The sequence below is a fragment of the Chryseobacterium luquanense genome (assembly GCF_026460945.1).
Lineage (GTDB): Bacteria > Bacteroidota > Bacteroidia > Flavobacteriales > Weeksellaceae > Chryseobacterium > Chryseobacterium luquanense.
The window spans coordinates 1-57,671 of record NZ_JAOVZV010000014.1 but is presented as its reverse complement, the minus strand read 5'-3'; the positions used below and the strand labels follow the sequence as shown (position 1 = coordinate 57,671).

Here is a 57,671-nt window from a genome sequence, read left to right as displayed (position 1 = left end):
TAGGGGAATATTTATCGCAATTATCGCATTATCTATCGTTTCAATGATATTTCATTCAAGTTTTGATAAATCATTTTCATTTTATATTTTTTATCCGAGAGCCTGGGAAATGATGATTGGCGGCCTTGCTTTTTTATTTGAAAATAAAGCAAAGAATATCAATAGGAACTTAAAGTTTGGTTTAGTAAGCTTTTCGCTTATTATGATTACTTACATGGTTTATTCCGTAAACGAGCATTCTTGGCCGTCGTTATTAACTTTAATTCCAGTTTCTTTGACCTCATTAATATTATTGTTGAACATTGATGTTAAAATATTCAGAAATAAGCTCATAAAATTCTTCGGAGACATATCATATTCACTATATCTTTGGCACTGGCCTATTTACGTTTGCAGTCTTTTTTTTGGTTTAAATGATAGATTAAGATACAGAGTAGCTTTTATCTTCATTTCAATAATTTTCGCAACCTTATCATATTTTTTAATTGAAAAGAAAAATTACAATAGAAAATCTAACGTTATTTTAATAACAACTTTGGTTTTATTTAGTTTGTCTTTTTCTCTTTCAAAATTAAATCCAAAATATCTATTTGAAAAGTCTGAAGCAAAATTAGTCTATGCAGCTTCAGAATATAAAAGCAGCTCAAACACTTACAAACAATACAGTTCTCGAAATAGGCACTTAATGCATGATCAATCCTTGAAAGATTATAAATTCATAAAACCAGATAAATCAAAAAAGAATATTTTATTAGTTGGCGATAGTCATGCAGCAATGTTTTCACAGACTTTAAATGAGTTAATCAACAATGATAATTACAGACTAATTCAGACTACAGCTGATGCTTCCTTTCCCATAATTAATTCTGAAACAATTTATAAAGGACCGAAAGACTTTTTTAACTTCTTTTATAAAAATTATTTCCCAGAAAATCATGACAAAATAGACTTGGTACTAATATGCAGTTTTTACAGTGCTTACTCAAAAGATGACTTAACAAAAAAAATCGACTTTACAGAAAGCTATTTTAAAAAATACAATACTCCAGTTATGTATCTTGGACAAACTGATGTTTATCCCTTGGATTATCCAACTTTGTATTATTTAAAAAATACTTACGATATTGAAAAACCTTCAGATAATAATACAGCGGAGACAAACGAATTTTTAAATAATAAATTAAAAGATAAATATGTAGATCTCCTAAGTTTAAAAATAAAAAAAGTTGATGAGTCTGGAGAACCATATATGTTTGACACTAACCATTTAACTTTATACGGAAGCGAACAATATAAAAAAATATTGAAAAATAAAATATATTCAAAAATTAGTGGATTATGAAACTCAAAGCAATCATACGGGAAGATGTCAAAGCTTCAGATAAAACAATAATTGTTGAATTTGAAGGCGATGAGAAAAAGCAACATTTTGAGGTAAAATGCTTATTCAGCCCTTTTTATTTAGAAATGAAGAAATGGGAATCGTGGATTTTAAATATAAAAATGGAAAGCGAAATTTTCGAAGATCCGAAAACCGGAAAGAAATCTTATTTTACACATTTACTGTGCAAAAAAGCAACTTTGTTTAATTCACCACATAGAAAAGTCTAAAACTATTTAAATCCGTAAACCACTAATTCTCGTGTATAGGTAGCAACATCAAGATGAGTTAATGTTTTTTCTTGAATGCTCAGCAAGATTAAATTTATAATTTCTTCCTTTTTACTTTCGTCAGAAGTTGTACTGTAAAGCTTATCAAAAAGCACTTCTATTTCTTTTATTAATCTTTCTGTTTCCTCAGAATTATTTTCCTCCATTGCCGAAACATACGACATCAGAAATTCTGTAAGATGCTTTATATTCATTTTTGACTCTTTGTAATCCATGATGTAAATATAATAAAAAGCCCCAACTCGTGGGGCATAGATAAAATAGTAAAATATTTAATTTTTCAGCTAAAAATTATTTTTGGTAATTTTTTACATTGAACTTCAGAACAATTTACCCATTCTCCGTGATTATCAATTAAATATTTCAGATCGTAAATTCCATCTTTTATTTTATGTTCCGTGAATGAAAAACATTTTACTAATCCTGTATTTTTACAAAATGGACATATTTTTTTTTCCGTATTTTTTTGTTTTTTCATGACTAATTTAAATAAAATATAAATCAGCTTCAGCTTTTCTACGTCTGATTAAGCCATTCAAAACCTTTCCACCTGCAGTAATATATCTTGAAGTAAACCAATCTTTTATGATTTCAGGATTTGTTTTTTTATTGATTAAAGAAAATAAAGTATCAGATCCTCCTGTGTTGTAAGTATGTGATACAAGAGCATCAAATTGATTTTGCGTGAGAGTGATTTTAACTTTACTCTTAACTATTTTTTCATAAGTTGGTAACACAGATGAAAATAATTCGACTCCTTTTTCTTTACTGATTGCTGGATCTTTCAAGGTTACCTTTTTGCCTCCTGGATAATAGGTATTTCCGTAACCAATTGTCGGAATTCCTGCTGAATCCAAGTAGGGTTTAGAACTGAATCCTTCAAATGATAAAATTAAATTAATTCCTTTTTGTGAAGTTTTCATTTCTTAAAATATTTATAGGTGAAAAAAATGAATAGTAAAAAGACCACAACAATTGTAATAACAATCCAAGTTCCGGCTTGAAATCCCCTTGAAGTAATCTCGGTGGTTTTATTTTTTACGACTGCTGCAACATCTTTTATAGTTGCTTTTGAAACTGCTGTTTTGGCGAAATCCTGAATGAAATTGGATGATTCTTCATTTTTTGTTTGAAGGTTTTCTTCGGAATATTTTTTATAATGATTGTTAATTGAATATTCTGCATTTCCAATGATAGAAATACTTTGAATAGTATCTTTTCCAACTATGTTATGATATACTAAAGGATTTAAAGAATCGCTTTTCCCTTTAATGATAATATCTCCGGAAAAATCGTCAACTTGCTTTTTAATTACCTGATCAGTAATCTTCTTTGTTTCTTCATTTTGGACGCTTTCCTTAACCGAATCAATTTTAATTCTTTCGATTTCGGTTCTATCTTCTTTCAAAATAGAAATAGCTTTGGTTTTTGTCCTACATCCGAGTAAAAAACTACTCAGGATTATTAGATATATTATCTGTTTCATTTGTAATATTTTTAAGATTTAAATCATTAATATCTAAAGTCTTGTTGAATTTTTCAAACTTCTTCAGAAATGCCAACGGAGGAAATTTACCGTTTGTTATGATGCCAATATTTACCAAAGCATTTCCTGCAGGATAAATAAATATCATAATCTTTGTTGCTACTTTAAAGTAGATGCTGTCAAGCTCTGCATCTGCTATTATCTGAATAAATGCTTCGGTTAAGAAGTAAACCAATATGATTAAACCAACTTTTTGACAAAATCCGATGATCATATTTTTCGGAGAAAAAGTGTTGAATTTCATGTGCTTCCAAACTCCGGCAACTAAATCGGCAATAATGGCTACACCAAGCATGAAAATAAAAATGTAACTTTCCAAATACCACCCTGTAAGCCTCTCAGAAATAGTCATTCCTACAGCAGGAACCACCGCCAACTGAAATGACGACCACATTTTCCCACCAATACCACTTGAGTGTATTGAAAGGAGATTCTTTATTATAAATTGCTTAATCATTTATTTAAATTGAGAGGTGAGCTATTTATCAACAGCTTCAAAAGTCATAGTAATTCTAATTACTATTCGACCTGTTAATATTTTTATTAAGTTCTTAAACATTGCTTAATTTTAAAAACTTGTAGCTAAGTTGGTTCCGACAGCATCTTCCAATACAACTCTTTTTATGCTTACACACCCGTTCATATTAATTGGATTGTCGAAATTCTTATAAGTGTTATTTAAAATACCATTTCTGCAATTTTGTAGATTTATCGCTCTGTTAAGCGATGGTGACAATGTTTCTAAGCAACTAAAACTATTGCCTTGAATATTGATTTCGTCACAATTGTAAATTTCAACACACTCTGAATTATTATTCTGTAAAACTTCAAATTCATTACCGATAATGTTAATGTGTCGGAATCGTAAAGCATTGTAAGTTGAACGATATTTGATTGCTCCTTTTTTGAAATTCTCAAATGAGTTTGCTGAAACTAAAAGTATTACTGTCATATCAGGAATGTCTCCTAAAATTGAATAATCAGAAAAAGCATTGAATTTGTTAGCTATTATTTTAAGTCCTCCACTTCCTTTTTGATAAATGTGCGAAACTGTATTTCGACCAGGAACCAATTCGTTATAAAATCTATTACACATAATTGTACTATCACCTTGGTCTCGGTGCTGTGCACAATCTATATATAGATTATATCTAACTGATGCGTTGAAATTATTATCGAAAATAGTTAAATGACTTGCTCCATCTGCAAATACATTGTCGTAAAAGCCTGTAAATGAACAGTGCGAAATATTACATCCTATTGCCGTATCTAAGCCATTATTACTGTTAGGTACCCCTTGAAATCTAATTGCTGACCCTGCTGTAGGTGCTGTGGTAGATGTGTTATTGAAATGAATACCATTAAAGATAACTTTTTTCCTTGCTGGCAAAACGAACATTTCTAATACTGGAGAATCTGTGTAAATTAGAGATATATACCTATCTACTACAGTAACAGCACAACCTAAACCTACAAAAGATATATCTTTAGTGATAGTTACTTTAGTGCTAATTTTGTAACCTTTTGAGCCCACTAAAATTTGACCTGTTGCACCCATTTCGCTTTGAATACGATTAATAGTTTTGCCATAATCATTATTATCTGAATCTTCATACCATAAATCTAATGGGTAAACTCCCATTAGATTTTTAAAAAAATCTTTAATTTCCATAATTAATAGGTTTTCCGTTTAGAGTTAATACTATACCATTATAGGTAAGAGAATTAGCGCCACCTTGTGACATTGCTAGTAACATTTTTATAATTGCACTCATTTTATAATGTTGTTGATTTACCCTCGTTTCCTTCATTGTAAGTTCCCGATAGGGCAGAATCAAAAATAGTCTGCCACTCTACCCCATCTTGTGAAATTTCAGTTTTTGTGAATTTAAAGGTTAGATTTTGTTTATGAATCACTTCAATTAATGTAGCAACAGTCAATGCTCCCATGTCGATCATTACCCAATTTGAATCGTTTGTGGGATCTGAAACACTCCCGGCGACATATTTATCGGTAAGAGTTCCGTCTGTGACTTCTTCAAGTCCTACGGTAAACCAAGCGTAATTTTGAGGAACAAAATTTGCTGAGACTGGTTTTCCGATAGCGAGATTGACACCGTTACGCCAAACCCCGATATGCCTCCAAGTCGGATGCGTAGTTAATGGATTATCAACGCCACACCAATCACGAACGTATCTGAAAGCCCTACCAATTGTCGAAATAAATACTCTTCCTGTAGCACGATATAAAATGTAAAATTCACCAGTATTTTGTAGCACAGCGCTTTCATTGGAAATAGTTATCCCGTTCACTTTATAAATGCCAGTTATAACTAATTCTAATGTTGCTCCAAGTGGTAGTTTTACGTTCACTTCTTCTCCATTAGCTGAGCCATAGTAAGCATTTTCTGTGTTGTATAATTTCACATTCCCTGCAGGAAGATCTGTTAGGATATTTTTTCGTTGAAAAATTTCGTTCTCAACCATTCTAGTTATAGTTGGAGAACCATATGTCGCTGGATTATTACTATTAATCTTTATATAGCCATTACCAGAGGGAGTATATTCATATGTTTTAACACCACTAAAAGTACCGGCAAGAATTAAAGTTTGATTTTGTTTATTGACATCAAACCAATAGATATATGCTAAATCAGCATCAGTACCGAATTTTAATATTATTTTTTTTCCGGCAAAAACTTCTATAAATCCTGAGCCTCCGAAATTAGGTCCATAATTTACTGATCCCCCGTTTGCCGTCCATGACAAATACATTGATAAACCAATGTCTTGAATCTCTTCATGAAAGGCTAAATTACTATCTAATAATGCCATTGTAGGAGCTGATTTATTATCAGAATAATCCCATTCGTTTTTATTAGCACTACCTAATGAGTTCCATTTACTAGAAATTCCTGGCACCTCATTAATTGCAGCAGTTTGACCAGTTCCCAATTCCCAAATAGAATTCTCATGTGTTCTTTGTGCTGGACCAGTAATAGGAAATAAGGAGCCGATGAAAGAAGGAATAAATTGAGTTGCTTTAGGGATTTCCTTTGAAATACTTTCCCAATTAGCACCGTTAAAATAAAACTCAGTGAAGAATCCGTCAATTGATTTGAGATCATCTTGATTTGGATAATTAGTACCAAGATTTGCAGAACTTAATTTTGGAGTGTACCAACCAATCTTCCAACCACTTACTGGTTCTGGAGTATCTGGAGAAATCATACCGTGAGAATCCGAAATATAATCACCTTTCAACATAATAACTTCCCAACCCGTTGATGTTTTAAACTGGATTTCGCTTCCGTTTCTTTTTATAGATCCAACTTCGTCCGGACTTCCACCGTCAGAGATAATCAATCCATCAGTTTTTATATTTCCTACAACTTCTAAAGCTTGTGAAGGATTGGTTTTATTAATACCTACTTTAGCCAAACCAACATTGCTGAAGAAATTCAGAAAGAAATTTTTGAGATTAAAACTTCTGTTTTCATTTAATGAAATATCACTATTTCCTAAATTCTTTCCATCAGAACCTAATAAGGTTCTTAAATTTTGTTTTTGAGCCTCAGTCAAATTTGAGCCGTCCAGCTTCAAATAATATTTAAGGTGTTCTAAAAAATCTCCCATGTCTACGTCGATATTTTCATTAAGTGTTACTAGCCCTGTATATAGTTGATAGACATTCTCAGTGCCTATTTCCTGCTCGAAAGTGAATATGAATTTTTGCGAATCTTTGTCGCTTTTGTGAGATGATGTAAAAACTAATGGCGCATCCGGAGTTCCCAAAACTTTTAATCCAACCTCGCACGATGGTATAAGAACTACAAATCCTTCTTCCAAATAATTTTTTGAAAATTCCAAAGCTTCAAGTTCAGTTCCTGGGTGAGTTCCCATGAATTTCAGTTTAAAATTTTTCGAATCTGAATCACCTCCAGTTTCGTAAGTATATTCCTGCGCTGCGGGGGTGATGTAGATTTGGGCCATTCCGGTTTTATCCTTCATCACAATATCATCTGTCAATGCAACTCCTTTATAATCTGCTTGAGGAAAAATCCGTATATCATTGATATGAGCTATATAAGCAAACTTATTTTTAGGAGCAGTTGAGCCGCTGCCGTTTACTTTTTTCAGAATATTAAACTTCATATTCAGTTATTAGTTTCCTGCAAAATTTCAGAAAACATCATAAAAATATTGTGACGCACAAAAAAACCACCCGAAGGTGGCAAAAAACACTATATGATGAAAAAAAATTATTTTCTTGGTAGCTTTCCCTGGAGAGATGCGCAGACTCCACCCGCTTCTCTCATTCTGTAGTACAATTTCCTGAGACTCGCCTGTGAAAATCCCGCCTCAAAGAGATCATACTTATCAATAAATTTCAAAATCGCTTTTGAAATTGTTTCATCATTATCCGAATTGGCGGATATGTAGCTGTAAAAAGCTGTGCGAAACTGTTGCTCAATTAGATCATTAACTTCATCACGGTAAAATTCCGGAAGTTGAACAAAACTTTTACCTAAATTTTCAATCTTATAAAAATTTCCTTTGGCTATAAAACGCGCGCGAGTTGGATTTTTTATCTCAAGGAAAAAATTAAACTTATCAATGCTTTTAATTGGATAATCAATTTTCTCCAGTCTTTCTATAATAAAGCGTCCTATCAAGGACTCCCGAGACAGATCATGAGTTTTACACTTGAATCCTGCGAAGTTCTTACTGCTTCCAGTGAGTTCTTTAATCAGAAAAAATACAAGGTGAGGTCTCAGCGTTAAGGGAACAATAGCTGTTTTCACCATATTTTAAAAGGAAGAATTTGATTTATTGCTACATTAAAATTTATTGTTCTCACGTTCGTTTGAATAGTTGGCTCTATAGGCTTATTCAATGAAATGTCGTTTTTGTTGAGTCTGGAAATTTCTCCAGTGTTCAAGGTTATTTTTATTTCGGAAAGGTATTTAAACCTCTCAATAAAATCTTCGCATCCTTTCCAATATGGAAAACTGAAATCAAGTTCCGGAGTCCATACTGATCCAGCATTACTGGGTTTAGATTTTTGAGCCAATGAAATTGAAGTGATTGTAAAGTATAAACCATTATATTCGACAGGTATATTTTCTTCAGTAAATCCATCAGGTGGATTTATAAGAAAAGATCCTTCATCCAAAGCGGAAACCAATTCCACTTTCGACACAAAACGATTCTTACTTTTTCTTAGGTAATTCATTGTCCTGCAAAAATATACAATTCTTTAGTAAATGTAAACATTTTGTTTAACAAAAGACAAAACTGTTTATACTGAAGGTGCTTTTTTTTTGTAATTCTGTAATCTTTTATATTTAATTGAATCCCAATGCTTTACTTTTTTTTATTTCTGTAACTCTGTTTTTTTTGAAACTGTAATAATTGTAACTCTCTTTTTTATTACAGTTTTTTCTGTAACTCTTTTTTAAGTTACAATTTAATAAAAAAAGTGTAACTATATATAAATCAACAATTTCTCCTATTAGGTTACAGAATTACAGTTTTATTTTAAAAAATATACAAGGGATGGAAAGGGGAAGGGATGGTCGCCAAGACCAGGAAATTAAGATTCGTAATTCAGCGTTTCAAATAGCCTGGGTACGCATATCATAATGCTCAACAGTTAGCGTTTTAAATAGCCAGGGTACGCATAAAAAAATCCCGACAATATAATTGACGGGATTTTGGATTGTGGAGGATTATTAATTATTCTGATTCTTCTTCAATAAATTCATCAAACGGAACATTATTTAAAATCAAGTTTTGTGTTAGCTGATTCATAGTAAAGTATTTATAGTATTATAATTTTTTATTAATAGATATCTTCATAAAAAAATATTTTCTCAGGAGATGTTTATTTAAGTTTCGATATAAATCATTTCAGTCACTTTCCCGGATATTGTTTTTAAAATTCTACCATCCGGTTGAGCTTTATGGTAAGGGTTTAGAATAAAACCTTTTTTTAGACAATAGCTTTTGAGGTTCTCGTTAAAGGTTTTAACACTGCAGTACTTTAAAAATGGATTTGTATCTCGCATTTCTTCGATAATTACCGACAGTGATAATTCAACATTTAGAAGGTGATCTTTAAAAAAACCATCTGCCCAATTCTTAAAAAGAATACTCACCGGATTTTCATTTGAAGTAACATTGGAGATCTCTTTTTCATATTGTTTTTTTAGTATTCTATGTTCGGTAATACTATAATGCAAATCGTTAAGTTCTTCTCTAAAAATCCAAGAGAAAAAGGACTTGATTGGTGAGCGTAGAATCTTTATCATTTTAAGCAAGTTTTAATTAAATATTCTTTGTGATGACCCAGCCTTTCATAAAATTGCTTTACTGAGTCAATGAAATCTTTTAAAGTTTTAGGACGTTCAAAAGTCTGAGTAAAATCCAAGTGACCAAAGGTTAAAAAATCCTCTGGCAAAGAAGATCCAACTGGAAGAAAAATAAGTTCAGTGCCTTCCCATCCTTGTATTCCATAGTGCGGTGTATCTCCATAATAGAATTCCATTTTATCCCTGTAAATATCAAAATGAAAATCTCCAATTAATCCGAAATCGTAAAATGCACGACCATTTTCACCTTCATTATTCCATCCCCAATATTCACACTTCGAAAAAGTTTTTCTAGAATGATTGAAAACTTCTACTTCATCCACCAGGTCAATGATGAAATCTTGCTCCAAGTCAGCAGCAATTCTAACAACTTCCATCTAAATAAAGTTTTCAGGTTTTTCGATTATTTGATATTCATAAACCCAAACAAATGGATTTTGCTTCCAAGACGCCTTACCGTTTATTTTTTCCCACAAACTAGAAAATGAATTGTGAGGAAAACCATAATCAAATTGTTTTTCTTTACCAGGGCGCATATAATTTCTGAAAATAGCAGAATCTCTTATGTCACCTATATACTCTATTCCTTCTGCTATTGCATCTTCATTTGATATATCTTGAACCCGCTCAACTCTTACATTGAGAATTTTTAAAAACATTCTTGCGGCTTCTTTTGGCATATGAATAGATGGTGACCAAGAAACAATTTCAGGATCAAACAAATCAAGATCTGCTTTAAATAAAAACGCCTTATTTCCTGATTTAGTCATTATTGTCTGCTGAAAAGTTTCTCTAACCCAGAGAACATCTTCCATTTGATATTTTGCGTTTTTGGATATCCAATCCACTAGATTCTTTTTATTTTTAAAAGCATATTCCAAAAAACCGTAATGCTTTTCATCAATAATTCTTCTGGTGTTTGTTTTTCGTCCGTCTAAGTTCGCTTGAACCATATCGGTTGAAAATAATATTGGTTTTGTTTTCATCCTGTGAGATTTTTAAATTGGATCTTCATTTAAAGAATTTTCAAATGTGATGAATAACATCTTGCATAAGGGATTTCCGTATTCTTCATCAGACTGAGCGGAACTGTAACAATCTTCTATCATGAAATTCTCATCTGATAAAGAATAGTTCATGTCGTCAGTATCATCTGTTGTGGTATCAAGTAATCCAACCGGCATATCATCCGGGAGGGATTCAATTATCTTTTTTAAATCTTTAATCGTGAACATAGTGTTGTTGTTTTTTAATTATTTATAAAGTTTTGCAATTTGTTTTTTGAATTTACTTCTGATCAATTCCTGATTCTGTGGCGACGGTTTTTTATATCCGGTTAGCCATTTATTTACTGTGTCATACTTAACCCCAATATCATCAGCAAATTGTTTGATGGATCTTCCGGAAGATTCTATGATGAGACTTAAAACTTCTTTGCTCATCATCAATAAGGATTAATCGTTGTAAGCTCATCGATATTTTTTTGTCTTTCAGATTTCACTTTCCGGATCTCGTTTTCAAGAAAGAAAACTTTGGTAGTTTTACCGGTTCTCGGAATAATGTCTAACTCTTCGTGCAGTATTTTAATTTTGGAGTTTTGATCAATAATCTTTTTTGCGAGCTGCACCGCTCTTCGTTCTTTTCCCCAGATAAACAATATCATTATTTAAGTTGTTTTATCGCCCAGAATATCACCGCCGTAGATTATAGTCTGCTGCTGCAACCGGACTTCTTTGTTCATTTTATAAGTAATTACTAGGTCATTCTGTTTTTCCACGGCTCTCAACAGCTTGCAGAGATTCGTTAGGTCATCAATCGTTTTGGTTTCTCTGATCAAACCAATCATCATTTTTTCAGAGTATTCTGGTTTGGATTTTTCGGATGCTTTCATATGGGTTTTATTTTTCTTACTATTTCCATTTCATTTATAAAAACATAATTATCTTTTTGAGGTGCAAGAACCTCCAACCTTCCGGCAAATTTTTCTTCGTAAGAAGTCAAATCATTAAAGCACTCAGGAACATCTTTGTAAACCTTGATAACTTGTTCTTCAGTTAGAGCTGAACCTTCATACATAAATCCTGTCTTGGCAGCGCCTCTGAAAATTATTACAACAACTTCATCTTTAAATTTCCCAAGAAGCCTAATGCCTATAACATCTAGATTAATAAGTGTGACATTAAAACTTAGATAGCCAAAATGTTCTTTTAATTCTTTTTTAAATGGTGGAAATGAGGCATATTTTGTTTCCATTATTGATAAGGATCTGTATTTGACAATTCATCTAATTCACGCTGAAGCTTTTCGGCAACGTCTTCTCTCTTTGTTATCCGGATATGCTCTTTTGATATTTTTTTATGCTTACCATCAGCATTTAATTCTGCACGGCCGTTTTCATCATAAGGAAGAATGTTGATATTTTTTCGATCCTCAAGATCATACTCATAGTACTTACACCAGGCATCTAATTTCTTCTTAAAACTATTTGGAGTTAAACTTGCAGCAAATTTGAAATTGTTTTTTTCCGCATATTTTTTAAAGTCCCGCTCTACATATGTTTTAACCAAATATTCATCAATCTTATTGGCAAAATAATCATTAGCCCAAGGTTCAAACTGCTCTCCCATTTCAGCAAGCCAGGTTCTTTTCAAAACATTTCCATCCGGAGCTTCAATCTTGTTGCTGCAGCTGAGATAAAATGAAAGACATTGGCACATGAAATTCACAAACATTCCCCACTGATGATCATCCCATCCGGAAAAAAGCTGATATCCAAAATCATTAGTTGGAGTATGCTCAGATCTCTTTTCATTTTTCGAGTGATAATAGTCTGAAAAAGCAAGTAATAACCTTCTACGTAACGAAGATCCGTTCATATCTCTAATCGAATAATTAGAAGCAACCGCCAACTTTCCCGAGTCTTTATATTTGATACTCGACTTCGTTTGGAACTTTGTATTTACAGCTAAGTTTCCGGTTGATATTTGATATACAAATTCAAGTGAGAAACCTCGCTTAACGTCATCAATAAATATTAAATCGGTATGCTCAGTCACATTCTCTAACCAAAATCGATCATTCTCAATATCATCTTTACCGTTAACTATATGTTGATTCAGCATGTAATTAAAGGCAGAAAAAAACAAACCTTTTCCGGAGCCACCTTCAGCTGCTTTATCTTCAGTAACAGCATTATCAACGGCGAAAGGAATCCAAGGACGGGAACGGTCTTTGAAACGGTGAAGCATGTAACCAATTGTGAAAATTTTATTGATGCAGTGAGCCTTTTGTTCCATCTGTTGCTCCGGATCTAGCCATTCACCAGCTATATCAAATCTTGATTTTTCATGAAAGGCAGCTTCATTATATCCCTTGTCAGCATATAACCTCTTTTCATCTTCCCAAAACATTCTTGAAGTTTGAATGATGTAGTTCAGAAAATCACAATGCTTCTCATGAATTTCAATATCATAAGTATCTACACCTAAAGTTTTAATTGTGAAATAAGGTTTCTTTTCCGAAATAGGATTTTTATATTCATCTAAAATTCTCTTTCCTGCAGCATCTACTTTAAACTGATTTTCGTGAATCTTTAATGATTTCACATTCATCCTGTGCTCAGTATCTTGAAAAATAAGTTCGTCGATCAACTGAGATTTCAAAACGTAATTTTTGAAAGCCGCCACTTCGTCTGTTCCGTCCTTAGTAACTTTCCAAATCTTATCGGAAAAGAAAAAAAACTGTGAGGTCTGATCATAATCTGCAAAATCTAAAGTCCTGTTATGTAGTGAAGCCAAATTACCATCGGACATTCTTGGCGAACTAATCAATGAGTTTATCAAGTCGTAAGGAATAGCTCTAATTCCGATTTCTTTCTGGCGCTCTAGTAAAAAGTTCTTAAAAAAGTCTTTTATCGGTTGTGTAGACCTTAACTCTTCTACGACATGATTGTGAAGCCTGGCAAAATAAAATCCATCTTTCCTGCTTTCATCATCCACACGACAGAATCCGTTTAATTTCAAAAAGTAAAAGCCAAAAATATGATGAAAACCATAACTTGCTTTTCCTGTCTTTTCGTTAATGTAAACTTCCCAGAACTGAGCAGGTTTAGCCGCTTCAAGCATGTTCTTTACCTTCTTAACAAGTTTTGAATATGATAGACCACGCATCACTGTGACAGCATTTTTAAAATCCTTCACATTCCCTGATGAATAGTAATCATCAATCCAAAGCGTTTTCATCTGAAGATATTCTAAAGCGAATTGAGTTCCCTTATTTCTCCCTGTTATATCAATATCCGGGACATTCACTACTTCATCTGCCATTTCAAAGAGTTCATCCATTAATTCTTTTGACAAAGTATCTGTTTCCGAATTTTTAAAAACAACAAATTCACCTAAACCGCGCATACAAAATCCGTCAGTTCCGCCGGATACAATATCAATCCTTTCCAATTTGAACTCAGCTTCAGCCAGAAGTTTGCTTTTTTCAGCTTTTGAAAGTCTGCCCTGCTTTTCAGCAGTTCTTTGCATTACGTTTTGCTGATATTCTTCTAATGCCTTTTCTTTGCCCTCCTCATATACTTTCCGGATCTGATCTAAACCATAAATAAAATTCGATTCTTTGAATCCTAAATGACGGAAACGAAAATCTTTTTGATCTTTTTGAAGTGATTTCTTGCCTTTCGGCATGTAAACTTTCAGCCACTCTTTTCCTTTTTTATTTTTGTTAATGAATGCATAGATCGGAAATGTCTCATTTTCACGGTATCGTTGAACCTTCTTTTTATCTTTGCTTAACGTGTAAAATTCTTTTAAAGCAGTGAAATTAAAATACTCAGTGACTTCTTTGGTTACTAAAGCTCTTTTGCCAATTACTCCTTCAGGATTTTTAAAAGAAACTTCTGGTCCTAAAATTTTAAAATCCAATTCTTCCATATCTCTCACAACATAAAAGAATCCGTCCTCATTAAGTTCTACAGGAGATTCAGCAGCCGGCCATTCTGTATAATCGTATTTGTAGATTTCCGTTTTGCTGTGAAGCAGGATCTCACCTTTTTCTGATTGAATTTTTTTTGCTATCTCAACAATTGCTTCCCAATAGTCACAATTGTTTTCCATCGCCCAAAGCCCAAAACAATCCTGGGTCTTTACATCTCCAGCAAAATCATTTATTCTATATCTATCCAATTCGGTTCCGCCGACGCTATCATAAACAGAACATGAAGCGTTCTGATCGTCTTCACGGATTCTAAAATTTTTTTTTGGTGTTGCCTGGGGATATATTTCCTGAATAATATCAAGGCCCTTATTCGTAAGAGTAAGTATTTTGTCTGCTACTGCTTTAAGTCCTTCGCTCATTTTATAGTTTCAATCTTTGGTTATTTGTTTTTTTGTTACCAATGTTTCTTGAGAATTGTATTGGTACTGAAGAACAATCTTAATTTAGTTATCTAGCTTAGTGATTTCATACTCAGATTTTACTTCATGTACGTAAAAAACTATACAGTCAATGCCTGAAATACTCCAATCTTTTCTTTGTTTAGTTTCGCCACAATGAAACCACGATGGCGATTTGGGAGTACATTTTTGAAATTCTTGATTCAGAAAATTAATATGTTGAATTACCTGTGCTTTAAATTGATTCAAATCTTTTTCATCAATCAGCAGTCTGTCATTATTTTTAATAAAACCCTGAATAGATCTCTCAAGCTTGTTTTTCGCCGAGTAAACCTGACTGATTCTTGTTAAATATTTTTTCATCTTAATTGAGAATTATGGAATAGTTCTTCGAATTTTTCTTTACCTAATTTTGCAATAGCATCTGAAACATTGTTGTGACCAATACTTTGCGCAAACTGGTATTTCCTATCGAATACATCACCAACGATTTTTTTTACGGAACCGCTTTGGTTAGCACTAGGTTCGTAACCTAAATCATGAAATTGTTTTATACCCTGAAGCTGGACTTTAGCGTTGTTGATAATACTATTAGATACATTCACTATGGCATTTGCCGTATCTGCACTCATTTTCCCATCTTTTAACTGGAGAAACACATCTCCCAAATTCGTATTTAAATCTTGTAAATTCATTATGGTTGTTTTTTAAGTTGCTTGTTAATTCTGCTTATCAGAAGTATTGATTTGCGAAGTTCCGGAGGATATCTACTCCAGTTATTTTTTATTGCATGTTCTGCTCTTGTGCAGCAAATGAGATTTTCAGGTGAACAGTTTAAGTTATTTTTGTCCTTGTGATTAATTAAATTACCTTTTTGGATATTTCCAATAAAAACCTTGTAATTAAAAACCCTTAGATGAACATAACCCTTTGCTGTTTTTATAAATTTATCGCCATCCCAAACTACAATTGTTCCAAGAGGATTTTCGCCACGAGCTTTCCATGTTTTCTTTAATGCTTCAGCATACACACCTTTTGATTTTGCACGTTCTTTTATTTTATGGAGCTCTTCAGGAGTTCTTTTAAGCTTTAAATACATTCTCTTTTTTTCGATATGTTTTAAAGTCCAACCTTTTTCCTTTCTCCATTTTTGATTAAAAATCTCGGCTAATTCTTTATCACCATATATTTTATAGCTTTTTGATAAGAAATCTACTTGTTCTTTTGTCCAATATTCTAGATTCATCCTAAACAAGCCGAGCTCATAAAGCTTCATTCTCGTTGCTGTAATTTTTAATCCAAGGTCATCAGCAAGTTTTTGATTAGTTTTAAGAAGAAAATTATCTTTCAAATAATGAATCATCTCCGGAGTCCAATCGATTTTTTTCCAATCACCTTTAGCCATTTTTAAATTCTTTTGGTTTAAATAATACAGCACCACATTCAGAACAATCCCACCTCATTCGAAGATCTTCCTCATTACCACATTTACATTTTTTCCAAACCTCATGATTGTGTTCCTTTAGCAATTCTTTAAAAGTTATTTTTTTATAGTTTTCCATCAAATCAGCAATTGAATAATCAACTGAAGGTTTGTTCTTAAAAGAATTGAAAAAATTTTGAATTTCAGGCGTCATGCTCTATAGTTTGAATTTTTGCCATACTTCCTGCACAAGCGCTACAAAGATTATCTTCATACCAATGACAAGGTCTTCCAGTTTTTTCAATACATTGTCTGCAATCATAATCTGTACACCCACATACACTACATGTTTGCGACTCCATGCGCTTCACATAATTAGCACCTTGAATTAAAGTATCAATTTCTTTCAGCTCTAATGGTGAGCATTGATTTAAAAATTGTTCTGGAGTAATCTCCAAAATCAAAGCTTTATTTATTCTTGGCATTAGTTTATAGTTAAGTATTTTACCATTCGATCAAAACATTTCCACCATCTCTATTTTTCACTATGTAGCCAGCAACTCGTAGTTCTTCTTTTATAGTTTCTTCCAATAAATTTGGAGGTATTCCAACCCATGCCTTACTTTTTCCTTTTGCATATTCAGAAATGATTTTTTCTGTTATATTTTTTAAATGGTCAGTAAGTGCACCTTTACTATTTTCAGATTTTTTTCGTGCTTCTTTAGCGGTTATAACTCTCGTAATAACATCATCTTCGATTTCTTCCATTATTCAATTTTTTAATTTAAAAAGAAACCCGACCGACGATCGGTCGGGTAAAAACTAATAACCATGAAACTCAAAAAACATGAGTTGTGGAGAAGCCCGGACTCGAACCGGATATCAGTTCCCTACACCATACCTCGGAAAACTTTAATCTGATATTCCTTCCCTTCCCCAATTAAAAAAGCACTTTTTGAACGCTGCGCTGATTAGTAATTGAAACGAACATACACGCTTTAGATATCCTTTATTTTTCAATCCCTTTCAATAGTGCTTAACAAGAAAAAAATTACAGTAGCCCTTCTAAGAAAAGATCCTTAGTGAGTTGTTGTTTCGTTATCAAACCAAATTTTTGGTAAGTCTTTGTTTTATTTACATTAAGAGTTCCAATCGGAAGACCAAGGTTATCTGCTATTGCAGTATTTTTTTCATTGGTGGAAAGTTCCTGCAGTAATTTTATTTCCTGATCTGAAATTTCACTTCCATTAAAAACAACAGGTTTACAGATAATGTTTTCGCCTTCGCAATTGCCTCTATATTCACACTCACAGTAATCATGTGAAGAACTATCATTAGAGAAATCTGGAGTAAAATTGAGAGCGCCAAAACGGCATCTCGCTAATGTTCTTAATTTAACAACAGTATTATTTCCAAACCATTTATCAAGTAGAAGATTTAATTCTACTTCATCGTCCAAGATTTTATTGAGTTCAGGATGTTGATCAACATCTTCAAATTTTTTCACAGAACCATTCTTGATGATGAGAACATGATCTCCGTGATTAAAGTATTCCTTCGATGTGTCGAGCATACCAGGATAAAGTCTGACAGTCATAGTAAATTATTTATTGAGGTTTCAAATCGAAATATTTTTTAGCAACGATATACAGATAGCTGATGATAACAGCATTATTTACTCTATTAGTTTTAACCTTACGTATATAATCTAAGGCGTATTTTTTATCATCCGGGAGAAGGCTTCGAACTTCAGATGAATAATTCTTCGGAATATTATCATCAATAAAATCGAAAGTCTTTTCAATATTCGAATGAATATCAATTGGTATTTCAATTTTCTCTAAATTTGCCATCGTGTTATATATTACACAGCAAATATATAAACAAAATGTTTAATTAGTAAACAATTTGTTTAACTATTTTACGCATCAGCACTTAACTATATGAAAATCAACGAGAAAATTAAATTATTTTTTTTAAATAAGAAGATGTCAAATATAGAAATTGGGCAATTATACGGTTGTACATCTGCAACAGTAGGTAATTATTTGAATGGAAATAGAGAAATCCCCTCAGATTTTATTGTTTGGCTGAAAATTACTTATCCAGATATTGACTTAAACATATTGTTTAAAGACGATGAAATTACAGAAATAAGTGTAGTGAAATTAGTAGATAACACAGCAAATAAACGCGAAATGTTAAAAGATATCGAAGGTATATTAAATAAATATTTACAATAAATGACACGAAAACGACACAACAATTTTCTAACTACTTAATAATTAACCAAATGTCTTTTCATGGTGATAATGGTACTGGGTACAATACCGGAAAGAAGTGACAATTCACTTTCTTTCCGGTTTTTTTTTGACATCTAATGTAAAATATAAATTCTGTTTCAACTCTCAAAGCAATATAATACAAAATCCACAATCAAAAGATTTTCATCCTCCAATTGTGGGATTTTGCTAATTTAGATTAATCAGAAATTTTTAACTTTTTAAAATAGGTTTAAATTAACTTACTCTATTATTTCTTTTACCAAATAATCTCAACTTCCATAATATCGCCAGATTTGTCAAAATTGTAAATGACTATCTGTTGTTCTGGATGAATTTTTATAAAATTAAATTTCATCTCTTAAAGTAACACGGGATAAATATTGTATCTGATTTTTTCTCCTCAGATTTGAAATTTTCCGCTTGCTTTTACTGAGTCTTCTATCATTATGCATTAGCTTGTTTACCCATCCCGAAGAGTTTTACTTTAATTGTGACATTGGATTTAAATATAGCTTCTGTGAAATATTTTAAGAATAATAAGAATATGTTATAATTTCATAAACATGACTTTTCATAAATTAAATACCATAATGCTTAGCAGGTATTGGTTTTTCATCAAATATAAAACCTTTACCTCCAACTATACCTGTTATTTTTCTGCGTCCAGGCAGATAAAAAAATGTACCGCCATTTTCATGCATCACTTCTATATCACTTTCACCATCATTAAAAATTTCAATTCTTTGTCCCAATATGGGTCTGCTAGGTAGGATAACGGTTTCCCTGGTTACAATATAAATATGTGCATTTCTTGAATCTCTAACGTTTCCGTCGTTATTATACAAAGGATTCAAAATCAATTGCATATCACCACCATGTACACCAGATGTATCAACTGAAATATTTCCTGCTACCTGAACTTTGTCTTCGTCATTGGTTATCTCTTTACCTATAGAAAGCAATTTTGCTTCAAAATGGACATTAAGCGCTTCAAAACCATTGACAGAAGAACCATACTTTAAATATTCATTTTCTCTACCTGCATATATTACTTTATTATCCAAGTCTACAAGACCCATTTCGTTTCCGATATAACCTTCTTCTAAAGCTAATTGGCCGTATCCTAAGTAATTCATTAACCTTACACTACCAAATGTGGGTGCTTGTCCAACTCCTAACCACTGGTCAATGTTATTTAAGAGGTTTAAATTAGAATGTGTATGAAAACTTCCTCCTGCTGCCGCATTCCATGAATTAATATTTGCCTGAGTAATATTATATACCGGATGTGATTTAGGTATAAAATTAGTGTTTACCCACGTTTGTGTTGCGAAGTCATTTGGATTAAGATTATCGCTTGTCCAAAACTTAATATATTTATCCCATTTTGGTGAATCAAAATCTGCTTTAACAAAACCAATTTCATTACTATATTTTGAAGATATTATAGCTGTTGATTTTTTAACATCTGCCCCTGTATATGAAGATATCCAAAGAGCATCATTCCAAATATCAGGCGCTCCAACATTTGCACCATGCAACATCTGTAGTTTAACTTTACCTCCTCCAAAATATTCTGAATTTGGTTTTTCGAATCCACCAGTATAGTCGGAACCTAAGTATTGATTATTATTGTAGCTTTTATGATTATTTACATATGCATCATACCACTGCGACGAATTACCATGAATTGTAGATGTGAATGATTCTCCTGTTATAACTCTAGCTCTAAAGTTTTCATATGAACTTCCAGGATTATCAACTATACATATCTGTCCACCTGCATCCATTCGAATCTGAGAAGCAACCACGCCTGGTTGATGGAAAGAAATACCTGGTATTACAGTAGAACCATTTCCTCTTACCTCAAGTGCAGCTTCGTAATAATTATTACCAATACCACCAGCAAATACTTTCTGTGCGATGATAGTTTGAGATGTATGTATTGTTATATAATTTAATAAATCAGTTTGTGTTGCATAATTTAAAGGATTAAAGTTTCTTTCATCCCAAGTTTTCACCCATCCACTATCAACTCCATTTTCCATTCTTCTATACTGTAGAGAATTCCCTCCAGTCATTTGAACTGCTATTTCTCCATTATATCCGGCTCCATTATTGTGAAGCATCTTAATTCTATGATACCAATCATCAGTAGGGTTTCCTTGGCTAATTCCTGATGTATTAATATAACCTGCTACTTGCCCCCAAGTAGCATCAGCCAGATTACTTTGACCTCCTGAATTACCCATTTTGCCCATAACAGTAGGGTTATTTTGTAATCCATTAGATGAATTAATCCAAGTATCTGTTGCATTAGAACCAGCTCTCAAAGCATAGTTTTGCGCTATAAAAGTAGGTGTTGCAAAGGTATTATTAACCCATGTTTGAGTCGCTACCTCATTCTGATTATAATAAAGCTTACCGTTACTTGGATTCAAATGTATATCAGCAGTTGGATTCGTTATCGCAAAATTATTTCCAACTCCTCCTCCCATTGCAGACCCCATATCAGAACCTATATAAGCTATGTCAGCAGAACCATCATATTTTTTCCAAGTAAGATAATTACCAGTTGGCTGATTACCTCTTATTGAACCAACATTCCAGTTTGAATTAATAATTAATCTTTGGTTTAAATATAAATCTCCTTGATTAAGAACTACATCTCCACTTGACTTTATAGAAAACTTCTCATCATACGTTGTTCCCCCATCTTCTGAAAATTCAAATGAATAACCTAGACTATTAGCACTACCTCCGCGTTTATTACCAACTTTCCACCTTGTATTGTAAAAATTATAAATGTGACCTGATACAATAGAATCTATTGATGAAGATTTCCTCCATACGGATACTTCATTTGATTCATTACCATTAAATACTACTTCTGAATCCACACCAAATGATAGATTACCTGTTTTAATTTGTGGTGCTGTATCAGCTGTTATAAAAATATTAGTTAATGAATTACCTTGAATAGTCGGTACTGCTCTATTAAAATCAACAACTCCTGATGATGATAGAGTTAAGCCTACTTTGGGTCCAGAAGCATAAGAATCAGTTGTAGTCAATGCCATTGAAGTGCCTTGTTGCCCATTATCTCTAACAATTATTCCTGACATTACACCAGCACCTCCAGAAGAATAAAATCCTATACCATTTCTACCATTATTTAAAGAGTCTGAACCCGTTTCAACATAGACATTAAATCCATAATTATCTAAATTTGATGTCGAGCCCCATTCAGTTCCAGAATTAAAATTACCTAACCTAAAACTTTTAATACTTTTTACATCTTGATTAGTATCTACTGTTAAAAAATTACTTACAGACGGTAATTGTGACGTTACCCAATGTTGAGTTGCTAAAAACACATAACCATCTGTTTCATGGTAAATATATGGTGAACTTGCAGATAATCCAGAGCTAAATCCTAATGCTCTAGCATTTTCCCAAGATTGAACTCTTCCATTTAACTGATTTAGATTAACAGCATGAGTTCCTAGAGTACCATTGGGTATTACAGGACTTTGTGTGAATGTGTTAGTATTCGTAAAAGTTTGAATACCATTAAAAGTTGCATAGCTTAATAATTGTGAATTTAAACTACTCTGAGTTACATATTGTGCTGGATTAAAATTATTACTATCCCATAACGTTCGAGGTGCAGTCCAAGCTGTATTTGCATACCATGATGTTCTGTATTGAATACTCCCGTTTCCACCATTAAAAATTAATTGGGTTTTATCATGTGCTACTAAACCGTTTATGTTTAAGATAGTACCAACACTACTTTGAAATCCTGTAGTTGATTCAGGTAGAGAATAAAAATTACCTAACCATATTTTTCCATTACCATCTACAACATCATTGTAATTAGAAACATCAATAGTTTTTAAAGTATTATCTTCATTATTTTTGAAAAAACTTGATAATGATAAACCTGAAAAAGAATCTGAATTGTCCGCATGAGCTACCTCAATACCTGCTGGAGTATTGGGAGACATTTCAAATCTCCATCTATTTACAGCTTGTTTGAAAACTAAAGAACCATAATAAGGAGCTGGTCCATTGTAATCATAAGTGCTATCAATAGAATATAATTTTGTAGCGTTTCTTGCGTAAGCTACATTTTTAACCGAATCTGCCGTATTATCGACATTTCCTAAGCCGATATCATCTTTCGTTAAATTAACTATACCAACTTGCCCATTGATTGATTGAACTGCTCCTGAAGCAATCTGAATATAAGTTGAACCGCTCCATCTGTAAGTTTGGTTTGTATCTGTTGCTACATATATTTTCCCTGTTTCTCCTGTTGTAGGAAAGTTTCCTAAACTTCCAAACTCTAAAACATCATCTACATAACTTGGAAGCTGAGAAGCAGAAACTAATCCTGAACCATCTAAAGTTGCTATTCCATTAGCAATCCCTTTTTGAGAATTAGGTATATAATTGCCTAAATCAGATTGATTAACTGGATTAGGTAAATTATGAGCATCCCATATAACTCCTACACCATAACCTGGTCTATTATGAAGCAAATTATTAGATGATTCTAAGTATAAAGCAGCTACTTGGGGATTGCCCAAATAAAGAGTATCACTATTTCCAGCATGGAATACTTGACCACCGTTTAGAGCTGGTGAATAAAATGCTCTAGCATTAAAATTACTTCCTGTGCTAATATCTCCTTTTGCATAAATACCATTATTAGTAATATTATTGGCATCAGAATAAGCATCAGAAACAAGTAAACCACCTGTGTAAATTCTTTGTGCTTGACCATTATTTAAAAAAGAAAACGGTGCAACAGAATTTACTCCTGTAAATGAACCTGATGAATATTTATCCCAATAATTGCTCGGATTAAAGTTACCTGAATGATATAAAGTCTTCCAACTATTATAAGTACCATTATATAATTGCCTGAATTGGAAAGTGTCCATTGAGTCATTCATCCCAAATCTTATCTGACCTCCCCATATATTACCGTCGGATCCTAATCCATTCCTATGTTGTATGTTAAGTGCATGCCACCAAGTACTTCCGTCATAAATAGAACCTGTCTGAGTTTTACCATTTATAGTATCGAAATTCATTGAATCTCCTTCCGACTCATTTATAGCATGAACTGCATTTTTATTGACCCACTGTATTGTTGCTCCATTTCCTGCTAAATAGTTCCAATTATTAATATCATTTTGAGTAAAGTCATTATTCCCCCAATGTCTAATCCAACTACTCCAACCCGTATCAGTTTTAACTCTTGAAACTAAGTTACCTGAGTATCTTTCTGATTGTATCTGTGTAGCTGTATAAATTCCTTCTGTTTCAAGATGCAATAACATTCTTGCTCCATCTATTGACTGATCAAGAGGATAAGCTGCATTTTCGGTACCATGACCGATTACATAAAAACCTGATGCTGTTATATCATTAACATCATTTCCAGCACCTATGAAATTCATAGGTTGTGTATTAAACCTATTAAACTGCCATGAATTTATATCTCCTTGAGTAAAATGTTCAGTATTCCAAAAATCCACATAATTTTCATATGGATTGTTACCTTGCCAAGTTGATTGAAATTGCCTTAGCCCAAAACCATTTCTTTTAGCTAAAAGTAGATTTTGATTTCCTCCTGAAGAATCTTGATAACCTCCAAGATGTAAAAAGTCTGCGTAAGGATAATTATTATCATTATTCCAAGATGTAAAACCAAATTGAAGTTTTTGGGGAACTATTTCATCAGGATAGATAAGTCTATTATCTTGATAAGATAGATAACCTCCAACTTGAGAACTTAGAGCAAAGTCTGAAAGTAATTTATCATTTCCTCCTCCTAACAATACCTTATTATTATCCGAACCTTCTTTTATAAACTTCTGAGCTGTTACAGGTATAGTTCCTGAATTAGGACTATTAACAAAATAAAAACCTTCATATGAATTTACATATTTAATCTGCCCTAAGTCAATACCAGGTCTATAAAATGTCATTGCAGGATAACTTCCATCATTCGACATAATCCATAGACTATTATTTATACTATCATTACCACCAGATGTAATAAAAGATTTTCTGCCACTAATATTTTGTTCGGTATTCGTAGTCACCAAAGACAAATCAGACACAATTTCACTTACAGTTCTGGTCGATATTTTTTTTGTTGTAGAGTTCCAAACTAATACAGAACCTGTATCGTTTGGAACTCTTTTCACAATAATTTCGCCTTCTATGGCGATGTGATTGTTAAAATATTCAGGTGCGATCATTAATCTAGTCTTGCGGTTAAAGTAATTCTGTATTCGTTCGGAGTAAGAGGTGCCAAAACATCAATCTGTACATCATTTACAGAGGTTGGTACACAGCTTACATTTATTTTTCTGTTATCTGCATTACGATAGCAGATAAAATCAACATTCAGGGTATTCCAGCCGTGACTAATCGGAAAACTAACGGAAGTGCCATCTCCAATCTGCCATGTTTTAGATTTAATTTTTGCATCCAAAACTGCTTTTGTAGACTTGGGAGTCATTGCTTTAGTCGCATTGGTTCCCATAATAGCTTCAATATCTGTAGCGATCTGAATCAATCCTTTTACAGAATCTGTAGCATCTACAATATCAGGAATCCCTTTTTCTATAATCTGGTAATTCGTAGGAACATTTCCAGCAGAATCCGCATTAGCGATAAGATGATCTCCGATAGAAACCGGCTGGTTACCAACCCAACCATTCGCCGTGATAACCCAAACCATTCCTGATTTAATGACAGAAGCTGTAACTGGCGACGGCGACGTCATGGAACCTTCCACAGCAGAAGGAATATAACCTCCCGGCTGATAAATCAAGGCTCCTGTAAGGCTTTGTCCTATTAAGTTTTCAATATAAACTTTAATCTTATTTGATGACCATGTGTAAGTACCCGACTGAATGGCATCATTTAAGAAAATCGAAACAATGTCTGCATTGGTAAGATTTCTTCCCGCTACTTTGATAACGTGTCCTGAATCATTGGTAAGGATCTGACTTAATAATAGAAGTCCATTTGTTTGATCTACCTGAAATGGATTATTAGTTAAGGGATAATCAGGATGTACATAGTTGTAAGCCAGATTAATCCATTTTGTTCCGTTCCATTGATGTAGTTCTCCCTTAAAATCAATTACCCAGCCTGCAGGAACTCCTGCCGTACTAGGAAACGAATCATTATATTGTTCGAAACGGGTACGTTTTAGTTCCCCGAAAAAATTGTCCTGATGCGCGTTGTTACTTATTACTGCGTTGTTATTCATAATTATTTATTTTTATTATTTAACTTTTAAAATGAGAATGTTAAGAGGATTTTCAATACTGTTTAATATTTTAATCTCTATATTTTGGTTGGTGGCAGAATCGTCTACATTTATTTTTTTACCTGTAATACTGTCACGAGCTTGAATGATTACATTTTCTGTTTCAAGGCTGTTGGGAAACGTGGTACTTTCTGTGATCTGCACTATTGCACTTGTAGGTGTCTCTGAAATCAGCAAAACTTTATCATAAATTTTCTGATTAAATTCCTGCTGATTTTTAGGATTGCTTAACCATTCATAATTAAGCAATAACTTCACTCTGTCTTCTCTTGTTTCCCCGGAAACTGCTTCTAAGGCTTCAATATCCTCACGATTTTTTTTAATAAAATCCACGATTTCCTGAAGTTGATTCAAAGACAGATCATTAGATGAGAGCAACTCTTTAATCTTTGTTATTTCCAGTGTTAAATCTTTATCTACATCCTTCAATTCATTCACAAGACCGTTGACCTGTGTTTTAGTGTAAACATTCCCTGGCTCATTAGAACTGTCAATCGTCCCCACATTGCTGATTCCGAGTTTGTTTTTCCAACTGTTAATATGAGTGGAGGTTAAATTACCTGCATTCAAAAAAGCCAGATATCGTGAATGGGCTCTTGAATCTGCCAAATGCGCCTGAAAAGCTTCTGCACTGGCAAATGATTGAGAAATATCTTCAAATCCTTCAATATTTTCCAGAGGGATTGGGTAATCTTTATGATGAAAAGATAAAAATGTATCTTTAAACTGTGCTTCTGTAGGAAAATCTCCAGTTTCAAACCAACTGAAAATGGTATCTAATGGTGTATTCATTTGAGTATAAAAATTAGTGTTGATAAAATTGGTAAAACCGCTCATTCCAGAGATGGAGCGAGAAAGTTCCGTTGATAATAACCGAAGTTGATTGTAGGAAAAAGCTACTTTAGGAGCTGATTGCCTTTAGAATTCTATACTTTTGAGCGATTTTTGATTCATCTCTCTTTTATTATCATATTACATTGCGAATTGGTTACATGAACATTATTCAACAACAGCAGATTCAGAAGATTACTTGTCAAAAGTTAGGTTGTGAAACAAGTGTGATTTTGAGCAGTAAATCTTCCTTTGCTTTAGAACTCAAATTTCACCTTTATTTAGCTCTTATAAAAGTTTTTTGAGCTTAGCATTCTGTAGTTGCAGTGAGCTTCCTTTTTTATAATTGAATGATCATGCTTTGTAAATTCAATGTTCAAAATTCAACTTTTTTTTATTCCTGTGAAAGATTTTTAGACGTTCTATCCTGTAGATGCAGATGATGGATAAAAACACAATAAAGAAAGTAAAGACAATGAAATAACTTAGAGAAAATTTGAATAAAAAGACCTCATCTAACGAAATGCGAGCTAATTATTTTTCAAAAAACAAATCAGCTTCTGCTTTTCTTCGTCTGATTAAACCATTCAGAACTTTACCTCCTGCAGTAATATACCTCGAAATAAACCAATCTTTAATGGCCTCTGAACCTGCTTTTTTATTGATTAAAGAAAATAAAGTTTCAGATCCACCTGTGTTGTAAGTATGCGATACCAGAGCATCAAATTGATTTTGTGAGATCTTTACTTTAATTTTACTGTTTACGATTTTTTCGTAAGTTGGCAAGACCGATGAAAATAATCCGGCACCTTTTTCTCTGCTTATTGTTGAATCTTTCATGCTTACTTTTTTACCACCCGGATAATACGTATTTCCATAGCCGATGGTGGGAATTCCTGCTGAATCCAGATAAGGTTTAGCGCTAAAACCTTCAAATGATAAAATCAAATTGATTCCTTTTTGTGATGTTTTCATTTTTTTAAATATTTATAAATAAAAAAGGTCAGTATTAAAATCATGATCCCAATTGTAATGACAATCCAGGTTCCGGCCTGAAATCCTTTTGCTTTGATCTCTTTTGTTTTTTGATTAACTTCTGAAAAGACTTCTTTTTTGGTTTCTTTTAAAACTGTTCTATGAGCAAAATCCTGAGTGACAGTGGCAGACTCTTGTTTTGTAACCTCAGATTTTTTATTATCATACTTTGCATAATGGTTACTGATTAAATATTCTGCAGTTCCCATGATAGAAATACTCTGAACAGTATCATTCCCCACCACATTGTGAAAAACAAAAGGATTGGATTCATCCGATTTTCCTTTAATAGATATATTCCCGGACATTTCATTTTTCTTCTCCTGAACTGTTAAATCAGTTGATTCATTTTGGAAAGATTGCAGCTTTTTTAAGCTGACAGAGTCGACTTTTACATTTTCTGTTTCTTTTAATTTTTCTTTGTAATCGTTGATGATTTTGTGCTTACTTCTGCAGGCAAAAGCAATACTGATTGTAGATATCAGTATTAAAATTTTCATTTTCATTAGTTTTATTTTTTTTTAATTAAATGAATCCTAAAGCTTCTTTAAGTGATTTAGCTCATTAGAAAAAACTTCAGGATTTCAAAATTCTCATGTAAATACTTTATCTTCCTTTACATATTCTTTTTTGATACTTTCCAATAACATTTCCAAGCTTACTTTGTAATCAGACTCGTTTGATGCAATTGTTTTCAAACTCACATCCTGGATAGCATTCATAATGTTGGAGCCGGTTAATTCATATCTTTTAGCAATCTGATTGAGATCAATATCTTCAAGCTGCAATTGTTGTGGTAAATTTTGTTCCCAGATGCGCAGACGCTCTTCATGTTTAGGATTATTGAATTTTATACAGCTATGGAAACGTCTTGTAAAAGCTTTATCCATATTATTTTTAAAGTTGGAGGCTAAAATAATCAGTCCTGAAAACGTTTCTATTCTCTGCAACAGGTAAGAAACTTCCTGATTGGCATATTTATCATGAGCGTCTTTTACATTGGTTCGTTTTCCGAAAATAGCATCCGCTTCATCGAAAAATAAAATCCAGTTCTTGTTTTCCGCTTTATCAAATAATTTTGCTAATTGTTTTTCCGTTTCTCCGATATATTTTGAGACCAGCATAGAAACATCAACCCTGAAAACCGGACGTTTGGTGTATTTGCCTAAAAGACTGGCTGCAAGAGTTTTCCCGGTTCCCGGTTCTCCATAAAAAAGTATCCTGAAGCCGGGCTTAAGTTTTTTCTGCATTCCCCAATCTTCCATAAGAATTCTGCTGCTGTTGTACCAAGCTTCGATACTTTGAAGTTCATCTAACGTATTTTGCGGAAGAATTAAATCAGTCCAGGATCGATTGGTCAATATCTGCTCTGCTGGAAAATCATTGCTCATTTTCGGCAATAATTCTACTCCGAACATGATGGTATCAAAAGCTTCCTGATGAACACTAATCTGACTGTTCATCGATGTATGATCTTGAGCTGAACCTGAAAAAACAAGCAATTCTTCTTTAACCAAAACCGATTCTGAACTGAAATAATCTAATGATTTCAACCTTCCTGAAATACTTTCCCCACCCAAAATATATTGAACAGCCTGAATGGTCGGATAAAAGAGTCTGCCATTATCATTGGTTGAACAGAAATCAAACAGCGCACTATTTGGAAATTCTAAAAAAATACGTTTCAGCAATGACGGATCTAAACGAGGCAGTAAAGCCATTAACAGGATAATAACTTCCTGGTGAATGAGTTTTTTTCCTGAAATATAATCTCCCAATTGAAAACCTTTATGGTCATTCGTTTGAAATTCCGGTGCTCCATCAAAATTTTCTGAAGGATTGTTGATACGCCATGTTATAATTTCTTCTAAGTGGGTAAATAGTTTTTGTATTTGTTGTGATGTCATTATATATTCTGGTTATTTAATTGTTCCTAAATCTGTCATTTTGTTAAAAGTTTGTGGAGTTAAATGAAATTGATAATTTGGTGTGAATTACAATTTTTGTTCTTGGTATTAAAATATTTATTGCTTAATTATGTGTTTTCTATGTTCAATATAACTTATAATTCATAGCTCAAAATTCACCTTTTTTTTTGATTATTTAAAAGTTTTACAGCGCCTCCATTCTGTAGTTGCAGTAATAGTTATTCATCTCATAATCAAATGATTCTTCGCATAATTTGAAAACACAAAATTCATTGTTTTTTTATTCTTGCGAAAGTTTTTAAGCCTTCTTATTCAGTAGTTGCAGCAGCATGTATTCTGAGATGAAATTTTCTGGGATCAGATTATTGGGTGAGTAAAAAAGTATCAGAAGTTTATTTAAAATTAAGCGTATGTATATCATGAAAAAAGGCCCGGATTATAAAATCCAGGCCTTACTTTTTAACTTATATAGTTTAGCGGAAATTCTCCGAAAAACTAATAATTAATCTAATTTAAAGAAGAAAAAAGCAACTGCTGCCCATTCTTTTTTAATTCCGTTGGCATAACCAACTGTACCGTGACTGCTGTTTTCTACCGTTCCATTATCTTTAATATATCCAAGAGTTGAATGACTGCCATTTTCTACCGTTCCGTCTTTTTTAACATAACCAACGGTAGAGCCGCTTTTGTTTTCTATCGTTCCATCGCTTTTTATACGACCAATGGTGCTGTGACTTTTATTTTCTACCGTACCATCACTTTTGATATAGCCCACTGTAGAATGGCTTTTGTTTTCAATAGTTCCGTCTGATTTGATGTAACCTGCTGTATTACGGCTTCCTGACTCAATAGTTTGTGCACTTAGAATAGAAAGATTTAAGAGAATAGTACAAATGAATAGTGTTTTTTTCATGGTTTTAAATTTTTAAGTTTATGATTTTAATCTGATTATGCTTTTGTTCAACGTTGTCTAAAGATAATGAGTTTTATTGAATCGGAAAAAACGATACTTCTAAATGTATATATTTTCAATAAATTTTAGTTATAATAATATTTTTCCGATAATAGAATATAGTTTCCGGATACAAAAATATAATTTACAGATGCAAGAATATCACTTTCGGATGCAAGAATATTATTTACATACGCAAGAATATTATTTCCGGATGAGAAAATATAAATTTCGGATGCAAGAATATTACTTCAATATGAGAGAATATTGTTTCCGGACACAAAAATATGATTTCCAGAGATGAGAATATAAAAAACATTCTTACTAGAGCACGAAGAATTCTTGCGTAGGAGCTTTATTGAATACAAAAAGAGACGAAGCTTCTGAAAATAGAAACTTCGCTTTAAATAATAAATCAATTAGATTTTGTGTTTATAATGATTATAAATTCTAATTGATCTATTAAAACTCCATTAATTTCTGTCCAGCCATGCTTTTCAGATTAATACCCCCGCTGCCGCACGATTGCATCGTGTGGTTTAATAATTATAATCTTTTAAAACATCCAACAAGACTTATGAAATACAATCCTTCAGGATTGTAGAACTTATAATTACGACTCATCAATTATGTTTTTATAAAGATAAAAACTTTTTAAGAAGTTATTGGATAATAAAAATGCCACACGAAAGGATTCGTGCGGCAGCGAGGGGAACTTCTTTTAAAAAAATTTCGCTTTTTAGCTATTTAACTTGAAATATTAATATGCTATTCCAAACTCTGCTAAATCTGGCTCCAAATGAGGAAAAATTATAGGGAAAAAGCGCTTCATCAGTTCGTAACTTGGTGATTTTTCTTTTAAACAATAAGTTAGATTCCAATAATTGAAACATTTAGCTTTATAAGCCAATTCCAAGTATTGTTCAAATGTAACTTTCATGTCGTGTAATGCTTCTGGAAAACCACCAAAACCTGTATACAAATAAATATTGTCTATTAACTTTCCATCTTCAACCTTCATACAAGCAACAGCAAATTCATTAGTATCAATAGGTCGTAATTCGCCACCTTTTAAACCTAAACTTTCTGCAGCCTGATACATTCCTGTCGCTTTTACGTTTTCTAAATCAATAACATTTTCAAGTTGGGTTATATTAAGATTACCACTTAACAATATTTTTACAGCTTCCCAACTGTATCCGTTATCTAAATATTCTTTTTTTATCCATGGATTTTCTTTAAATACATCTTCTCTTTCTTTACCATTTCTAAATCGTTCATCAACAATCATCCATGTTAGTGATAACATAGCAGCTTGACTATAAAAATTAATTAAACTTTCAGGAAAAATCAATTCTTTTTCCTTTAATACTCTTTCTATCTCTTCCTTAGAGATAATATCACTAGGCTTACTTACTGCACCAGGACATAATAATGAATCACTCCCTTCAATTTCTTCATAGTATAAAATATCTATAAGTTTTTTATTAATATTTATCATATAAATGTCAATTTATTTTCCATTGTTAATAATCTTAAATTCTCAATATGTGAATCTTTCGCAATTCCCGACATTCTTAGTCTAACATCACTAATTCTTTCAAAAACTCCATTTTTATTCCGCTCATTTACTAATTCTTTAAAGAACCCAGACAACCCTGAGACATCATTAGCTTTAGCAAGAAATATAATCCTTCAGGATTGTAGAACTTATAATTACGACTCATCAATTATGTTTTTTTAAAGATAAAAACTTTTTAAGAAATTATTGGATAATAAAAATGCCACACGAAAGGATTCGTGCGGCAGCAGGGGAAACTTCTAAGAATAGAAATTTCGCTTTCAAATCTTATTAAATTTTTAAAGATTCATATAATTTTATAAACTCTTCCATATTAAAACCTGGAAAGATTAACGGCATATTTTCTGCAAAATCATCGTATCTGGATTTTCCAAGCATCGCACCATCATATTTTCCGTATTCAAGATAAACAAGTACATATTGCCACATCATATAACCTCTTGCAGCAAAAACAAGTTCTATATAACCTTCAAAATTTATTTTTAATGGATAAAAACCAATTCCAAAATCATGAAAATAAACCATATCATCTTCATTCTCTTTACTAAAAACGCCAGCACAAATATCTTCAATATAATCTACAGGAATAAACTGTCCTGTTTTGGAAAAAGAATCTTCGCCTTTTATATAATAATTGTAGCCTTCTTCAAGCTCAACGACATTTGGCTTTTCAAATAATTCATCCAAAGGAACTATATTTATTATTCCGTGTTCATTTGTTTTTTGTCCTTCGCTTATAGGAATATTACTTTCCCATTCATATGAAAAACCATTCGTAAAACTATAAAAACCCTGCATCGTAATTAATAAAGAACTTTTATATTTATTAAAAAACTCCTCTCCTCTCGATTTGGTACTTCTTGGTCCGCTACCTCCAGTAAATTTTATAATATTTAAATCTTCGGCATCAATTAATGGTTTAACTAATCTTTGATAATCATATTTATCCATATTTAAAATTTAATTTTTTCTTTTGCTACTAATTTATTCAATTTTTCTTTAGTAATATGATTAATATTAAGTAAATCATTAATTTCTAAATGTCCCATTCTTCTTCTTAAATTGAACATTTCAGTTGCTATTGTTTCACTAAAAATAAATTTCAGATCTTCTAAAGAAGCCTCATTCACATTTATTGGTAAATTAGGCTTTTTAGTTGCCGTCAATTCATAATTTGATAAATCAGAATCCTTTAAATCATTAACAATTGTTTCTAAATGTACATCTTTTCCTGTTGCTTTTCCTGTTTCTTCGTCTATTTCAACTGCATGAGCTGTAAGTTGTAATGGTACAAACTGTTCATTTAATATGATTTCTCTTAATACTTCTTTCTCAGTTTCAAGCTTATCACTATCATTTACCTGCTTTAATAACTTGCTATTAACGTTTCTTCCATATACTGCCTGTACATGATAATGATAAGCAACACCTCCTTCAATACCTTCTTTTAATGTCTTCTCAATTTGACTTTCGTGATTTCTATTAGCACTTCTAGATAAAGGAGTTAAGTTTGGCCAAATACCAATACCATGCAATTTTTCACTTAATAAGTGCCCTCTAACATAAAATTTATATCTTCTGTCAATACTTGCATAAACAGGTGTATTGAGTCCACCGGTATCAGAACTTTTTGTTCCAGAATAAGGTTCATTGGTTAAATATTCTATAGTCATGGAATCACCAAATCCACCATGAGTTGTGCCTCTAAATATAGGTACTGATGATTTACCTGGTTGGAACAATTGCTGTGTTAAAATCAAAACTTCATCAAAAATCATGTTCATTTTATCCTCATACTTTTCATCTTTGTTGTCTAAAGCTTTCATCTGAAGTACTAATTTTAACAATTTTTCTTTCGTTGCAACTTTTCTAGAATCCGACTTATTAACTTCAACTGTTTTTATATAATCTTCATAAGTCCTAGGAGTACTTCTTATCATCAGAACGTCTTTACCTCCGATATCTTCAACAGACAAAGTATGTTTTGCTTTTCTAGGAGTTGTAAATTTTTCTTTACGTTTAAAATGACCTTCTTCAACATTATCTTTTTTTTCTTCTTCATTTTTTTTCTTCTTATCTTTCTTACCTCCGAAGCCAAGTTTTCCTAATAATCCTTTAGCCTTAACTTTCACAAAATTCCAGAACTTCACAATTGCATTTTCAATACGCTTACTTATTTTTCGTACTACACCAACAACTTTATCTGTTATTCCGCCAAGACCTGCCAATGAAGCTAAAAACCCAATCACTACCGGAATTGCTTTTCCCAAAGCATTTTCTATTGCTTTTGCCACAGCGCCTACATTTCCGCTGGCAATTGCTTTTACTCCATCTGTAAAAGCTTTTATAAGCTCCATGATCTGAGATGCTTTCTGGATGAAGAATTTCACGATATCTATAATTGCCATAGCTGCTTTTATAAATGCTCCTGCGGGAGTAAGCAAGCCCATTACCCATTTAATTCCTGCTTGTACCGCCTGTGTTTTGATAATATCGATAATGGTATCCATTACGGTATTTTTAATATCAGTAAACTGATCTTTCACATGTTCCCAAAGCCCGGCAAAACCATCTCTCTGAACGATCATTACCATATCAAAACCTCCTTCTAGAACCTTCATGGCACGCTCTCCAACTACTGAAGCTCCAATACTTCTGATGTTCGTCCAGGTTAAACCCAGCATCTGAGTACTGATAGAGAAAATTCCTTTTAAAGAAAATACATCTTCCGGCATGGTGAACGAAATATTTTTCATTGCTCCGGTCAGCCATCCGAAGAAACCAGTTTTAAGGTGCGTCCAGATATTGGTTCCGAAATTGATAAATCCCTGAGAAACACCGTCAATAAGTTTCGATAAAAATCCTATTGGGTCTGCAACAATTGCCATTATCGCACTTACCGCTCCGGAAATTAGCTCAGTAAGCGTTTTTTTGATTTCCTGTATTGTTTTCCAAACACCTACCATTTTTTCTTCTAAAGTTGATAAGAATCCAAGGTTACGTTTTTTAATATCAACAATCAGTTCATCAACTTCCTTCAGGGTATTGTTGTACTTTGTTGTTAATGTATCGATTAATGAAGATTCTTTATCACTTATAGAACTCTCAAGCTCTTTAAACTGCCCCTGGATTGCATCAATATCTCCTTTAATGGCTTTTTTTACATCTGCAGGAAGATTTTTAATAAACGAAACTACTTTCTGACGTCCGGAAGTAATGGAAGCTCTAGCAGCATTCAATCGTTCGGCAACCAATTTTGCAATTTGCCCGATAACACCGTCCATTGCAGTTATAAAATTTTCTTTTCCTTTTTTATAGAACTTATCTACTTCATCCGGCAATTTTCCATTTCTGAAATCTTCCCACCGTTCGCCATATTTGTCGACACTATACCATTTACCATAACGTTTTGCTTTGTAGTCTTCCAATTTCTGGGTTACTTCCTTTTCAAAAGCAGATTTGGCCTTTTTAGCACCATCATCAAATAATTGGGTAACTTTAGTTTCCAGGTCATTTAGCTGTTCACCTACAGATTTTTTCGCCTGCTCATAAATAGTATTCAACTTCTCAACAACATCCTTGTGTTTAGCTGTATCTTCTTTACCTGCTTTATGTTGTTTGTTGGTAACACTATCCAGCAACCCTTTTCTGCTGTGATGCATTCCTTCCATCGTGCTGTTGGTTTTACCTTGTGCTGCCTGTTTAGAAGCTTCCAGCTTTTTGTTTTCAGCATTTTTAAATTCTTTAGGAGAATTTTCAGCATTCTCTTTGGCGGCTTTTTTAGCATTGAGTGCATCAATGAAATCCGGCTCATTCGAATTTGCCAACTGTTCGTCTGTAATATTATTTTTAGCAAACTGCTGTTCAACTGCTTTATAACTTTTAGCAATAGGTACACTTAGCTCAGAATCGCCTCGTTTAGGCGGCATAGCATCTGTGGCTTTTATATTGACTTTTGAGCCTATTTTCGGATCAGGCAACGCCGTTGATTTACGCTGTGCAATTTTAGTCTCATTAGGTTCCTGTTTAGCAACAGTTTGTATACTTCCTGTTACGCTATTTTTAGATGTCATCACATCTTTTTTAATATCCCTATTAACAGTATTAATATTATTACGTTTTTCAAAATCGTCTGCGTCATCTTGTTTTTGAGGTAAGTTTATTCCTTTGATCTTTTCTTTCAATTTCGATTTGAAACCAACTGCCGTGAAAGAAGCTGATTTTTGCTGATCCAGTTGTTCTACCTGCTGTCCTCTTGCTTTGGATTTACGCTCTCCATCCGGTACTGCCGCTGCCGCTTTTGCATGATTTTCGGCTTTTTCTTTAGTATCGTGAACTCGTTTTGCTTTCGCCGTATTTTTCACCAAACTAACAGTCTGGTTAAATCGAGGATCACTATTCGGACTCGTCGGTGTAGTTCTTTCGACAGTTTCCTGTTCGCCAGGTAAAACAAATTCTGCACTCATATCTGATCCAGCAACAGAATTCTGGACAGCCTGCACTTCTACAGAAGCAACAGATTCTGACAATTCTGGAACTGCTGTTTCAGAATTGCCTTTGCCACCCTGAGCCATAACTGCTTGTTCTTGTATCGTCTTTGGTAGATAAGTTCCCGATTTAAGATCGTTATAATTGCGTGCCTGATCAATACTCAAGGTGGTCATGTAACCTTTTTCAGCCTCTTTGGTGTCGGGATGATTGATATCTCCGGTTTGAGCTAAACTTTCCTGATGCTTTTTAAACATGATTTCTGAGCCCTGATCATAAATGGTTTGCGAACCATGAACTGCCGGAATACTGCCATTGAGGGTAACTACATTAGGATTTGCTGATCCGGTCACAACAGCCGGACTGCCCGACTTTTGTGTTGGTGTACCCACATCTGTTTCGGATTGATGAACCACCACCGGTTCTTTCGGCTTTTGTTTTTTATTTTGGTGGGCTTTATTGTCTATTTCTACAGGTTTTGCTGCTTTCATTGACTTGTATTTTTTAAATTACATATTATTTTAAAAGGTATATAAAGCACAACATCGACTGTTGTGCTTTATACCTACCTGCTGAAGTGAAAAATCAAACCGGGAACGGCAGATTTTTTAAAAGAAATTGAGGAATTAGAAGTGGTCGTTCAACTTGCAGATGAGAAACAGGTAATGCTGAACCACTTTTCGTTTTTTATTTCTCGTTTATTTGAGTTTTCAGGTTTTTCTTTTACAAAATTCATTCTTTTAGAGGAGAATCGTCTGTTTTTTGAGCGAGAGATCCCGTAGCTGCAGTAAAGGGTTTTCGCAACTTATTTTTATTCAGTTATGTCGTCTTTTTTCTCCTCTTCCACATGAAATGGTCTTTCTGTTTTTACGCCATATCGGGTTTCAATAAAAATGCTTACTGCGGTATCGATCCAGTTTGGAAGATTATTGGTAATCATTTTCAAAAATTTATCGTAGCCATAGCCAAGAACAAACAGTACTCCTGTAGAGTACCATTTGTCATGCAATTCGGCTTTATTCATTAAATAACTCATGGTAAGCCCCACAATCACTACTATTGTTAATGTGATAAAGTGTTCCCATGGCTGTTTTTTTTCTTTATTCTGTATGGAAACCAATACCCTTAACAACCCTCCTGAAAATGCGATTGCTGTTCCTATTAAGAGTGCTTTTATACTATCTAGGTTCATTATTTTATATACTTGGTTAAAAGTTTTGTTTTTTTAGTTTTCAGATGCATCATTATTCCAGATCCAGAATATACATATCATCTAAAAATCGTTTGCTTTTCAGGATGTTTTCATTATCATCCAGATAAGCCATTTCATCGATAATATCGTTAATGTCTCTGACAGGTGTTTGCCGTCTTGCTCTGTTTTTTTTGATTCTCTTTATTCTCTTCTCTCTCATGGCTTGTAATTTTTTCCGTTGTTTTTTTCGCTTAAAATTGATTTTCATGGTCTTCATCTGATGTCATTCTATCCTTGGATAATATTGTAAATTGTTCTCTCTGAAAGGAAGAGCATATCCATCAATTCTGTTACGATTACTTTCATCTGTTTGTTCTGATTACGCTTTACATAATCGATTACAAAATCTTTTCTTTTTTCTACTAAATCTTTGCTGCGTTTCATGTTTGGTTAATTTTTATATGTTAAAAGGTTTGTTTTTTTGTTCGGAACAATGTTCAGATTTCTTATATTTTTCAGTTTGGTGAAGTCAATAAGAATCCTGAAGACTTATGGTAAGCCTTCGAACAGATGTATGATCAGGTTATTTAATTGCGATTTTTAAGAAGCTGAAATCATATACTCTTTAAGATAATTCAACTTCCTGATTTTAGATTTTCACTTTTTGGGTAAAATGATTCGGTAAATATTCATAATGATTTGGTTAATTACAAACAATAATTTATTTGTAAAAAGAAGTATAACATTGTGTTTGGTTTTAAATGATTTTACAATTTGATGAGTTTTTTTAATAAGCTCTGTTTGTCTGTGACAAGTTTTTCTATTCTACAGTTAATGATAATGAACCGATATTTTATACATTAACTGCAGCAGTATTGTACTTTTCATAATACAAATAGCTTAATGGATGCTTAATTTTCGCCAGAGAAACGGATTTAAATGATTAACAAAACCTAAATAAAACGAACAAAAATCATTTAAAAATAATAAAACCCGTAATTTTTACATTTTAATTAAACATATTGTTATTTTTTTTAATTGTTTTTTCATGATAAAAAAACCGTCTAAGAGCGCTTCAAGCCTACAAAACATATAGAAAATTATTGATTTCAACGGACTACTTCATTTTTTAAATTGTATTTAAATAATAAGATAATTGCATTTCATCAATATAAATATGTATCTTTGTAGTGTTCAACTTTATCAACAGGACAAATATACGAACAATGTTCGTTTTTAAAAAATAAAAATGACTTTTTTTCATATTTATTTTTACATTTAACTCTAAATATATCAAAATGAACCATTTAGAATTTAAAGAGATCAGAAAAAAGCTGAACATGAAGCAATCTGAAATAGCAGAATCTATAGGAGTCGGTACGAGAGCTGTACAGTATTGGGAAAAAGGTGAACGAAAGATACCTGAAACAACCGCTTATTTTGTAACCAACTTACTTCACGAACAAGAAAAGAAGCTTAAAGACGGTGCGTCACCTGTTATTTTTTCAGATTTAAAAATTATGAATGTCCCGCTTGCAAACCAGTACGCACAAGCCGGATATCTGCACAATTTTGCAGACGAAGAATATATAGAAAGTCTGCCGACCATTCCTTTTACCGACGATGTAGAACACCGTGGTGAATATATGTGTTTTGAAGTACGTGGCGACAGTATGGACAACGGTTCTTACGAAAGCTATCTGGAAGGTGACATCATTTTATGCCGAAACATCAGACAAGATTACTGGATGAGTAAGCTGCATTATGATAAGTGGGATTTCGTTGTTGTTCATAAAGAAAAAGGTATTCTGGTGAAAAGAATCATCAACCATGATGTTGAAAGAGGCATTATCACTCTTCATTCCCTTAATGAATATTACGACGATATGGAAATCCACCTGCAGGATGTTGCGAAACTTTTCAATATCATCAGTACAAGACGTAAAAATAACAGAAGATAATCAGCACGATTCTATTAAATAAAATCCTCAAAAATTTGAGGATTTTATTTTGTGTTTCCAAATTGGTATTAAAAAACTGCACAAAAATGTGTTTTACGAACTGACGCTAACCAATCACTTACTGAAAATAATTTGTTCCCAAGGCATAATTTAAACCTGATTCTACTGTAAAAGTAAAAGTTCTTTTAGTTCCGTTAGTTGGTCCTATTTGTTGAGAATTCATCAATAAAGGATTAAGCGCCGTGGGACCCATAACGTTTACCATACCTGTAGTACCTGTTGTGCTATATGTAAACATATTTCCTATCGTATTGCCTTTTGAACCACTTGTGATTAGATTTGTTGAAAACTCAATTTTATCTCCTACCTGCGCAGTAAATGATTCCCATTGCTCTATCGGGTCGATATAACCAACACCTGCTGTTGTGGTTTCTACGACTACAACTTCATTCTTTTTGATTAGAAAATTAATTTTAGATTTCCATGTATCATCTCCAATCGTAGCATGATTCCAAAATACCTTTCCATCTCCACTACCTTTACAATTCCCAATTTTAAAAGAGCTTGTTTTTGTAGTATCAATTCCGTCCTCTGATGTTAAGGTGATTACCAGTTCATAATCGCCCGGAGTTGAAATTTCCGGGAGATGTACTGATTGGCCACTCAGAGGTACTGGAACTATAGAAAATACATTTGTCGCGCCACTGATTTTATGTTTATAGGTCGCAGTTGCACTTTGTATTGGCTTAGAAGATATATAATCTATATTAAATGTAATATTGCATTTTGCTGCTGCCATTTTACTGTTTTTTTATTGTTATTATTATGTTTCATTACTGTCTAAATGATTTTATCCAGGTATACATCTAGTTTGCTTACTATCAAATACAGGGTTATGAATAGTTGTCAAAACAACCTGATCATAAACAAATCCTGATTCATCAATTACCTGCAATATTAGCTTAGTACTATCTGTTAATGATCCCCACATAAATCCACTTACATTTAAAAACATTCCATAAGTTTTTGTAGCAGATATTTTTTCATCAAAGCCATCTTTAACAATTAGTTGTGAGCCTCCCTGTATTCCTGTATCATTAGTAAAAGGGTCTGTAGGTACTGTACCTTCTTTGAAAACTTTTATAAGTCGTGATTCGCCATCAGGAACATGCACTCTTGCTATCATTCCCACTTCACAATTGACATTAGTTTGTTCTTTTATAACTTCAATCTTCACAGCACGCAATACAGTAACTTCTGCCACATCAGTAGAATACGCAGCACTGTCTGCATCCTGAACTGTAAGTTTGAACTTATATGTCCCTTCAACATCCAAACCTGTAACAATCAGATCCGGTTTATCTGAATCTGTAAGCATTACCGGCATCGGCCCTTCTGTATGGCTCCAAGAATATTTCAGTGTGGATGCTTCTGAACTTGATCCTGATCCATTTAGTGTAATGAAACTTTTAGGTAAAGAAATTGATCGATTTCCCCCTGCATTAGCGGTGATCACAGGCAAAGCACGCAATACAACTATTTCTACAGTATCGGTACCTGTTGCGCCATTGCTGTCTGTAACTGTAAGTTCAAAAACGTAAGTTCCTTCAACCAATCCTGTAATTGAAGCAGTTGAGTTATTCGGATTGGTAATGTTTGCTACAGGTAACGTTGGGCTTATTTGTTTCCATGAATAAGAAACGATTTCTCCTCCATCGGTATCATAACTTGATTCGCCATTCAGTCTTACAGATTCAACTGGTAACCTAATAGTTGTTGCAGATGCTGTTGCTACAGCGACGGGAGCTTTATTGCTTATTCCTTCACAACAATCTCCTCCTTCCGGGAAGTTAATACTATTGATTACTGTAGCTGGACCATTATACCAATCGCTTATAATGATTGTCTGAGTACATCCTCCACGACTCACATTCACTTTTATAGTCGGAATTATAAATGGATTTAAATCGTGATAAGTATAAATGAAATTCCCTCTTGAATCCGGAATTAAACTGACCAAAACACCATTATCCCAGAAATCTCCAGTGTACGTGTAATCTAAAATGTTTTCTCCTGAAACTCTAAAACGCACGATTGTATCGGATGAGTCTTCTCCCTGATAAACCACAGAAGTAATATCTACATCCATATCCGATTGCGGAATAACTTTAATACTGCAATTGGTAGATTTTCCGTTTACTGTAAAGGTAATTTCCTGACCGTATAATGACTCATCCACTATGGCCGGATTGAAAAAACATTGACCATCCCTAAGTTCTACTCCACCATTTAAGCCTGATTCTACAACAGCTTCAACATCTCCGTTCATAGGGAATACGGTAAATGGTATTGCGTCGTATTTACTACAGATCACGGGAGTTGGCAATGATAATTTAACTTCAATTTTCGGAGTACAACAGATATAAGGAAGCGAAAAATCTGCAACCACCATTGAACCTGTTTCGGTAACCTCATAAACGATTACAAAAGTACCTCCACGTTCAACTCCACGCCTGTGTTCCAAGCCCGGATGTTTTTCCAGGTATTCATTGAAATATGCTTTAAACATATCTTTATTGTCTGCCAATTCGGTTAGAGACAGCGCCATAACATCAAATCCTAATTGTTTTTCATTTCTGATTTGATTCAGTTCTTCAAAAACATCCTCATAAGACATTCCTTGATGACCTTCAATATTATAAAACGAATTTTTATCGATATTAAAAGAAGTTGGATTTCTTATATGTTCATCCGACGTAAACGAACCTGCATTATATCCCAAATTATTTCTAAATGAACGATTCTCTGTTTTATCAAAATTCCAGGTCTTTAAAAATTCTTCTGTAACCTGATAATAAAAAGGGATCGCTTTATTACTCAGAGGATTTAATTTCTGCGAAGGAATAACCCTGATCTTCCTTTTGTTTTCCGGAGTTCCATCCTCAACTTCTGACTCCATCGGATATTTGAAATTTTCCGCCTGCTGACTGAAACGGTTCATCAACATCTTAACTTTCTGTGTTGCTTTTTCATCATCTAAAACCGGTGAATTGTAAAATCGGTGTCTTAATGAATCTAATTGAATAGTCGAGATTAATTTTCCAAGCATGATATGTTTAGGAAAAGAGTCTAAATCAGGAAAACATTCAGTGAATGATTTTGGAAGCAGTTTGATGATTTCAGCATAAGTACCCGTCAAATCGTTTACAACATCATATGCATACTGAAAACCGGCTGGCTGAGAAAGATATGCTTCCAATTTACTTTTAAAGTTTTCAAAATTAGCGACCGGAATTCCTAAAATCTGAGAAATCCCATTGATTTTTTCAAAAAGAATCTCTCCATACCTGTTTTTTTCTAAAACATCTGAGTACATTTCTTTTAAACTGGAAGAAGAAAACGGTCTATCTATTCCATTTTCCAAAATAAGTCGTTCTGCAACAACTCTTTCCTGTTTTACAGGAGTCATGACACCCTCTGCAAACAAAGGATGAGGCTGAATTTCATCTTTTTCAAGAAGATGATTAATTCCCTCTGCCGTCGTCATGAGTACTTTAAGGTTTCGAATTTGCTGAATCCCATGATTATCACAATCAACACCGCGGCAGGGTTTTACTTCTTTTTCGTAACTTTCCAGATATAGCAAAAGATATTTGTCTTCTAAATTTGAAAGAGCATTTAAAGATTGAAAACCAAAATCTGATTCTTCAGCCGTTGCCAGTTCCCACAGCTCAATCTGATTTTCTCCGTCATAAAAAGCCGGATATTTTACTTTGAAATTATCATACACTTTAAAATGTGTATAATTTTTATTTTTAATATTAATCGTTTTTAAATCGCTTATATATAACTCTTTACTTAGCTGACTTGTATTATATAAGGTCAGCAAATCGCCATCAGTGGTAAGAGCAACTCCCTGAGAAAGCTGTATGCTTTTCAGCAATCCATCTCCATAAAGAAGTTCCGGTTTAAAACCACATACAATACCTACTCCCTGCAACATTACTCTTGACAGACGATCCTGATCTTCAAAAAAATCTAAAAACTCGTTGAACTGGGTATCGTCTATGTACTGTCCTCTGCTGAATTTTCGGTATTGTGTGGATATATTACTTAATTGATTATTCATTATAATTTATTTTAATGATTACTAAAGTGGAGATATAAGCTTCTCAGGCAGAAAATGATCCACCTAAGAAGCATATATAAATGCAGAATATATTATTCTAAATTTTGAGATTTCCTGCAGTATTACCTGCTACCTCCACAACCATTTCTAATAGCAGTTTCAATAGCGGTTGCATTGTAACTTGAGTTCCAAGAACCCCCTGTTGCATTGGCCAGTTCTTTCCAAATGTATTTTCCACCGATTGGTTTCTCAACTCCCTGCCCTAAGACAATAACTTTAATTGATTTGGCAATACACTGATCTCTCAACCTGTTCATTTCGGTAATATCTGCAGCCGTTGCACTATCATCATTCCCTCCAGGTACATCATCTGTTATTATGATCACATATTTGGCTACATTGCTTCTAAATGCTCCGGCAAAATTATGCTCTACAACTCTGCTTAACGCAAAATCAGTTGGTTCCGGAAGTCCGGCTCCAGATCCGAGGCTCAGTCCGATTGCGGAATTATTCAGTTTATTAAGCTGAGTGCTAAAAGTTGAAACGTTATTCATATTGCTCGAAGACATTACTTCCATCGCAGTGATCCATTGAAAGCTTGAATTAAGTCCGGCGTTTACAAGTTTTTGAGCAGGATTCAAACCTATATATGCAGGTGCATTCTGGTAACCGGAAGAAGTTCTGGAGTTGGTTTCATCGGCTATTACGATACCCAATCTGTAATTTTCGTTTGACTGAGTTTTTATTGTATTGACGATACTTACAGCTCCTGATTTAGCAGCCTCAATCTGACCAGCCATACTACCTGTGTAATCAAAGATAAATACGACATCCATCCCAGAATCACATGGAGGCGGCGCAATAGTAATGGTCACTTTAGCGACATTACTATCAAATTCCCCATCATTAATATAGTATGTAAATGAATCGGTAAGCGCTGTTGGATTGGTATGCTGGTATCTGATTGTACCATCAGAATTTAACATGAGTGTTCCGTTAGTTGGATGATCTTTTATAAATACCGTTAACGGAGTATTTCCTAAATCATAATCATTGTCTTTGACGGCAATATCTACATATCCTCCATTTTCAGTTGAAGCATGGTCATCTATTGCTACCGGTGCAGATTTAATCTCGATAAATACCGTTGCAATATTACTATCGCTTTTACCATCATTAATACAATACGTAAATGAATCTTTAAGATTCGCAGAATTATTATGTGTATAAGTGAATGTACCATTGCTGTTTAAAACTACCGTTCCGTAAGATGGGTCTGTTTTTTTAACAACTGTCAATAGGTCGTTATCTGCATCATAATCATTATTCATCACAGAAATAATTACGGTCTGACCAATCATACAAGAAACTTTATCATCCAAAGCAATAGGTGCAACGTTTGGTTTCTCTTTAGAACAACATAGATAAGGTAAGGAGAAATCTGCAAGAACCTGATTGTTTGCCTCCGACTCGCAAATCAAAACGAAGGTTCCGCCCGGTTCTACACCTGCTAAATGTTCCAAACCTGATTTTCTTTCTAAAAATTCACTTAAAAGCTCGGTTGCAATTTCTTTTTTTCTAGGATCTTCTTTTACAACGGTAACGACTTCTTCCGACGATTCCCGGGAAGTGAAGTCCACTTTGTTTAATAATCTTAACTCACTGTCCAGCTTAGATAAGGTTAACAGAGTACTTTTGGGATCGCTTTTTTCTTTACTGATATCACTGGAAATCGAGATTAATTTCTTTCTGAGTTCTTCAATGGATACTTTCTTAGGCTCAGTTGGGATTTCGCTATCTCCTTTTTCATCTTTTTTCAAAAGCAATACTGCAACATCAAAAGCCAATCCGTATTTTGCTTTGATCTCATTGATATTTTGAACAGCAGCTTCAAAAGGCATTCCCAGATGACCTTCAATTCTGTAGAAATCGTTATCATCAATGTTATAATTTAACGGATCCTGAACAAAATTCTCTGCCGCTAAATTGCCTGTATGATAACTTAAATTGAAGGTTTCCCTATCGGTTTTTGTTTTTTCGAAATTCCATTGAGTCAATAACGGCTGATCTACGTGATAGTAGTAAGGAATCGCCTTGTTACCCAATCTCACATAAAGATTAGAGGGAGTAATTTTTACAGGTCCGATATACGATTGAAATCCATTTAATTTTTGTACAAAACGATTGGCAAGCATTATAATTCTTTCGTAATTTTCATCATCATTTGTAGTCACATGAGAATTATAAAAACCGTGACGGGAAGGCGTTTTTTCTCCCAGTTCCAGTTTTGCTCCAACAGGACCCAACATAAGATGTTTAGGGAATGAAGTGATACTTGGGCAACAGTCAACATTCAGATGTAAAAGCAAACCTTTTATTTCATTGTACGTATCAATTAAATCTTTCAGCAAGTCATACCGGTATTGATAATCTTCTAATCTTGATGCTACAGGATTTAATAAAGAATTTAATTTTGTAGCCAGTGATTCTCCTCCTAGATAAACATTTACCTTAAAAGTATCTGCAATTGCACCAAAACCTTCGCTCAAATCTGAAAAATCACTAACCGCACGTTGAAATACCTCTTTTAAATGTGGCGCCCTTGTGATCTTAGAATCTAGAATAACTCTTCTTGCCTCGATATTTGGTAAATCATCATAGAGTTGTTCATAAGAATTATGAAGCTTGTAAATGGTATCTTTGGCATCGTTTCTCAAAATAAGATCTTCAAAAAGCTCTGAATCTACCAAAAGCACTTTTAGATTAGACACTTGTTCTGCTCCGTTATTGTCGCAATCTGCATCCTTACATGGAGTCTCATCATTAGAATAACTTTCCACATACAGAAGTACCGTTTTATCATATACACGGTCGAGATTTCTTATATGCTGAAAGCCTGTTGTAGATGACAATTGGTCATATTCCTGTTGCGTAACCAATTCTAAAAGAGGAATCTGTGTATTCCCAATTTGAAAATGACTGTACCTGACCTCATCCGTATAATCTCTGTAGTATTTGTAAATGTTTGCGTCGAAGTTTATGGAAGTTTCTCCGTTATCTCCTTTTCGGCGTAATGTTATTAAATCTCCGTCGGTAGTAACTCCTGCTCCTTGCGTAATGATGATTGTATTAAGTTCCAATTCAACATCTTCACCGATTGCTTTTTTCGTTAACACCTCCGGTTCTGCAATCAAATCTGTATAGGTCGTTTTAAAACCACAAGCAACTCCTACACCACTTAAACGCGTTCTTGACAGCCGATCCTGATCTTCAAAATAGTCTAAAAATTCGTTTAGCTGCCCTTCAGTCAACGCCTGATTTTCGTTAAACTTTCTATATTGAGTAGTGATATTATCTAGTTTCATTTTCATTTTTTTTCGGTTTGTATATGTTTGATTGTCCTAATATGAGTTTCCCGTCTAAGCTTTCATTATCATCCATCGCACAGTCTAATAATCTTGCCGGTTGATAGATATTATTCAGATGGGTAAGAGCAAGCAGTAAAGCTTTAATACTATACCCTAAACTCGCTGTATTGTTTTTCGATTTGTCTGAAAGATATTTTTTAAAAGCTGTTTCAAATTCAGCAAGGTCGTTCTGGGCTGTTTCTTTTTCACTCAACCGGTCTCCAACCCAGCAAATTTTTGCTAAAACATGAGCCGGAATTTCTTGTCTGATCACTGTTTCAGCATATCTTCTGAAATCAGGGTCCTGAAAACGATAAGCAAAACCAGGAAGAACAACGCTTATCCGATAAGAATAGGGATCATAAACATCTATTTCACAATCTTCTTCACAAGAAGACATCAGTGCTTCGGAAGGTTTTAAAGGATTGGGCGCAGGAGACTCTGAATCTATATCATAAGCGATCCTAAAGGTTTCATCGATCGACATACAGCCGATTCCACCCATGTTTTTATAATCTTTAAGTGTTGGCTTTAATAATAAATGCTCAACCAGGAAAATTCCTTCTTCTGTAAATTCATATTTGAAATATTTTACAGTCTGCCTGATTCCTACCTTCAATGTATCTAAATCAGAATATGGATTTGTTCTTTTGTGTGTTGCAATGACATTCTTTTCTTCAGATTCATCTACAATATCAAAATAATAATTACCTCCACCGGAAAAACGGATTTTTATATTTCCAATTAATTTATAATCAGATTCACCTTCTCCTAAATTATCTAATGCATTTTCAAGATCTTCCTCATCGATCTGAATCATCTGATAAATCGATTCATTCAGATTTTTGGTTGCACCGTACTCAATTTTAAAACTATTCACCGACGATAAAACAATGCTGTTAATGGCATCTTTTATTCTCCAGGTATAGCTGATTTTACCATCAGTTTCTTCAGTTTGAATTATTGATACGGGCGACTGAGATAAATTTCTCTGAGTATAATTTTTAATTCCCAACAAACGGGCAATTCTCTTCTGTACCCCTGAAACATTTTTGGTGTTCCAGATATCAGAATCCCCAAACAAAGTGTGATTATATCCCGCTCCTCGATTTTTGCTTACTGATTTATATTCGTTTAAGAAGCTTTGTTTATTGCTTAAAACAATTTCATCGGCAGACTTCCCATACAAGGATTTCATCAGGAAAGTATAATCGCTGAATGTCTCTGCAAAACGGGAAATTAAATGATCTAAAACCTCATTTCGGCGTTCTACGCTGTTATCCAGTTCCTCATACAATGAATCGGTGAGCTGATCATCATTTTCGAAAGTATCATCAGAAACCAATTCTTCATAACCTTTAATATTTTTAAGCGTCTGCGTAAAATATGTTCTTTTTAGTTTTCCATTAATGCTCAATACTTCTTTTACTTTTTCAAGATGTTTGAAATAACTTGCAAGAATCTGATCGAAGAACAACAAATACCCTTTCATTTGTTTAGCCAAAGCTTCTCTTTCCGGAGTCGGGTTTCCTATAATTCCGGAGATTCCCACTCCGTAAGTATCCGGAAATTCATTTAAAATTGTCGCATAGTCTGCGATATCATAGGAAGTTCCTTGTGGTAAAGACAGTTCTTTATTCTGCCTTGCATCATCTCTAAGAACCTCTTCTTCTCTTTTCAGTGTTTCTAAATACTCCTGAACTTTTTTGTCATTGATGTTCAGCGGAAGCGAGCCTTTGCTGTAATTGAAAGTACTCAATTCGCACATTTCGGGTTTTCTGCCTTTTTCGATGCAGATTACCCAATCATTGTTTTGCTTGATCACACTGTCACAACCGGCGATAGAAATTTCATGAATTTCTTTCACCCCATCAATTTTCATAATTTCACTGATGATGTCCGAAAGACGAACTTCTCTTTTTAACTGACTGTTTTTAAGTTCTTCAGTATCAATAAAGCCATTATCCAAAAGCGGCCCGTCGAAAATCTGATCCGTTGAAAGACCTTTTTCAAGCATTTGCTTTAGAGAATAAAAATGAACTTCCGGGGATAGATAATTAGTCACCGCTTTTAATACTTTAGCATGTACCAATTCTTCATCAGCTTTATTGACAAGTCCGATACGGGCACACACAGCGACTTTCTGAGTTTCAACCTTTTTAATCTCAGCCAGATCCTCACAAAGACTTCTGTTGGCGTGATAACGTTCTAATATCATAGCTTTAACGCTGGAATCTCCGCATCCGATATCTTCGCTGTCAATCTCTTCAGCATAATCTACATACAGATCATACAAACCTTTTACGTTAAAATCTTTTGTTCTCTCTCCGATCGGTTTAAAATCTAAAGTTCCGGTTTCGCAATCAACATATAATGTTTCGTTTTTAGGAACCAACCAACAATTGCTGATTGGTCTTTGGGAACCAGATCCCATCGTAATATCGATAAACAATTTTCTGTAGTCAAGTTCGTTTAAAGGTATTGAAGGTAAAATCTCTGTCGCCTTTAGAAATTGTGTATGAATATCTTTTTCAACATCTTCGGATGTCAAAATATCTTCCATATTCAGATTCATCCTCATCCCAAGATCGGTAATGGCATAACTTAAAACCTCGAGAGTGGTAATACCTGGATCGTGAGAATTGTAATCTGTCCAGAGTTTTCCTCCTAATTTTTCTATATATTCAATCCCCGTTTTTCGTAGAAAATGAAAATCAGTCTGATCCTCAGTTTCTATGTTTTTGGGTATACTCATGTGCTTATTTTCTGACATAATGATGTTTTCTCTTATTTTTTATTAAATACATACCTGTTCTGCAATAGTGACTTTATGCTGTTTAGCCGATACCAAAATTGACTTTGGATCTACTTCAATCAGCGACTGTTTTTGTAAGACATCGTTTACCAATATCTTTACTCCGCCGATATAATCAACATAATACAACTGCTCCAAGTAGTTAATAAGCTGATTCACATTCAGTTTTATATTAAAATCAATATCTTTAGCTTCTGTAAATGCCCAAGGCGATATGTATTTTTTAATATCTTCGTCTAATTGTTTGATATAGAATGTTTCGTCATACTTTTCATAGAATTTCACACTTGTTTCTACTTTTGCTTCTTTGTAATTAGGATTAACCACTTGTGCAGTTACATGCATCGTATTTAATTCATTGACGTAATTCTGAATTTTACTCAGGCTGGCTCTGCTTACTCTCGGCTGGTAAACATCAAAAGCATTTTTATTTCTGATATTTGGCACGACCATCAAGGTTACAAATCCGGGAGCCATATATGAATTTTCAGAAGTATGATTCAGACATTTCACCTTAAAGACTTCCGGAAATTCCTGTAACACCAAATTTTCGTAATCCCATTGTGTAATTGCTCTGTTTTTGTGTCTTAATCTTTCACTAACCCGTCTGTAAAATTCAACATCCGTTTCTTTGTATTTACCGTCAAACGAATTGTAAGGCTGACTCACCGATTTTACCTGAGGAACTCTTGTGATCAGTTTAGAAATTGTATTGGCTTCTAATCCGTTATTCAGATGAGACAGATCATTGTTTTGATTCTGGAACGTTGCCAAAACAGCCTGCGTGTAGATTCCCTGAATTTTACACACAGCATCATAGTCTCTCCTTGATTTTGCTCTGATCCAGACCAATCCGTCGGTAAATCTTGTGTGATTGGTGTTGATATCTTCAGGAATTTTAAACTTTACAATACCCGATTCCATGAATTTTCTGGGATCATTTTGTAACATATAATCCGATAAACTCATCCAGGTATTCTTCGAAAGTATATCCCATTCTATGAATTCTTTTTCTTTAAAAGTTTCAACTAAAGGATTTTCGCTTCCCTCGAGCATTTGGATCAATAATGAAACTGTTGTTTGTGGCGTTGCTTCCAGACCGATATATAACTCGCCCCCATTCTGATGTACCGGTACAATATTCTTCGTTTCAACTTCTTTTTCGTATTGTCCGAATGCATCTTCATGATACAACTGTATTCCTTCACCTTTTGATGCTACACCTTCTTCATCTTTTCTTAAATATGAATAGGCATTTTCCTTTGCACTGTAATTCAGCTCGATATCTTCAGCAAAAGGAATATAAGGCTCATTCGGAATCAGTTTTTTATATTTTTGATCACTGGATAACGCCAATGTATATAATTTCGGATATACATCCTGTAATGACGACTGGTTCACTGTTAACCGGATCGACTCACTTGTTCCTGATGTATTGCTTGCATTACTGATGGCAAACCGGGTTCTGTAGCCTTTATCTGTTTTTTCAAACAAATCAAAATCATCCGCTTTTGTATACCATACTTCTTTATCTAAAAGTGCCGTACTTGCTTTAAAATAAGAATCTGAACCTACAACTGATGGATTTTCCAATGTCTGAAAATCGGTCAGACTGATGTTTTGGTTCGGTTTAATGATGTAACCGTTGTACAGATCCTTTATAGAATCCGGAGTATTTTTCCAATTGATTGTAATGTCTGCGGTTTTCCATTTTTTGGAAAACAATTCAGGACACTTAATATAAAAATTAGATCCTTTAACAGGCTGCGCAGTGAATGGATAATAAGGTTTTTCTGAATTTAGTACTCCATTATCATTTTCAATCCCGATCGATTTTACACCTTTTACATCAACCGCTACTTCTATATTTTTTATTAGTTTTTCTGAAAGAGCTTCATAGATATCGTAGTATTTCTCTCCTTCGATCATAAATCTTACTACAGGAAAATCAGTCTGAAATGTTTCTAACAAAACATCCTTGTTGTATTTTACAACGGCAGGAAAACTTTTAGGTAATGTAAAAGAAAGTACCAGCTGGTTTCCGTCATTTCTTTCACATTCTAAAACAATGTCTGATAGCCACTCTTTCTCACCACTACAAAACACTTTGATATTATTTTTAATATCTTCTGTTGGAATATTTTGTAATTTTTGAGTTGAATTTTTATTAAAATCTATTGTAAGAGTGACTGTTCTTTCGCCTTCTTTTAAATCAAATAATGAAGACGCTACTGAAAAGCCCAGTTTAGCATTTGGAAGTTCTTTGTAAACAGATTTTTTTTCTGAGATTGTTTCATCTGAATTATATCCAAACGGCCACCAATAGTTGCTTTCTTCCGGTAATTTATTACCTAAGCCATCGGCAGAGTTTGCTATCGGAGCCATTTTCAGCTCTCTTTTTTCAACGTCGTTTAAGAAACTTTTAATTTCAACTACTTTTGCCTGGTTTGCAATAAGTTCGTCATCAGTTTTGTAAACACGTTTTTTTCCGTTCGCATCTTTATCGCCATCCAGCAATGTTCCACTTGGAATTTTTCCCTGAAGCGCTTTTTTTGCCAATTCAAAAATCACATAGGCTTTGTCTGCTTTGGCATCGTTTTTTTTAATCTGAAGGATTTCATTATAATAGAAATCCAAATGTCTTTTTGTTAAATTATTGAAGGCTTTTTTTGAGAAATCCAATAATTTTAAAAAGCAGACAAATAACGTTAAATGAGGGGTCAGGTTGCTGTCCTGTTCAAACTGGGACATAAGCTCTGTAACCTCTTTTTTCATACTTTTATACTCAACGCTTTCTCTTCTTGGAACAGCATTACCAGTATCATCTCCCAAGAAAAAGTTTCCCCAGTTTCCTTGTGGTTTTGTATGATCACTTTTATCAAAATAATTTACACGCTGAGCAAAATTGTTTGCGAATAACAGCCAATCAAACAAATCAAAATCGTGTAATTCAAGATTGCCCGGATCTAATTCTGCTAAAAAGCGCTGCATTTGTGATTTTCCTTCACGGTAATGTGAAAATGTATCTGTTTTTTTCATTTGTTTATATTTATCTTCTATGGTCAGATGCAATACTTATTGTAATGTTGGTCGTATTCAAAAAGGCTACAGACATCCCGTAATCCATTATATTTCAGTAGCTTCACCTTTATAGAAAGGAAAAACCATATTGCTTCTAGTATTCGTATTTCTTACTTCGTAATCAACTGTGATTAAAACTTCCCCTTCAAGTTCATCCTGAGTGTCAATTTCAATACTTAAAATGTTTATTCTGGGCTCATGGTATAGTATAGCACGCTCTACAATTCCTTTCATTTGAGTAATAAGCGTCAAGTCCAGAGGTTTAAAAAGCATTTCCTGCAGGTCACATCCGTAATTAGGGAACATTACACGTTCACCCGGACGCGTTGACAACAGAATCATAAGACTATTGTTGATATCTTCCACATCGGTGGTCATTGCCAGTTTTCCTTCAGTTTGATTAAACTCAGGCGGAAAACTCCAGCCTATTCCTAAAAAATCTGTATTTATTTTCATACGTTATTTGTATTATATTTAGTTATAGCATCTTGCATCTGTAACATAGAGTTTTAGTTTTTCTAACTGTTTTGTTATGGATGTTTTACATTTTATTTTTAATCAGATAACATCTAAATAGTGGTTCATGATTGTATCAGAACCTATCTTTAATATCATCATCCTATTAAAACAGTAGCTTCACCAGCACTTATTACGCCTCCATGAGCTGTAGAATCTCCCATTCTTGCGGCTGGTTTTCCACCGATCATTACACTTGAAGATCCTGATGCAATCGTATCTGGCGGACCTGTACATACTGCTTTGTCTCCTACTCGTGCGGCTGGTTTTCCACCAATCAATACAGTTGGTTCTCCTGCCGGAATGATAGGGCCACCAACGTGCGGAACAGTTCCCGTCACCATTGGACAGGTATGCATATCTGTAATTCTTGCTGCCGGTTTCATGATTAATTAATTTTTACTTGAGATCCCTTTACTACGGTTACTGCTCCAGATTTAAGTTCAGAACCAGAACTTCCTTCAGCTTTGAACTGTGCAGATGCTTTTACATTGATATTGGTTCCTTCCATGGTGATGTCACCTTTTGCCTTGATCTTGATGTTTTTCCCGCTTTCGATACTGATTCCGTCTTTATTAAGCGTAAGAATATTAGAATGTTCATCTTCAATCTTAATGATGTCTGCATCTTCATCCAAAATCACTTTTTTCCCTTTTGGAGTTTCAAGTGTGTATGAAATTTTATCGTCATTAAAAATCATTTTCATTTCGCTTCGGGTGACAAATCCTTTTTCATGATTATCGTCAGAAGCTACAATGGGAGCCGGTTTTGTACTGCTATTTAACATTCCAAGCACCACTGCATCATTGGGATCGTCGTTAATGAATCCGATGATGACTTCATCTCCGATTTCAGGTCTGAAAAATGATCCTCTGTTTTCTCCTGCATCAAGCGTAGCAACTCTTGCCCAAATTCCTTCCTCTTCGTTATTGATGATGGGGATTTGTACCAAAATTCTGTCTTCGCCATCCGGATCAGATTCTAATTGTGAAACAACACCAATGTGTAATCCGCTTATAGAAGGCATAATTCCTGAACCCGGCATTTCACTTACATCATACGTTTCTGAAAACCATGTTGGAGAAAGTCCGAACTGGGCATCAACCAGCCAATTTCCATCGGCTATTTCGTGACGAACGCCTGTAATGTAAATCTTTCCGTTAAATCGGTTTCCGACTCCTTGTAGTGTTAATGAAACTCCTGGTTTCACAGATGGAATTCCCTGGAATTTTACTCTTCCTCTTGTTTTTGCTAATTGTTGGAAAGTTGCTTTAGCATCACTCCAATCTTGTAGTTCGTTTTGAGTAAGATTTCCACCGTGTTTAAGTTGCAGATCTTCAATTCCGAAAACTTTTGCCAAATCCCCCGATGAAAGATTTCCATTGAGATTAATTGCCGGATCCTGGGCTTCAACTTCAGTCAGTTCCTGATCGGTGTAACTCCAGGTTTTGGCTGTAATTTTATTGAATTGATCTCTGGCGTCAATTTCTCCGTCAAATTCATGTACAGATGACCCGTAGACTACTGTTTCTACTTCTTTTGCATTAAAATCAGGTTTAGCAACTTTAATAGTTCCATCTTCAACAAAACATAATTTACCATTTGCCTGTGCTCTGGTTAACATAAAATCCCAATCTGAAGATTGGTATTGAACCAATTCTTTATGGGAATTTGAAGTAGCTTCTACATCGGCAGTTGCACCGCTATTACCAATCAATTCTTCGATGATATCGCTGTCTTTACTGTCGTAGAAATATTTACTTTTTCTTCCTAAAGTCATTTTCACAGCCTTATCCCTGCATTCGATGATGAGATAAGAAGAGCCGCTTCTGACTTTTATATTATGCTTTACAACAACTCCTTTGAAAATGGTTTCTTCTTCAGAATGATATCCTGCTGTAATTTCGATTTCTTTTCCGGGAATTAACAGTTCTTCGTTACTAAGCTTGAAATCCTGTTCCGGTACACTTCCATCTAAAATAACAATGCGGGCATAAGGAATTCTGTTGACTTCTTTTTCCACAAGAATGCTCTTCACACCGTATTTACCAGGCAATTCTGTACCTCCGGACATCACTTTAAAAGTTATTAAGTCTGGATTTTTTGCTGTTTTTATATAACCGCTATTATTCATATTATGAAACTTTTTCTATAGGTGGAAAGTAGAGCTCAGTTCCCGGTTTTAACTGTCTGAAATTGATAAGACCATTTGCTTTAGCGACCTCTAAATAGTATTTGGAATCTCCGTAGATTCTTTCGGTCATTAAAGGCAATGTATCTCCATCTTGTACTGTTCTTTTATGAGTAAGATCTGGTGAACTATTATTTTTTATTAATGCTTCTTCTATTTGTGTAACAGTTCCTCTGAATTTTGCTTTTAATATTGCTCTAAGAGGAGCACCATTTTCTGAAAAGAGAGAATAGTCCACTACTAAATCCAATAAAACTCCTTCAAAATTTAGTGTTCCCCAAGATATTTTAACAATGTGTGGCTTGTGTATCGTTCCATTATAAGTTCCTGTTGTATTTAAAAAAATTTTGAGTTGTTCACTAACTGATTCTTTTTTTAAAGGATCAGTTTTTAAGATTTTATTGATCAATTTATTACCCGAATTCTTTTGAGTCACTCCTGTTCCATCTAATAAAAACTCAAGATCTAATTCCGGAGATTGAGTACTTTCATATTTAAGATTATCCAAAATACTTCCAGAAGCTTTCTCAGCATTATATTCATTTTTAAAGGCTAATGAATACTTTGAAGGATTTATGGGTGCTTTAAAAATTTTTGCGGAATCTTCTTTTGCCGTTATTTTCACCTTATTCATTATCTCTCTTTTTTACGTTGTTCAATATTTACTACCTGCTCTACACTTTCACTCACTGCCCGCATAATTTTTGCTTCATCAATTGATGTCGCAGTTGTCGTTACTGTTGCTTTTTCGTCCACATTTATTTTAATGTGAAGCTCTTTTATTTCTATTGGCATTTCGTTTGTTTTTTAATCAATTATTAATATTCAAAACACTAATAACCAATGATTTAACATATTTATTTTAAAAAATCTAAGCACATAAAGAGTGCGTTCAGTCTTGTTATAGACCAATCTTTTTTTTATCTGAAAATTTTTGCTGAATGTTATCCGAAAACTAACACACTTTCAGGTGCTTAGATTAGATTTAGAAATTACAAGCCTAAGCTTGCTAACGATGAAGGTATTGTGAAATATCTATATTTCAGTTCTATTGTTTCAATAGCAAGTTTGCTTTCTTCTGCGTTGAATTCTGAAACGTTCCATTTGACAGGGTATGCCCCAACTACATTCCAAACCATTAAAGGTGCTGTAGATTGTAACCCTCCTGAAAGAGTAATGATCAGATCTCTGGGTTCAAACTCGAAGTTTTCCATGGCATTTCTGCACCAGCTTATCAATCCTGAACTTACAATTAAACCACGCTTAAGAACTAAATTATCATATTTTGGTCTCAAAGGAAGTTGATGAAGAAATCTGTTTTCGCCTCCTTCGGCATATTCTTCAGTCATAATTTCTGTTGATAAACCAGATATAGACTGAAATCTGGAGTCAATACCCTCTGTTGTCGAAATCCCGTTAACAATAAAAGAGAAACTGGTTGGAGGATATAAAAGAGCCATGATTAGTTATTTTCAATAGTTAATCCTTCGTGTGCTAGTTCC

The 57,671-nt window shown here is 33.7% G+C and carries 53 protein-coding genes (1 of these 53 running past the window's edge); 4 read left to right on the top strand and 49 right to left on the bottom strand.

Annotated elements, in window-relative coordinates; all coding sequences use genetic code 11:
* Positions 1-1,342, top strand: partial view of an acyltransferase family protein gene (locus tag OEA66_RS12050; protein ID WP_267281699.1) — the 3' portion only. The gene continues 491 nt to the left of window position 1, outside the view; 1,342 of the gene's 1,833 nt are visible here — the last part of the coding sequence; the start codon falls outside the window, past its left edge; the stop codon is at positions 1,340-1,342.
* Positions 1,339-1,611: a hypothetical protein gene (locus OEA66_RS12045; protein WP_267281605.1), complete on the top strand. Its 273-nt coding sequence runs from the start codon at positions 1,339-1,341 to the stop codon at positions 1,609-1,611. The genes OEA66_RS12050 and OEA66_RS12045 overlap by 4 nt, the downstream gene beginning before the upstream one ends.
* A 2-nt stretch (positions 1,612-1,613) precedes the next feature.
* Here OEA66_RS12045 and OEA66_RS12040 read toward each other — a convergent pair whose 3' ends face one another.
* From OEA66_RS12040 to OEA66_RS11920, 25 genes are all read right to left on the bottom strand, one after another.
* Positions 1,614-1,865 (bottom strand): hypothetical protein, encoded by a 252-nt coding sequence (locus OEA66_RS12040; protein WP_267281604.1) that lies wholly within the window; start codon positions 1,863-1,865, stop codon positions 1,614-1,616.
* Between the two features lie 291 nt (positions 1,866-2,156).
* The gene (locus OEA66_RS12035) at positions 2,157-2,594 is read right to left on the bottom strand and encodes a lysozyme (RefSeq protein WP_267281603.1); all 438 of its coding nucleotides are present in this window, start codon (positions 2,592-2,594) and stop codon (positions 2,157-2,159) included.
* Positions 2,591-3,157, bottom strand: coding sequence for a hypothetical protein (locus OEA66_RS12030; RefSeq protein ID WP_267281602.1), 567 nt, complete (start codon positions 3,155-3,157; stop codon positions 2,591-2,593). Before OEA66_RS12030 ends, OEA66_RS12035 begins: the two co-directional genes overlap by 4 nt.
* Positions 3,123-3,674 (bottom strand): phage holin family protein, encoded by a 552-nt coding sequence (locus OEA66_RS12025; RefSeq protein ID WP_267281601.1) that lies wholly within the window; start codon positions 3,672-3,674, stop codon positions 3,123-3,125. The genes OEA66_RS12030 and OEA66_RS12025 overlap by 35 nt, the downstream gene beginning before the upstream one ends.
* A 111-nt stretch (positions 3,675-3,785) precedes the next feature.
* Positions 3,786-4,889 carry a hypothetical protein gene (locus tag OEA66_RS12020; RefSeq protein WP_267281600.1) on the bottom strand — a complete coding sequence of 368 codons (1,104 nt, stop codon included), beginning with the start codon at positions 4,887-4,889 and terminating at the stop codon, positions 3,786-3,788.
* A gap of 104 nt (positions 4,890-4,993) precedes the next feature.
* The gene (locus OEA66_RS12015) at positions 4,994-7,372 is read right to left on the bottom strand and encodes a hypothetical protein (protein ID WP_267281599.1); all 2,379 of its coding nucleotides are present in this window, start codon (positions 7,370-7,372) and stop codon (positions 4,994-4,996) included.
* Between the two features lie 107 nt (positions 7,373-7,479).
* Positions 7,480-8,025, bottom strand: a complete 546-nt coding sequence (locus tag OEA66_RS12010; protein ID WP_267281598.1) for a hypothetical protein — start codon at positions 8,023-8,025, stop codon at positions 7,480-7,482.
* The gene (locus OEA66_RS12005) at positions 8,019-8,453 is read right to left on the bottom strand and encodes a hypothetical protein (RefSeq protein WP_267281597.1); all 435 of its coding nucleotides are present in this window, start codon (positions 8,451-8,453) and stop codon (positions 8,019-8,021) included. Before OEA66_RS12005 ends, OEA66_RS12010 begins: the two co-directional genes overlap by 7 nt.
* A gap of 655 nt (positions 8,454-9,108) precedes the next feature.
* Positions 9,109-9,531, bottom strand: a complete 423-nt coding sequence (locus OEA66_RS12000) for a hypothetical protein (RefSeq protein ID WP_267281596.1) — start codon at positions 9,529-9,531, stop codon at positions 9,109-9,111.
* Entirely contained in the window at positions 9,528-9,968 is a 441-nt protein-coding gene (locus OEA66_RS11995; protein WP_267281595.1) for a hypothetical protein, read from the bottom strand. Before OEA66_RS11995 ends, OEA66_RS12000 begins: the two co-directional genes overlap by 4 nt.
* Positions 9,969-10,577 carry a hypothetical protein gene (locus tag OEA66_RS11990; RefSeq protein WP_267281594.1) on the bottom strand — a complete coding sequence of 203 codons (609 nt, stop codon included), beginning with the start codon at positions 10,575-10,577 and terminating at the stop codon, positions 9,969-9,971.
* 12 nt (positions 10,578-10,589) lie between these two features.
* Positions 10,590-10,826: a hypothetical protein gene (locus OEA66_RS11985; RefSeq protein WP_267281593.1), complete on the bottom strand. Its 237-nt coding sequence runs from the start codon at positions 10,824-10,826 to the stop codon at positions 10,590-10,592.
* Positions 10,827-10,844: 18 nt separating this feature from the next.
* Positions 10,845-11,036 carry a helix-turn-helix domain-containing protein gene (locus OEA66_RS11980; protein WP_267281592.1) on the bottom strand — a complete coding sequence of 64 codons (192 nt, stop codon included), beginning with the start codon at positions 11,034-11,036 and terminating at the stop codon, positions 10,845-10,847.
* Positions 11,036-11,254 (bottom strand): hypothetical protein, encoded by a 219-nt coding sequence (locus tag OEA66_RS11975; RefSeq protein ID WP_267281591.1) that lies wholly within the window; start codon positions 11,252-11,254, stop codon positions 11,036-11,038. The genes OEA66_RS11980 and OEA66_RS11975 overlap by 1 nt, the downstream gene beginning before the upstream one ends.
* A 3-nt stretch (positions 11,255-11,257) precedes the next feature.
* Entirely contained in the window at positions 11,258-11,482 is a 225-nt protein-coding gene (locus tag OEA66_RS11970) for a hypothetical protein (protein WP_267281590.1), read from the bottom strand.
* Positions 11,479-11,844 (bottom strand): hypothetical protein, encoded by a 366-nt coding sequence (locus OEA66_RS11965; protein ID WP_267281589.1) that lies wholly within the window; start codon positions 11,842-11,844, stop codon positions 11,479-11,481. The genes OEA66_RS11970 and OEA66_RS11965 overlap by 4 nt, the downstream gene beginning before the upstream one ends.
* On the bottom strand, positions 11,844-14,951 hold the full coding sequence (locus OEA66_RS11960; protein WP_267281588.1) for a hypothetical protein: 3,108 nt from the start codon (positions 14,949-14,951) through the stop codon (positions 11,844-11,846). The genes OEA66_RS11965 and OEA66_RS11960 overlap by 1 nt, the downstream gene beginning before the upstream one ends.
* Positions 14,952-15,035: 84 nt before the next feature.
* Positions 15,036-15,353: a hypothetical protein gene (locus OEA66_RS11955; protein WP_267281587.1), complete on the bottom strand. Its 318-nt coding sequence runs from the start codon at positions 15,351-15,353 to the stop codon at positions 15,036-15,038.
* Positions 15,350-15,685, bottom strand: a complete 336-nt coding sequence (locus tag OEA66_RS11950; RefSeq protein ID WP_267281586.1) for a hypothetical protein — start codon at positions 15,683-15,685, stop codon at positions 15,350-15,352. Before OEA66_RS11950 ends, OEA66_RS11955 begins: the two co-directional genes overlap by 4 nt.
* On the bottom strand, positions 15,685-16,341 hold the full coding sequence (locus tag OEA66_RS11945; RefSeq protein WP_267281585.1) for an HNH endonuclease: 657 nt from the start codon (positions 16,339-16,341) through the stop codon (positions 15,685-15,687). Before OEA66_RS11945 ends, OEA66_RS11950 begins: the two co-directional genes overlap by 1 nt.
* Positions 16,342-16,387: 46 nt before the next feature.
* The gene (locus OEA66_RS11940; protein ID WP_267281584.1) at positions 16,388-16,627 is read right to left on the bottom strand and encodes a hypothetical protein; all 240 of its coding nucleotides are present in this window, start codon (positions 16,625-16,627) and stop codon (positions 16,388-16,390) included.
* Positions 16,617-16,898, bottom strand: a complete 282-nt coding sequence (locus tag OEA66_RS11935) for a hypothetical protein (RefSeq protein ID WP_267281583.1) — start codon at positions 16,896-16,898, stop codon at positions 16,617-16,619. Before OEA66_RS11935 ends, OEA66_RS11940 begins: the two co-directional genes overlap by 11 nt.
* Before the next feature lie 19 nt (positions 16,899-16,917).
* Positions 16,918-17,181 (bottom strand): hypothetical protein, encoded by a 264-nt coding sequence (locus OEA66_RS11930; protein WP_267281582.1) that lies wholly within the window; start codon positions 17,179-17,181, stop codon positions 16,918-16,920.
* 283 nt (positions 17,182-17,464) lie between these two features.
* Positions 17,465-18,010, bottom strand: coding sequence for a helix-turn-helix domain-containing protein (locus OEA66_RS11925; RefSeq protein WP_267281581.1), 546 nt, complete (start codon positions 18,008-18,010; stop codon positions 17,465-17,467).
* A 10-nt stretch (positions 18,011-18,020) separates the two neighbouring features.
* Positions 18,021-18,266, bottom strand: a complete 246-nt coding sequence (locus OEA66_RS11920) for a hypothetical protein (protein WP_267281580.1) — start codon at positions 18,264-18,266, stop codon at positions 18,021-18,023.
* A gap of 135 nt (positions 18,267-18,401) precedes the next feature.
* Here OEA66_RS11920 and OEA66_RS11915 point away from each other — a divergent pair, with 135 nt between their 5' ends.
* Positions 18,402-18,656 (top strand): hypothetical protein, encoded by a 255-nt coding sequence (locus OEA66_RS11915; protein WP_267281579.1) that lies wholly within the window; start codon positions 18,402-18,404, stop codon positions 18,654-18,656.
* A 620-nt stretch (positions 18,657-19,276) separates the two neighbouring features.
* Here the strand turns inward: OEA66_RS11915 and OEA66_RS11910 are convergent.
* The 13 genes from OEA66_RS11910 to OEA66_RS11850 form a co-directional block, all read right to left on the bottom strand.
* Positions 19,277-24,979, bottom strand: a complete 5,703-nt coding sequence (locus tag OEA66_RS11910; RefSeq protein ID WP_267281578.1) for a hypothetical protein — start codon at positions 24,977-24,979, stop codon at positions 19,277-19,279.
* Entirely contained in the window at positions 24,979-26,001 is a 1,023-nt protein-coding gene (locus OEA66_RS11905) for a hypothetical protein (RefSeq protein WP_267281577.1), read from the bottom strand. The genes OEA66_RS11910 and OEA66_RS11905 overlap by 1 nt, the downstream gene beginning before the upstream one ends.
* 15 nt (positions 26,002-26,016) lie before the next feature.
* Positions 26,017-26,853 carry a hypothetical protein gene (locus tag OEA66_RS11900; RefSeq protein WP_267281576.1) on the bottom strand — a complete coding sequence of 279 codons (837 nt, stop codon included), beginning with the start codon at positions 26,851-26,853 and terminating at the stop codon, positions 26,017-26,019.
* Positions 26,854-27,426: 573 nt separating this feature from the next.
* On the bottom strand, positions 27,427-27,867 hold the full coding sequence (locus OEA66_RS11895) for a lysozyme (protein ID WP_267281575.1): 441 nt from the start codon (positions 27,865-27,867) through the stop codon (positions 27,427-27,429).
* Complete coding sequence (locus OEA66_RS11890; RefSeq protein WP_267281574.1) at positions 27,864-28,427, bottom strand: hypothetical protein; 564 nt, start codon at positions 28,425-28,427, stop codon at positions 27,864-27,866. The genes OEA66_RS11895 and OEA66_RS11890 overlap by 4 nt, the downstream gene beginning before the upstream one ends.
* Positions 28,428-28,520: 93 nt before the next feature.
* On the bottom strand, positions 28,521-29,834 hold the full coding sequence (locus OEA66_RS11885) for an ATP-binding protein (RefSeq protein ID WP_267281573.1): 1,314 nt from the start codon (positions 29,832-29,834) through the stop codon (positions 28,521-28,523).
* A 523-nt stretch (positions 29,835-30,357) separates the two neighbouring features.
* A complete protein-coding gene (locus OEA66_RS11880; protein WP_267281572.1) occupies positions 30,358-30,768 on the bottom strand; it encodes a 5-fold beta-flower protein in 411 nt (136 codons plus the stop codon).
* Positions 30,769-31,567: 799 nt separating this feature from the next.
* Entirely contained in the window at positions 31,568-32,308 is a 741-nt protein-coding gene (locus OEA66_RS11875) for a hypothetical protein (protein ID WP_267281571.1), read from the bottom strand.
* Positions 32,309-32,659: 351 nt separating this feature from the next.
* On the bottom strand, positions 32,660-33,340 hold the full coding sequence (locus OEA66_RS11870; protein ID WP_267281570.1) for a hypothetical protein: 681 nt from the start codon (positions 33,338-33,340) through the stop codon (positions 32,660-32,662).
* Between the two features lie 2 nt (positions 33,341-33,342).
* Positions 33,343-37,368, bottom strand: coding sequence for a phage tail protein (locus tag OEA66_RS11865; protein WP_267281569.1), 4,026 nt, complete (start codon positions 37,366-37,368; stop codon positions 33,343-33,345).
* Positions 37,369-37,688: 320 nt separating this feature from the next.
* A complete protein-coding gene (locus OEA66_RS11860) occupies positions 37,689-38,069 on the bottom strand; it encodes a hypothetical protein (RefSeq protein ID WP_267281568.1) in 381 nt (126 codons plus the stop codon).
* Positions 38,070-38,121: 52 nt separating this feature from the next.
* Positions 38,122-38,289 (bottom strand): hypothetical protein, encoded by a 168-nt coding sequence (locus OEA66_RS11855; RefSeq protein ID WP_267281567.1) that lies wholly within the window; start codon positions 38,287-38,289, stop codon positions 38,122-38,124.
* A 68-nt stretch (positions 38,290-38,357) separates the two neighbouring features.
* Positions 38,358-38,513 carry a hypothetical protein gene (locus tag OEA66_RS11850; protein WP_267281566.1) on the bottom strand — a complete coding sequence of 52 codons (156 nt, stop codon included), beginning with the start codon at positions 38,511-38,513 and terminating at the stop codon, positions 38,358-38,360.
* A gap of 854 nt (positions 38,514-39,367) precedes the next feature.
* Between OEA66_RS11850 and OEA66_RS11845 the strand changes: the two genes are divergently transcribed.
* On the top strand, positions 39,368-40,030 hold the full coding sequence (locus OEA66_RS11845) for a S24 family peptidase (RefSeq protein WP_267281565.1): 663 nt from the start codon (positions 39,368-39,370) through the stop codon (positions 40,028-40,030).
* Positions 40,031-40,148: 118 nt separating this feature from the next.
* Here OEA66_RS11845 and OEA66_RS11840 read toward each other — a convergent pair whose 3' ends face one another.
* The 11 genes from OEA66_RS11840 to OEA66_RS11790 form a co-directional block, all read right to left on the bottom strand.
* Entirely contained in the window at positions 40,149-40,829 is a 681-nt protein-coding gene (locus tag OEA66_RS11840; protein WP_267281564.1) for a hypothetical protein, read from the bottom strand.
* Positions 40,830-40,880: 51 nt separating this feature from the next.
* Positions 40,881-44,159, bottom strand: a complete 3,279-nt coding sequence (locus OEA66_RS11835; protein WP_267281563.1) for a PKD domain-containing protein — start codon at positions 44,157-44,159, stop codon at positions 40,881-40,883.
* A gap of 122 nt (positions 44,160-44,281) precedes the next feature.
* Positions 44,282-47,530, bottom strand: a complete 3,249-nt coding sequence (locus OEA66_RS11830; RefSeq protein ID WP_267281562.1) for an Ig-like domain-containing protein — start codon at positions 47,528-47,530, stop codon at positions 44,282-44,284.
* Positions 47,511-50,339, bottom strand: a complete 2,829-nt coding sequence (locus tag OEA66_RS11825) for a contractile injection system baseplate wedge protein (RefSeq protein WP_267281561.1) — start codon at positions 50,337-50,339, stop codon at positions 47,511-47,513. Before OEA66_RS11825 ends, OEA66_RS11830 begins: the two co-directional genes overlap by 20 nt.
* Positions 50,340-50,363: 24 nt before the next feature.
* On the bottom strand, positions 50,364-53,420 hold the full coding sequence (locus OEA66_RS11820; protein ID WP_267281560.1) for a baseplate J/gp47 family protein: 3,057 nt from the start codon (positions 53,418-53,420) through the stop codon (positions 50,364-50,366).
* Positions 53,421-53,507: 87 nt separating this feature from the next.
* Positions 53,508-53,918 carry a gp25 family contractile injection system sheath assembly initiator gene (locus tag OEA66_RS11815; protein ID WP_267281559.1) on the bottom strand — a complete coding sequence of 137 codons (411 nt, stop codon included), beginning with the start codon at positions 53,916-53,918 and terminating at the stop codon, positions 53,508-53,510.
* A 158-nt stretch (positions 53,919-54,076) separates the two neighbouring features.
* On the bottom strand, positions 54,077-54,364 hold the full coding sequence (locus tag OEA66_RS11810; protein ID WP_242800378.1) for a PAAR domain-containing contractile injection system baseplate protein: 288 nt from the start codon (positions 54,362-54,364) through the stop codon (positions 54,077-54,079).
* A gap of 2 nt (positions 54,365-54,366) precedes the next feature.
* Positions 54,367-56,112: a type VI secretion system tip protein VgrG gene (vgrG, locus tag OEA66_RS11805; protein ID WP_267281558.1), complete on the bottom strand. Its 1,746-nt coding sequence runs from the start codon at positions 56,110-56,112 to the stop codon at positions 54,367-54,369.
* A 1-nt stretch (position 56,113) separates the two neighbouring features.
* Positions 56,114-56,803: a CIS tube protein gene (locus OEA66_RS11800; RefSeq protein WP_267281557.1), complete on the bottom strand. Its 690-nt coding sequence runs from the start codon at positions 56,801-56,803 to the stop codon at positions 56,114-56,116.
* Positions 56,803-56,964 carry a DUF5908 family protein gene (locus OEA66_RS11795; protein WP_267281556.1) on the bottom strand — a complete coding sequence of 54 codons (162 nt, stop codon included), beginning with the start codon at positions 56,962-56,964 and terminating at the stop codon, positions 56,803-56,805. Before OEA66_RS11795 ends, OEA66_RS11800 begins: the two co-directional genes overlap by 1 nt.
* A 197-nt stretch (positions 56,965-57,161) precedes the next feature.
* Positions 57,162-57,629 (bottom strand): phage tail protein, encoded by a 468-nt coding sequence (locus tag OEA66_RS11790; RefSeq protein WP_267281555.1) that lies wholly within the window; start codon positions 57,627-57,629, stop codon positions 57,162-57,164.
* Positions 57,630-57,671 lie beyond the last annotated feature (42 nt).

Bases quoted from the DNA above. Each gene is read 5' to 3' on its own strand.
- OEA66_RS12045 (WP_267281605.1), top strand. From the start codon at position 1,339: ATGAAACTCAAAGCAATCATACGGGAAGATGTCAAAGCTTCAGATAAA.
- OEA66_RS12040 (WP_267281604.1), bottom strand. From the start codon at position 1,865: ATGAATATAAAGCATCTTACAGAATTTCTGATGTCGTATGTTTCGGCA.
- OEA66_RS12035 (WP_267281603.1), bottom strand. From the start codon at position 2,594: ATGAAAACTTCACAAAAAGGAATTAATTTAATTTTATCATTTGAAGGA.
- OEA66_RS12030 (WP_267281602.1), bottom strand. From the start codon at position 3,157: ATGAAACAGATAATATATCTAATAATCCTGAGTAGTTTTTTACTCGGA.
- OEA66_RS12025 (WP_267281601.1), bottom strand. From the start codon at position 3,674: ATGATTAAGCAATTTATAATAAAGAATCTCCTTTCAATACACTCAAGT.
- OEA66_RS12020 (WP_267281600.1), bottom strand. From the start codon at position 4,889: ATGGAAATTAAAGATTTTTTTAAAAATCTAATGGGAGTTTACCCATTA.
- OEA66_RS12015 (WP_267281599.1), bottom strand. From the start codon at position 7,372: ATGAAGTTTAATATTCTGAAAAAAGTAAACGGCAGCGGCTCAACTGCT.
- OEA66_RS12010 (WP_267281598.1), bottom strand. From the start codon at position 8,025: ATGGTGAAAACAGCTATTGTTCCCTTAACGCTGAGACCTCACCTTGTA.
- OEA66_RS12005 (WP_267281597.1), bottom strand. From the start codon at position 8,453: ATGAATTACCTAAGAAAAAGTAAGAATCGTTTTGTGTCGAAAGTGGAA.
- OEA66_RS12000 (WP_267281596.1), bottom strand. From the start codon at position 9,531: ATGATAAAGATTCTACGCTCACCAATCAAGTCCTTTTTCTCTTGGATT.
- OEA66_RS11995 (WP_267281595.1), bottom strand. From the start codon at position 9,968: ATGGAAGTTGTTAGAATTGCTGCTGACTTGGAGCAAGATTTCATCATT.
- OEA66_RS11990 (WP_267281594.1), bottom strand. From the start codon at position 10,577: ATGAAAACAAAACCAATATTATTTTCAACCGATATGGTTCAAGCGAAC.
- OEA66_RS11985 (WP_267281593.1), bottom strand. From the start codon at position 10,826: ATGTTCACGATTAAAGATTTAAAAAAGATAATTGAATCCCTCCCGGAT.
- OEA66_RS11980 (WP_267281592.1), bottom strand. From the start codon at position 11,036: ATGATGAGCAAAGAAGTTTTAAGTCTCATCATAGAATCTTCCGGAAGA.
- OEA66_RS11975 (WP_267281591.1), bottom strand. From the start codon at position 11,254: ATGATATTGTTTATCTGGGGAAAAGAACGAAGAGCGGTGCAGCTCGCA.
- OEA66_RS11970 (WP_267281590.1), bottom strand. From the start codon at position 11,482: ATGAAAGCATCCGAAAAATCCAAACCAGAATACTCTGAAAAAATGATG.
- OEA66_RS11965 (WP_267281589.1), bottom strand. From the start codon at position 11,844: ATGGAAACAAAATATGCCTCATTTCCACCATTTAAAAAAGAATTAAAA.
- OEA66_RS11960 (WP_267281588.1), bottom strand. From the start codon at position 14,951: ATGAGCGAAGGACTTAAAGCAGTAGCAGACAAAATACTTACTCTTACG.
- OEA66_RS11955 (WP_267281587.1), bottom strand. From the start codon at position 15,353: ATGAAAAAATATTTAACAAGAATCAGTCAGGTTTACTCGGCGAAAAAC.
- OEA66_RS11950 (WP_267281586.1), bottom strand. From the start codon at position 15,685: ATGAATTTACAAGATTTAAATACGAATTTGGGAGATGTGTTTCTCCAG.
- OEA66_RS11940 (WP_267281584.1), bottom strand. From the start codon at position 16,627: ATGACGCCTGAAATTCAAAATTTTTTCAATTCTTTTAAGAACAAACCT.
- OEA66_RS11935 (WP_267281583.1), bottom strand. From the start codon at position 16,898: ATGCCAAGAATAAATAAAGCTTTGATTTTGGAGATTACTCCAGAACAA.
- OEA66_RS11930 (WP_267281582.1), bottom strand. From the start codon at position 17,181: ATGGAAGAAATCGAAGATGATGTTATTACGAGAGTTATAACCGCTAAA.
- OEA66_RS11925 (WP_267281581.1), bottom strand. From the start codon at position 18,010: ATGACTGTCAGACTTTATCCTGGTATGCTCGACACATCGAAGGAATAC.
- OEA66_RS11920 (WP_267281580.1), bottom strand. From the start codon at position 18,266: ATGGCAAATTTAGAGAAAATTGAAATACCAATTGATATTCATTCGAAT.
- OEA66_RS11915 (WP_267281579.1), top strand. From the start codon at position 18,402: ATGTCAAATATAGAAATTGGGCAATTATACGGTTGTACATCTGCAACA.
- OEA66_RS11910 (WP_267281578.1), bottom strand. From the start codon at position 24,979: ATGATCGCACCTGAATATTTTAACAATCACATCGCCATAGAAGGCGAA.
- OEA66_RS11905 (WP_267281577.1), bottom strand. From the start codon at position 26,001: ATGAATAACAACGCAGTAATAAGTAACAACGCGCATCAGGACAATTTT.
- OEA66_RS11900 (WP_267281576.1), bottom strand. From the start codon at position 26,853: ATGAATACACCATTAGATACCATTTTCAGTTGGTTTGAAACTGGAGAT.
- OEA66_RS11895 (WP_267281575.1), bottom strand. From the start codon at position 27,867: ATGAAAACATCACAAAAAGGAATCAATTTGATTTTATCATTTGAAGGT.
- OEA66_RS11890 (WP_267281574.1), bottom strand. From the start codon at position 28,427: ATGAAAATTTTAATACTGATATCTACAATCAGTATTGCTTTTGCCTGC.
- OEA66_RS11885 (WP_267281573.1), bottom strand. From the start codon at position 29,834: ATGACATCACAACAAATACAAAAACTATTTACCCACTTAGAAGAAATT.
- OEA66_RS11880 (WP_267281572.1), bottom strand. From the start codon at position 30,768: ATGAAAAAAACACTATTCATTTGTACTATTCTCTTAAATCTTTCTATT.
- OEA66_RS11875 (WP_267281571.1), bottom strand. From the start codon at position 32,308: ATGATAAATATTAATAAAAAACTTATAGATATTTTATACTATGAAGAA.
- OEA66_RS11870 (WP_267281570.1), bottom strand. From the start codon at position 33,340: ATGGATAAATATGATTATCAAAGATTAGTTAAACCATTAATTGATGCC.
- OEA66_RS11865 (WP_267281569.1), bottom strand. From the start codon at position 37,368: ATGAAAGCAGCAAAACCTGTAGAAATAGACAATAAAGCCCACCAAAAT.
- OEA66_RS11860 (WP_267281568.1), bottom strand. From the start codon at position 38,069: ATGAACCTAGATAGTATAAAAGCACTCTTAATAGGAACAGCAATCGCA.
- OEA66_RS11855 (WP_267281567.1), bottom strand. From the start codon at position 38,289: ATGAGAGAGAAGAGAATAAAGAGAATCAAAAAAAACAGAGCAAGACGG.
- OEA66_RS11850 (WP_267281566.1), bottom strand. From the start codon at position 38,513: ATGAAACGCAGCAAAGATTTAGTAGAAAAAAGAAAAGATTTTGTAATC.
- OEA66_RS11845 (WP_267281565.1), top strand. From the start codon at position 39,368: ATGAACCATTTAGAATTTAAAGAGATCAGAAAAAAGCTGAACATGAAG.
- OEA66_RS11840 (WP_267281564.1), bottom strand. From the start codon at position 40,829: ATGGCAGCAGCAAAATGCAATATTACATTTAATATAGATTATATATCT.
- OEA66_RS11835 (WP_267281563.1), bottom strand. From the start codon at position 44,159: ATGAATAATCAATTAAGTAATATATCCACACAATACCGAAAATTCAGC.
- OEA66_RS11830 (WP_267281562.1), bottom strand. From the start codon at position 47,530: ATGAAAATGAAACTAGATAATATCACTACTCAATATAGAAAGTTTAAC.
- OEA66_RS11825 (WP_267281561.1), bottom strand. From the start codon at position 50,339: ATGTCAGAAAATAAGCACATGAGTATACCCAAAAACATAGAAACTGAG.
- OEA66_RS11820 (WP_267281560.1), bottom strand. From the start codon at position 53,420: ATGAAAAAAACAGATACATTTTCACATTACCGTGAAGGAAAATCACAA.
- OEA66_RS11815 (WP_267281559.1), bottom strand. From the start codon at position 53,918: ATGAAAATAAATACAGATTTTTTAGGAATAGGCTGGAGTTTTCCGCCT.
- OEA66_RS11810 (WP_242800378.1), bottom strand. From the start codon at position 54,364: ATGAAACCGGCAGCAAGAATTACAGATATGCATACCTGTCCAATGGTG.
- vgrG (WP_267281558.1), bottom strand. From the start codon at position 56,112: ATGAATAATAGCGGTTATATAAAAACAGCAAAAAATCCAGACTTAATA.
- OEA66_RS11800 (WP_267281557.1), bottom strand. From the start codon at position 56,803: ATGAATAAGGTGAAAATAACGGCAAAAGAAGATTCCGCAAAAATTTTT.
- OEA66_RS11795 (WP_267281556.1), bottom strand. From the start codon at position 56,964: ATGCCAATAGAAATAAAAGAGCTTCACATTAAAATAAATGTGGACGAA.
- OEA66_RS11790 (WP_267281555.1), bottom strand. From the start codon at position 57,629: ATGGCTCTTTTATATCCTCCAACCAGTTTCTCTTTTATTGTTAACGGG.